Below are 53,104 nucleotides of genomic sequence, written 5' to 3'. Positions count from 1 at the left end.
TGCTGACCCCCTGCCGGTCGCCGGCGTCGACCTGCGCCTGCCGCACCCACCGGCGCAAGCTCTCAGCGCCGAAACCGAGCCGCTTCGACACCGTCTCGCACGCGGTCGTGAGGTTCGGGTACTCATCGAGGTGATCGAGCACGAGCCGGATAGCGCGCTGCTTCGTCTCCTCCGGAATCCTCTTCGGCATGATCATCATCTTCCTTCCAGACTCGAAAGGAAGCGGCATCAAACCGGGGACGGTTCACCTCGTAGCCCAGCACGGTCACGCCCACCAGTGCGCTCGGCACGTCGTGATCGCCGAACGCGTCCTGGCCACGTCCGTGATCGTCGCCTCCGCGGCGCGCACCGCTCAGGCCCAGGCCCCGCAGACATCGCGGCGAGACGCCCAGCGGCCGCGGGCCGCGGCATCCGTCATCGCAGGAAGTCGGCGGGGTCGAACTCCTCGATGGGGATGACGCGCACGCGCGGCAGCGGAGCGTCGAATGCACGGGCGTCGTACTCGAGGTCGAACAGCTCGAGTCCCGGGATGCCGGAGAACTCAGCGCTGCGGAACTCATGGAAAGCGAGCACGCCGACGCGCCGATCGCCGACGAGCCGCGCGACGTCGTCGACGAAGTCGCGGTCGTGGCTGACGAGGACCACGTCACCCTCGCGGTCGGCGAGCGCGCGCAGGGTGCGCTGGATGCCGATGTCCACGACCTTCGCGTCAGCCGCGCCGGACAGCGGAACCGGCTGGTAACCGAGAGCGAGCAGCGCCTGAACGAAGGGCATGGGCAGATTCGTGCTGGCGTTCAGGAAGAAGAGTCCGTTGGCTGGGTTGCCCCACCGTTCCGCGACGAATGTGAGCAGGCGGTCCCACCGCGGTCGCTCGTCGGGCTGCGGCCGACGCCCCAGAATCGAGCCGCCGAGGGTTGCGTCGATGTTCTCGCCGTCGACCAGGACCCAGGTCCTGCGTTCCGCCACTGGCCATCCCCCGTTCGTCCGACGGCCGGAGGCCGCTGACCCCGACCGTAGCAGGGTGCCACGGGCCGCGGCATGAGCACAGACGACGAAAGCCCCGTCGCGAGGACGGGGCTTTCGGAGTGGCTCCCCGGCTTGGACTCGAACCAAGAACCTGCCGGTTAACAGCCGGCTGCTCTGCCAATTGAGCTACCGAGGATCACTGTCGCCCGCATCGGGGCAACCAGACGATATTAGCAAACGCCGGAGCGTGCTCACGACACGGGCGTGCGCCCTGGCGTGTCGGGCGTCCACAGCACCTGTCCCCCGGCCGTCTGGGCGACGACATGCCCCGCGTGCAGGCGCAGCTGAGCTGCGCCGAGCTCCCGGATGAAGGCGTCGTCGTTCGTCGCGATCACCGCGGCCATCCCCCATTCGCGGCGGCGGCGCACGATCGCGTCGTAGACGACGTGCCGTACCTCGAGGTCGATGTTGGCGAGCGGCTCGTCCGCGACCAGCACGCGCGGATCCAGCACGAGCGCCCGGGCGAAGCCCACGCGCTGACGCATGCCGGCGCTGAGCTCGAACGGGAACTTCTCGGCCGCGCCGAGGGGCAGGTGCATCTCGTCCAGCAGCGCCGCGACGCGCACGGCGACCGCCCGGGCGTTGACGCGCCGGTCGCGCGACGTGATCGGCTCGGCGATCGTCTCGCCGACCGTGAGCCGTGCGGGCAGGATGGCCGCGGCCCCCTGCGGCACGTTCCCCACGCGGTAGGTCAGCACCCGCCGGTCCCGGCCCTTGCGGCGCACGTCGATGCCGGTGACCTTCGCGCGCCCGCCCGACACCACGAGTGAGTCGTCCGTCACACCGGCCAGCACCGACAGCAGGCTGGACTTGCCCGATCCGGTGGGGCCCGACACGCACAGCGTCTCGCCCGCCGGGAGGGTGAACGTCACCCCGTCCACCGCCCGGGTCTCGGGACCGCGGCCGCGGCGGCTCACGCTCAGGTCGTTGCAGACGACGGCGTTGGCGGGGTCATCCGGGACGCGGAACATCATCCCATCCTGCCCGCCGCAGGGCGGCCGGGCCAGCACCAGTCCCGCTGGTCAGTCGACCTCGATGAGCGCGCGGCGCTCGGCATCGATGTCGCGGAGCCGCACCCGCAGCGCTCGGCCCTCGTCCGACGTGGGCGACGTGCGCTGCACGGCGCCGAGCAGCTCGGTCTTCTCCTGATCCAGCGCGCGCAGCACCAGGCGGCGGCAGATGTCGGTGACCGATGCGACCGCGTGGTCGTCGTCGCGCGCCGGGAAGTCCCGCGCCAGCAGCTGGCCCGCGAGCAGACGGTAGGGCTCGCGCACGGCCTCGATCGCCGCCATGGCCCAGCCCGGGCGCGTGCGGTCCGCGGCTGCGGCCACGCTCGCGCGGACGGCCTCAAGGGCGGTGGTGCGGAACGGGATCGCGAGCGCGCGAGCGAGGATGCCCGGATCGATCCGGTGGCCGTACAGCAGGACGCCCGTGAGCGCATCCCGCTCGAGCGCCACGTCGGTGGTGCGCGGCAGCGTCTCGAGGGTGACCCGCTGCATCGGCTGCTCGGTCGCAGGAGCGGGCTCCGAGCCGGGCATGGGCCGGGGCCCGTCGCCGCGCGGTGCCGGGCTGTCGCCGCGACCGCCGGCACGATCGCCGGAGCCGCCGGCCCGGTCGCCGCCTGCGCGCCGCGCAGCGCTCTCGACCTCGCCGTGCACGTCGCGGGGCTCCATGCCGAGCTTGCGGGCGAGCACGCGCTCGTAGCCGGCGCGCACCATCCGGTCCCGGATGGCCGCCACGATCGGTGCGGCGGACCGCAGCGCGCCGATCCGTCCCTCCACGCTCCCGAGGTCGAAGCCCGCGATGCGCCGATCGATCACGAACTCGAACATCGGCACGCGGTGGTCAAGGAGGCCGCGCACGGCGCCGTCCCCGCGCTGCAGACGAAGGTCACACGGGTCGAGCCCGTCGGGCGCGACCGCCACGTAGGTCTGCGCATTGAAGCGGCCGTCCTCGGCGAACGCCCGGATCGCCGCCTTCTGGCCCGCCTCGTCGCCGTCGAACGTGAACACGACCTCGCCCGACGCCGACTCGTCGCCCATGATGCGTCGCAGGACCGTCACATGCTCCGAGCCGAAGGCCGTGCCGCACGTCGCGATCGCGGTGGTCACGCCCGCGAGGTGACAGGCCATGACGTCGGTGTAGCCCTCGACGACCACGACGCGTTTCGGGTCGCCGCGCGAGATGTCGCGCTTGGCGAGGTCGAGCCCGTACAGCACCTGCGCCTTCTTGTAGATCGGCGTCTCGGGGGTGTTCAGGTACTTCGGTCCCTGGTCGTCGTCGTAGAGCTTGCGCGCGCCGAACCCGACGGTCTGGCCGGTGACGTCGCGGATGGGCCACACGAGCCGGCCGCGGAAGCGGTCGTACACGCCGCCGCGCTGATTGGTCGACACGAGGCCTGCTGTGGTGAGCTCCTCGCGCGTGAAGCCCTGCGCCGACAACGCCTTGAGCATGCTGTCCCAGCCCTTGGGCGCGTACCCCACGGCGAAGTGCGCCGCGGCGCCCGCGTCGAAGCCCCGCTCCCCCAGGAACCGTCTCGCCGCCTCCGCCTCCGGCGACATCAGCTGCGCGCGGAAGAACTCCGCTGCCGCCGCGTTGGCGGCGAACAGGCGCGAGCGGCCGCTCGTCTCGGGCGCGGGCCCGCCGTCCTCGTAGTGCAGCGTGTATCCGATCCGGGCCGCCAGGCGTTCGACGGCCTCGGTGAACGTGACGTGGTCCATCTCGCGCAGGAACGTGTACACGTCGCCCGACTCGCCGCATCCGAAGCAGTGGTAGTAGCCGACCTGGGGCCGAACGTGGAAGCTCGGGCTCTTCTCGTCGTGGAACGGGCAGAGGCCCTTCAACGACCCGACTCCCGCCGAGCGCAGGGCGACCCGCTCCCCCACGATGTCGGCGATGTTCGTGCGCGCCTTGACCTCTTCGACGTCGGCCTGGCGGATGCGCGGCATCAGCGGGCCCCGGCGTCCACGGGCTCCGGAGCGCCCGGCCGGGTGCGGGTGCCGTGCGAGCGGTCGACGGGACGCGCGTGGCGCGGCGTCCAGATGCCCACCTCGGCGGGGTCGATCTCGCCGACCAGACGGTTGTGCCAGTCGACCGCGGTCTGGTCGGTCAGGCTCGCGACCTGGTCGACCACGACGCGCGCGCGCTCGGCGTCGGTCTCGGCGGCCAGGAAGTCGGCCGCGAAGGCGGGCTCCAGCACGTCGGCGCCCGCCGACCACAGCGCGTCGGTGGACCAGAGCGCGTCCGCGAGGCGCTTGAGCACGCGGCGCTGCTCCTTGTAGACGCCCTTGCGCGCGTCGATCGTGACGATCGCCGAGCCCATGATGCCCTTGAGCACCGCGATCTCGACGTCGATCACGCGGGGCACGATCACGTGCGCGCCGTAGCGGGCCAGCGACGGCCCGCCGTAGGCCTCGCGCGTGGCCGCGACCGCCGCGCGGGCGAAGCGGCCGATCAGGTCGCTCGTGAGGTTCTTCAGGCGCGCGAGATCCTGCCGCGACCGGTCGAACGTCTTCAGCCACATCGGCTGCTGCGTCAGCCGGTACAGGCCGTCGGCGAGCTCCTCGCGCGAGTAGTCGTAGCCGACCCACTGCTGGATCCGGCCGATCAGCGGGTGATGCTCGACCGGGTCCGACAGGATCTGCAGGTCGACGTAGCCGTTCACGACCGCGTCCTCGAAGTCGTGCACCGAGTACGCGATGTCGTCGGAGAGGTCCATGACCTCCGCCTCGATGCAGCGCAGCCGGCCCGGCGCGCCCTCGCGCATCCAGTGGAACACCGCCTCGTCCTCGGGGTAGACGCCGAACTTCAGCCGTCCCCCCGGGTCCGGGATGGGGTTGTCGACCGTCCACGGGTATTTGCACGTGGCGTCGAGGCTGGCGCGGGTCAGGTTGAGCCCCACGGAGTGGTCGCGATCGTCGAGCACCTTGGCCTCGAGCCGCGTCAGGATGCGCAGCGACTGCGCGTTGCCCTCGAAGCCGCCGATGTGCTCGGCCCACTCGTTCAGCGCGCGCTCGCCGTTGTGGCCGAACGGCGGGTGACCCAGGTCGTGGCTGAGGCACGCCGTGTCGACCACGTCGGCCGACAGGCCGAGCGCGATCGCCAGCTCCCGGCCGACCTGCGCCACCTCGAGCGAGTGCGTGAGCCGGTTGCGTGCGAAGTCCGCCGTGCTCGCCGGGCTGAGCACCTGCGTCTTGGCGGCCAGGCGGCGCAGACCCGCGGAGTGGAGCACGCGGGCGCGGTCGCGTGCGAAGTCGTCGCGCTCGGAGCGGTGCTTCTCGGCGAAGAAGCGCTCGGCGTCGGCCTCGCCGTACCCGCCCGGGCGCGTCCCGTCAGCCGCCACTGGTGTCCAGCTCCGCGTCCTGGAGCTCGCAGCTCGCATCCTCGCCGATCTCGCGCGAGTCGAGCCATCCCTGCGGCAGGACCGGGCGCTTGGGCGTGCCGGCGCGCCCGCGCTGCCCCTCGGCCGCGGCGCCGGGGTATGGGGCGCTGTGGTCGAGCTGGGCCAGGAGGTCGTCGATCTCGGCGAGGCTCGAGGCGGTCGCGAGGCTGGCGCGCAGGTCGCCGCCGACCGGATAGCCCTTGAAGTACCAGGCGACGTGCTTGCGGATGTCGCGGCAGCCGCGGTCCTCGTCCTCGAAGAACTCGGTCAGGAGCTCGGCGTGGCGGCGGAAGGCCGTGGCGACGAAGCCGAGCGTGGCGTCCACGACGGGCGCTTCGGCGCCGAACGCCGAGGCGAGCTCGCCGAACAGCCACGGGCGGCCGAGGCAGCCGCGCCCGACCACGACGCCGTCGCAGCCGGTCTCGTCCATCATCCGGACCGCGTCCGCCGCGCTCCAGATGTCGCCGTTGCCGAGCACCGGGATGCTCGTGACGGCCTCCTTGAGCTTCGCGATCGCCGACCAGTCGGCGGTGCCCGAGTAGAACTCCGCCGCCGTGCGCGCGTGCAGCGCGACCGCGGCCGCGCCCGCGTCCTCGGCGATCTTCCCCGCGTCGAGGTACGTGATGTGGTCGGCGTCGATGCCCTTGCGCATCTTGACCGTGACCGGGACGTCGCCGGCGGCCTTGACGGCGCCCTCGACGATGTCGCGGAACAGGCCGAGCTTCCACGGCAGCGCCGATCCGCCGCCCTTGCGCGTCACCTTGGGGACGGGGCAGCCGAAGTTCAGGTCGATGTGGTCGGCCCGGTCCTCCTCCGCGATGATCCGTGCGGCCTCGGCCGTGACGACGGGGTCGACGCCGTAGAGCTGGATCGATCGCGGCGTCTCCGACTCGTGGTGCCGGATGAGGCGCATGGTCGCCTCGTTGCGCTCGACCAGCGCGCGCGTGGTGATCATCTCGCTGACGTAGAGGCCCGCGCCGTACTCGCGGCACAGGCGGCGGAACGCGGTGTTGGTGATCCCCGCCATCGGGGCGAGCACGACGGGCACGTCGAGGTCGATCGGACCGATGCTCAGCGTGCGCCGCTCGCCAGTGGCGACGGAAGCGGCAGGAGCGAGTACGGAGGTCACGGCTCCATTCTCACAGACTCGCCTTGGGTGATCGCCGAGCGGCCTAACCTGGGGATATGAGCGACCCCGTCCCCTCGCTGCGCGACATCCCCTTCACCGACGCGAACGGCGCCGAGCGCACGCTCGCCGAGTTCGACGGCCCCGTCCTCGTGGTCAACGTGGCGTCGAAGTGCGGCCTGACGCCGCAGTACGAGCAGCTCGAGCAGCTTCAGCGCACGTACGGCGACCGCGGCTTCACCGTGCTCGGGTTCCCGTGCAACCAGTTCATGGGCCAGGAGCCCGGCTCGATCGAGGAGATCCTCGACTACTGCGCCATGACATGGGGCGTCTCGTTCCCCGTGAACGACAAGATCAAGGTGAACGGGCCGAACGCGCACCCGCTCTACAAGGCGCTCAAGAAGACCCCGGACCACGGCGGCAAGGCCGGCCGCGTCGCGTGGAACTTCGAGAAGTTCCTGGTGCTCCCGGACGGCACCGTCCAGCGCTTCCGCCCGCCGCAGAAGCCGGACGACCCCGAGATCGTCGCCGCGATCGAGAAGGCGCTGAGCTAGCTCGCGGGCTGCTCGCCGCGGTGCTCGGCCCAGACCTGGCGGGCGACCTGGGCGAAGGCCTCGGGCGGCTGGGCGCCGCTGACGCCGTACTTGCCGTCGATCACGAAGAACGGCACGCCGTTGATGCCGAACGCGCGGGCCTGGGCCTGGTCCTGACGGACCGCGGGCAGGTAGTGGTCGCTCTCGAGCGCGTCGCGCGCGGCGTCCGCGTCGAGGCCCACCTCGCCCGCGAGCTCGACCAGCTCGTCGACGCGGCCCACGTGCCGGCCCTCGACGAAGTACGCCGACATCAGCCGCTCGGTCATCTCGACCTGGCGGCCGTGCTCCTTCGCGAAGTGGATGAGCTCGTGCGCCTTGACCGTGTTGGTGTGCTGCTGCAGGTCGAAGCGGTAGTGCAGGCCCGCCTGCTGCTCGGCGATCTGCGCCACGCGGTCGTTCATCTGCTTGGCCTGCTCGCGCGTGATGCCCTTGTGCTGCGCCAGGAAGTCCTCGCTCGAGCCGTGGAAGTCGACCGGGGTGTCGGGGGACAGCTCGAACGAGTGATACGTGATCTCCACCTGCGGCGCGTCCTCGTCGCCCGCCACCGAGGCCAGCCCGTTCTCGAGGTTGCGCTTGCCGATGTAGCACCAGGGGCAGGCGATGTCGCTCCAGATGTCGATCCGGATGGGCGCGGGCGTCGAGGCGTCGGTCACGGCGTCCTCAACGCGTCTCGCCGGCGGCGTATTCCGCGCGGGTCATGAACCGGCGGCCGCGTCGGGCGCGTCGGGCGCGTCCACCGCACCGCCGAACCGCCGCTCGCGGCCGAGGTACAGGTCGATCGCGTGCCAGAGGTCCGCGCGGCTGAAGTCGGGCCACAGCGTGTCGAGGAACACCATCTCGGCGTACGCCGCCTGCCACAGCAGGAAGTTGGAGGTGCGCTGCTCGCCGCTCGAGCGGACGAACAGGTCGACGTCGGGCATGTCCGGCACGTAGAAGTGCCGCCGCAGCGTCTTCTCGGTGATGCCCGAGGGCTTCAGCCGTCCCGCGGCGACGTCCTCCGCGACCGCGCGCACGGCGTCGAGGATCTCGTTGCGGCCGCCGTAGTTGATGCACATCGTGAGCGTCAGCACGTCGTTCCCGGCCGTCAGCCGCTCCGCGTACCGGAGCTCCTTGATCACCGAGCCCCACAGGCGCGGCGTGCGGCCCGCCCACCGGATGCGCACGCCCCATTCGTTCAGCTGGTCGCGTCGGCGGTGCAGGACGTCGCGGTTGTAGCCCATCAGGAAGCGCACCTCGTCGGGCGAGCGCCGCCAGTTCTCGGTCGAGAAGGCATACACCGACAGGTGCTTCACGCCGGCCTGGATGGCCCCCGCGACCACGTCGAGGAGCACCTCCTCCCCCGCCTTGTGCCCCTCGATCCGGGACAGCCCACGGCGGTTCGCCCAGCGGCCGTTGCCGTCCATCACGATCGCGACGTGCCCGGGCGCGTCCCTGCCGTAGTCCGGCGCCTGCAGGCCCGTCCAGTCGATCGGTCGGTACGGCACCGCGTCGCGATGCGTGTAGGGCTTCGGGGTCATCGCCGTCCTCTGTCGGGCAGACCGCGGGTCTGCGAGAGAGCGCGGATGCCGCGCTCCATGGTCCACTGCACGTACGCCGACACGAGGCCGGACGCCTGATCCGCGTCGCGCGGCGAGGCCGCCTCCACGACCTGCCAGTCCCCCGCCAGGAGCGCCCGCAGCAGCGCGAGCACCGACGCGCTGACGCGCGGCGTGCCGGCCGGGGCGCAGCGCGCGCAGACCGTGCCGCCCAGCTGCGCGAGGAACGTCTCGTGGGGTCCGCGCGCGCCGCAGCGCCCGCAGTTCTCGAGCGCCGGCGCCCATCCCGCGAGCGACAGCGCGCGCAGGAGGTACGAGTCGAGCGTGCCGCGCGGCGCGTGCTCGCCGCGGGACAGGGAGCGCAGCGCGCCGACGAGCAGGTAGTACTGGTTCGGCGCCGCCTCGTCGTGCGTGAGTCGGTCGGCCGCCTCGACCATCGCGCTGGCCGCCGTGTAGCGGTCGTAGTCGGCAGCGATGTCGGCACCGTAGGTGCCGAGCGACTCGGCCTGCTGCACGATGTCGAGCGAGCGCCCCTCATACAGCTGCACGTCCGCCACCATGAACGGCTCGAGCCGCGCGCCGAACTTCGACGACGTGCGGCGCACGCCCTTCGCGACCGCGCGGACCTTGCCGTGGCCGCGGCTCAGCATCGTGACGATCCGGTCGGCCTCGCCCAGCTTGTGGGTGCGCAGCACGACCGCTTCGTCTCGATAGGTGGGCACCATCCAAGTATCCGCCGCGCGACCTCGGAATCGGCTCAGGCGCGGCTCCGCTCCCCGACCGGCGGCGCCGGGATGCCACGATGGGAGGCGTGACCGAGCCGACCTTCGTCCTGCCCCTGTGGGCGGACCTCGTGGCCGTCGGCGTCGGCGGGGTCCAGGGCGCGGTCTTCGCATCGGGCTTCCAGGGCCAGCGACGCCTCGACCTGCTCGGCGTCGCCCTGATCGGGATCATCGTGGGGCTGGGCGGCGGCCTGATCCGCGACATCCTGCTGGGGGTCACCCCCGCCGCGATGCAGTCGAACTGGTACCTGCCGACCGCCGTCCTCGCCTCGCTGGCCGGGATGCTGCTGGCCGGCCTGTTCCAGCGGCTCAACAGGCTCATCGTGGCGCTCGACGCCGTGCTGATCGGCCTGTACGGCGCGTTCGGCACGAGCAAGGCCCTCGCCGCCGGCCTGCCGATCGTGCCGTCGATCTTCATCGGAGCGCTCGCCGCGGTCGGCGGCGGCGTCGCGCGCGACATCGCGATGGGCCTGCCCATCGCGATCATGCACGTGGGCTCGCTGTACGCCGTCGCCGCCGCCGCGGGATGCACCGTGCTGGGCGTGAGCTACGGGCTCGGGCTCCCCATCGTGCCCGCCGCCGTGGCGGGCATCGTCGTCACCACGGTCATCCGCCTGCTCGCCGTGATCTTCGACGTCTCCCTGCCGGAGCAGCGCAGGATCCACCGCCGCCGCGTGCTGCTGGAGACCTCGGCCATCCCGGTCATCTCATCCGAGATGCTCGCGCAGGCCGAGGCCGCCGCCGAGCGCGCGGAGGAGGCCGCCGAGCAGGCGCAAGCCGCGGCGGAGCAGGCCGGGGAGGCCGCCGGCGACGACGACCTCCCCGATCGCTGAGCATCCGGCCGGGAGGGCTCAGACCGCGGCGAGCTCAGGCTTGCGGGCCCGGATCGAGCGGTTGACGCCCGACACGATCGCCTTCAGCGACGCTGTCGAGATGTCGCCGTCGATGCCGACGCCCCACAGGCGCTCGCCGTCGACCTGCAGCTCCACGTAGGCGGCCGCCTCCGCGTCGCCGGACGCGCTCAGGGTGTGCTCCACGTAGTCGTACAGCGTCACGTCGATGCCCTGCTCGCGCAGCACTCCGAGGAACGCCGCGATCGGGCCGTTGCCGTGCCCGGACAGCTCGACGCGCTCGTCGCCGTCGCGCAGCACGACCTCGAGCGCCACGTTCCCGTCCAGGTGGCTGCGCGTGCTCGTGCCGAGGATCTCGAAGCGGCCCCAGCGGGCCTCCTCGTGCTTCGACGGCAGGTACTCGTCCTGGAAGATCTCCCAGATCTGGTCGCTCGTGACCTCGCCGCCCTCGGCGTCGGTCTTGGCCTGCACGACGCCCGAGAACTCGATCTGCAGCTTGCGCGGCAGGTCCAGTGCGTGGTCGGTCTTCAGCAGGTAGGCGACGCCGCCCTTGCCCGACTGCGAGTTGACGCGGATGACCGCCTCGTACGAGCGCCCCAGGTCCTTGGGGTCGATCGGCAAGTACGGCACGGCCCACTCGATGTCGTCGACCGTGACGCCCTCGGCGGCGGCCGTCGCGGCCATCGCCTCGAAGCCCTTCTTGATCGCGTCCTGGTGCGAGCCGCTGAACGCGGTGAACACCAGGTCACCGGCCCACGGGCTGCGCTCGGGCACCGGCAGCTGGTTGCAGTACTCGACCGTGCGCTTGACGTGGTCGATGTCGCTGAAGTCGATCTCGGGGTCGATGCCCTGCGTGAACAGGTTGACGCCCAGCGCCACCAGGTCGACGTTGCCCGTGCGCTCGCCGTTGCCGAACAGGCAGCCCTCGATGCGGTCGGCCCCGGCCATGTAGCCCAGCTCCGCCGCGGCCACCGCCGTGCCGCGGTCGTTGTGCGGGTGCAGCGAGATGATCACGTTCTCGCGGTGGTTCAGGTGGCGGCCCATCCACTCGATCGAGTCGGCGTAGACGTTGGGCGTGGCCATCTCGACGGTCGCGGGCAGGTTGATGATCACCTTCCGCTCCGGCGTCGGCTCGAACACCTCCAGGACCTGGTTGCAGACGTCGACCGCGAACTCCAGCTCGGTGCCGGTGTAGCTCTCGGGCGAGTACTCGTAGTAGACCGCGGTCTCGGGCACGGTCTGCTCGTACTTGCGGCACAGCCGCGCGCCCTCGAGCGCGATGTCGACGATGCCCTGCTTGTCGGTGCGGAACACGACGTCGCGCTGCAGCACGCTCGTCGAGTTGTACAGGTGCACGATCGCCTGCTTGGCGCCCTTGATCGCCTCGTACGTGCGGGCGATCAGGTGCTCGCGCGCCTGCGTCAGGACCTGGATCGTGACGTCGTCGGGGATCAGGCCCTCTTCGATCAGCTCGCGCACGAAGTCGAAGTCGGTCTGGCTGGCCGACGGGAAGCCGACCTCGATCTCCTTGTAGCCCATCTTCACGAGCAGCTCGAACATGATCCGCTTGCGCTCGGGGCTCATCGGGTCGATCAGCGCCTGGTTGCCGTCGCGCAGGTCGACCGCGCACCAGCGCGGGGCCTTCTCGATGCGCTTCGCCGGCCAGGTGCGGTCGGGCAGATCGACGCGGATCTGCTCGTGGTACGGGCGGTACTTGTGCACCGGCATGCCGCTGGGCTTCTGGGTGTTCTCCATGGGGTGTCGCTCTTCCGGTTCGTCGTTGTGTGTCGGGCCACGACGATCTCCGCGACGAGGAGGCCCTAGATCGAGGTCTCGTCGCGGCGGCTAAGGAGAAGGAGCCCACCGAGGCGCATGGAACGAGGGTAGCACGCAGAATGCGTCATCAGGAGTCCCCCGAGTCGACCCCACAGGCCCGGCGACCGTGCAGGATGCTCAGTGTGAGACGATCCCGCGCCGGGCGACACTCCTGGGTATGAGCACCGTCCTGCGCCGCGCGACCGCCTCCGCGGCGGCGATCGCCGCCCTCGCCCTCCTCGCCTCGTGCGCCACGCCGCGCGACGACGCGCCGGCGCCCGGCGCCGAGCCGCCCCGCTTCGGCGACGTCGAGCCCGGGCCTCCCGACCGCGACGTGCTGGCGACCGGCACCGTGATGGACAAGCCGCTCGACGCGGGAGGCCGATCCGTCGAGCTGTGCCTGGGCGCGGTCGCCGAGTCGTACCCGCCCCAGTGCGGCGGCATCCCGATCGTCGGGTGGGACTGGGACGCGGTCGAGGGCGAGGAGACCGCTTCCGACCACACCTGGGGCGCGTACGCCGTGACCGGCCGCTACGACGGGGAGACGTTCACGCCCACGGCCGATCCCGTGCTGCTGGCGCTGTTCGATCCGATGGCGCCCGAGGACCCCACGGGCGGACGCCCCGGGACCACGCCCGAGGACGAGCTGGTCGAGATCCAGCAGACCGTCATGGACCGCCTCGCGGACCACGAGACGATGCTCGGCTCCTACACGCAGGACGGCTACGTCTGGGTCGAGGTGATGTGGGACGACGGCACGTACCAGGAGGCCGCGGACGCCGAGTTCGGCGACGGCGTCGTGATCGTCCAGTCGGTGCTGAAGCCCGCGCCCTAGAACCCCAGGCGGCCCAGCTGCTTGGGGTCGCGCTGCCACTCCTTGGCGACGCGCACGTGGAGCTTCAGGAAGACCCGGGTCCCCACGAGCGGCTCGATCTGCGCGCGGGCGCGCGCGCCGACGTCGCGGAGGCGCGAACCCTTGTGCCCGATGATGATCGCCTTCTGGCTGTCGCGCTCGACCACGACGCTCGCGTGCACGTCGGTCAGGTCGCCGTCCTCGCGCCGCGAGATCTCGTCGACGGTCACCGCGATCGAGTGCGGCAGCTCGTCGCGCACGCCCTCGAGCGCCGCCTCGCGGATGATCTCCGCCACGCGGTCCTCGGTCGACTCGTCGGTCACGACGCCCTCGGGATACAGCGGCGGGCCCTCGGGCATGAGCTGCAGCAGCTCGTCGGTCAGGACGTCGAGCTGGTCGCCCGTGAGCGAGGACAGCGGGATGACGGCGGCCCAGTCCTCGCGCAGCGCGTCCACCTCGATGAGGCGCTCCATGATGTCATCGCGCGAGGCGGCATCCGTCTTCGTCACGATCGCGACCTTCTTGGCGCGCGGGTACCCGTCGAGCGACTCGGCGATGCGGCGGTCGCCCGGTCCCACCTTCTCGGTCGCAGGCGCGCAGAACGCGATCACGTCGACGTCGCCCAGCACCTGCTCCACCAGGTCGTTCAGGCGCTGGCCGAGCAGCGTGCGCGGCTTGTGGATGCCCGGCGTGTCCACGACGACCAGCTGACCGGTCGGGCGGTTCAGGATGCCGCGGATCGCGCGCCGCGTGGTCTGCGGCTTCTCGCTCGTGATCGCGACCTTCTCGCCGACCAGGGCGTTCATCAGCGTCGACTTGCCGACGTTCGGCCGTCCCACGAACGTCACGAATCCGGACCGGGTCGCGTCAGCCATCGTTGTCTCTCTCCCTGTACTCCTCCATGGCCCGCAGCGCCTCGCCGCGTTCCACGAAGACCGTGTTGATGCCGCGGCCGCGCCCCCGCGACGTGCCGCCCGTGAGCACGATGCCCGCGACCTCGGCGACGTCGCCGGGCTGCGGCACGCGTCCGAGCGCCTTGCCGAGCAGGCCGCCGATCGAGTCCACGTCCTCGTCCTCGAGCTCGACGTCGAACAGGTCGCCGACCTCGTCGAGCGACAGCCGCGAGCTGACGCGGTAGCGACCGGGCGCCACCTCGACGACCTCCTTCGACGGGGCGTCGTACTCGTCTGCGATCTCGCCCACGAGCTCCTCGATGAGGTCCTCGAGCGTGACGAGCCCCGCGATGCCGCCGTACTCGTCCACGACGAGGCACACGTGCACGGCGTCCCGCTTCATCTGCTGCAGCAGGGTCTCGGCGCGCATCTGCTCGGGCACGAACACGGCCGGGCGGGCGATCGCCCGGATGCCGGACTCGCGCCACGCGCCCGAGTCGGGCAGGCCCGCGGCGTCGCGGAAGCCGAACTGCACGACGTCCTTCAGGTACAGCACGCCGATGATGTCGTCGACCTCGCCGTCGACGACCGGCATGCGCGAGATGCCGCGATCGAGGAAGATCCGCATGGCGTCGCGGATCGTGGCGTCCGCCTCGACCGTGACCATCTCGGTGCGCGGCACCATGACGGCGCGCACGACCTGGTCCGTGAAGTCGAACACCGAGTGGATGAGCGCGCGGTCGTCGGCCTCGATGACGTCCTGCGACGCGGCCTCGTCGACGATGCTGAGGAGCTGCTCCTCGGACTCGAAGCTGCGGCGCCCGCCGCCGGGCGTGACGCGGCTGCCGAACGCCGCGAGGGCGGTCGAGATCGGGCCCAGCACGATCATGGCCCCGCGGACGAGGGGCGCCAGGAGCGGGAGCAGCGTGGACGCGTACCGGCGCCCGAACGACGCGGGGCTCGAGGACACCGCGACGTAGGAGACCCCCGTCATGATGAGCGCCGCGACCAGCATCGCCCACCAGATGCTGTCGAGGAGCAGTGCGAAGGCGGCGGTGACGAGCACCGCCGCGGCCGTCTCGGCGAACACCCGCACGAACACGACGACGCCGGCGTGGCGATCCGGATCCGCCGCGATGCGCCCGAGGGCCCGGGCGTTCCGTCCCTCCGCCGCGAGGTCGACGAGGTCGCCGCGGGACGTCACCCCGAGCGCCGCGTCGACGGCCGACATCACGCCCGCCAGCAGGATGAGCAGGAACGCGGCGCCGATCAGCAGCGCGGCGAGCAGGCCGACGAGATCGGGACTGAGTGCGTCGGTCATTCGGGCGCGTCGGTCACTTCGCGCCGCGGCGGCGCTCGGAGGCGGCGAACGCCGCGATGAGCTCGCGCTGCAGGCCGAACATCTCGCGCTCCTCGTCCGGCTCGGCATGGTCGTAGCCGAGCAGGTGGAGCAGGCCGTGCGTGGTGAGCAGGATCAGCTCGTCCATCGTCGAGTGGCCGGCGGTCTCGGCCTGCGCCTCCGCGACCTGCGGGCACAGCACGATGTCGCCGAGCAGCCCGGGCGGCGTGGGCTGGTCCTCGGTGCCCGGGCGCAGCTCGTCCATCGGGAAGCTCAGCACGTCGGTCGGGCCCGGCTCGTCCATCCACTGCAGGTGCAGCTGCTCCATGGCACCCTCGTCCACCAGGACGATCGCCACGTCCGCGTCGGGCGACACGTGCAGCGCGGCCAGGTTCTCCTGCGTGAGGCGCAGCAGCACCGACTCGTCGATCTCGACGGCGGACTCGTTGTTGATGTCGATCACGATCGTCCTCGCTTGGGCGTGCGGTCTCGGGGGCCGGTCGCCCGCGAGGCCTTCGGGAAGTTCGCGGCGCGTCGCTCGGCCCGGTTGGCGAACTCCGCGGCCTCGTCGCGCTCGTGACGCGCCGCGAGGCGGCGCTCGTCGTACTCGCTGTACGCGTCCACGATGCGGCCCACCAGCGAGTGCCGCACCACGTCGTCGCTCGTCAGGCGCGCGAAGTGGATGTCGTCGATCCCCTCCAGCACGCGCGTCACGAGGCGCAGGCCCGACGCGCCCTGCGGCAGGTCGACCTGTGTGATGTCGCCCGTGACGACCATCTTGGTGCCGAAGCCGAGACGCGTCAGGAACATCTTCATCTGCTCGGGCGTGGTGTTCTGCGCCTCGTCGAGCACGACGAACGAGTTGTTGAGCGTGCGGCCGCGCATGTACGCCAGCGGCGCGACCTCGATCGTGCCCGTCGCCATGAGCTTGGGCACGAGCTCGGGGTCCATCATCTCGTTGAGCGCGTCGTACAGCGGGCGCAGGTACGGGTCGATCTTGTCGGTGAGCGTGCCGGGCAGGAAGCCGAGCCGCTCGCCCGCCTCGACCGCCGGGCGGGTCAGGATCATCCGGTCGACCTCGCGCCGCTGCAGCGCCTGCACGGCCTTCGCCATCGCCAGGTAGGTCTTGCCCGTTCCGGCGGGGCCGATCCCGAACACGATCGTGTTCTGATCGATCGCGTCGATGTAGTCCTTCTGACCCACGGTCTTGGGCCGGATGGTCTTGCCGCGGCTCGACAGGATCGCCTCGCCCATGACCTCGCTCGGCCGCGGGCCGGACTCGTCGCGCATCATGCGCGCCGAGCTCGCCACGTCGGCCTCGCCGAGCGCATGCCCGGCCTTGGTCATCTGGAGCAGCTCGTCGACCAGCGCGCGCGCCGCGCGCACGTCGCCCTCCGCCCCGCGCAGCGTGATCTCATTGCCGCGCACGTGGACGTCGACATCCGGGTGCGCGCTCTCGACCATCCGGAGCAGGCGGTCCTGCGGGCCGAGCAGCTGCACCATCGCGACTCCGTCGGCGGTCACGGTCTCCGTGTGAAGCTCACTCACCGACGAGGCTTCTCTCTCCCAGGCCGCCCGCGAGCACGTGCGCATGGACGTGGAACACGGTCTGGCCCGCGCCCGATCCGGAGTTGAACAGCAGACGGAAGTCGCCGTCGGCGTGCTCGGATGCGAGGCCCTTCGCCACGGACACCATCTCGGCCAGCAGCTCGGGGTCCCCCGCGGCGAGCTCCGCGACGTCGCGGTACTCCTGCGTCTTCGGGATCACCAGCAGGTGCAGCGGCGCCTGCGGCGCGATGTCCTTGATGGCGAAGACCCGCTCGGTCTCGGCCACGATCTCGCCGGGGATGTCGCCCTGCAGGATGCGGGTGAAGATCGAGGGATCGCTCATGGACCTCAGTCTATGCGCGCGCCCCTCACCCGACCCGGGGGCTTGACCCGCGTCGCGGGTCACCAGCGGCCCAGGCGCGCGTTCACGAGCGCGAGCGCCGCGGGCCCGGCGGTGGACGTGCGCAGCACCGTGTCGCCGAGCCGGACGCGCACGGCGCCGGCGGTCTCCAGGCGGTCCAGCTCCTCCGGGGAGATGCCGCCCTCGGGACCGACCACGAGCACGATGGATGCGGCGTCTCCGAGATCCACCGCCGTCAGAGGGGTCTCGGCGGTGGGCTCGAGGACCAGGACGCGCTCGCCGGCCGCGCGCGCCGCGAGGGCCGCGGTCGTCGCGACCGGCACGACCTCCGGCAGCCACGCGCGGTGGGCCTGCTTGGCCGCCTCGCGCACGATGGCGGCCCAGCGGACGCGCCCCTTCTCGGCCTTGGGCCCCTCCCAGCGCGACACGCTGCGGGCGGCCTGCCACGGCACGATCTCGTCGGCGCCCAGCTCGGTCGCGGCCTGGACCGCGAGCTCGTCGCGGTCCCCCTTCGCCAGGGCCTGCGCCAGCACGAGGCGCGGCCGCGGCGCGTCCTCGTCGCGGCGGGCGGTGATCCGGACGACGACCTCGCGCGGCTCGACGCTCTCGGCCTCGCCCTCGAGCCACGCGCCCCGGCCGTCCGTCACGGTGACCGCCTCGCCGACGCGCACGCGGCGCACGGCGGCGGCGTGATGCGCCTCGGCGCCCGTCAGCGTGACCGCGTCGCCGACGCGGGCGGCCCCGGCTGTCTCGTCTATGAAGTGCAGGGCCACGCGTCAGCCCCGGAACCGGTCGCGCAGCTTGGAGAACAGGCCCTGCTGGAACTCCGCCAGGCGCGGCTTCGGCGCCTTGGTGCGCTTCGCGAGCTCCTCCACCAGCGCCCGCTCCTTGGCGTCCAGTCGCGTCGGCGTGACGACGTGGATGCCGACCCGCAGGTCGCCGCGCTGCGAGGACCGGAGCCCCGTGATGCCGCGGTTCTTGACCGTCAGCACCTCGCCGGCCTGGATGCCGGGCCGCAGCTCGAGGTCGACCGGGCCGTCCAGCGCCTCGATCGTCGTGGTGGTGCCCAGGATGGCGTCGGTCATCGACACCTCGAGCGTCGCCAGCAGGTCGTCGCCGTCGCGGCTGAAGACCGGGTGCGGCGACACCTGGACCTCGATGTAGAGGTCGCCGTTGGGGCCGCCCGCCGGGCCGACCTCGCCCGAGCCGGGCAGCTGCAGGCGCAGGCCGGTCTCGACGCCGGCCGGGATGTCGACCGACACCGTGCGGCGCGAGCGCACCCGGCCCTGGCCGTGGCAGGTCGTGCACGGGTCGGGGATGGTCGTGCCGTAGCCCTGGCACGCGCCGCACGGCTGCTGCGTCACGACGTTGCCGAGGAGGCTGCGCACCTGGCGCTGGATGAAGCCCGAGCCGCCGCAGATCTCGCAGCGCGCCAGGCCCGTGCCCGGCTGGCAGCACGAGCCCTGGCACGTCTCGCACAGCACGGCCGTGTCGACCTCGAGGTCCCGGTGCGCGCCGAAGACGACGTCGCCGAGATCGAGCGTGACGCGCACGAGCGCGTCCTGGCCGCGCTCGCGGCGCGACCGGGGGCGTCCCGCGCGGCCGCCGCCGGCGCCCGCGCCGAAGAACGTCTCGAAGATGTCGCTGAAGCCGCCGAACCCGCCCGCGCCTCCGAACGGGCTCTCGTCGCCGCCCATGTCGTAGCGGCGGCGCTTCTCGTCGTCGCTCAGCACCTCGTACGCGTGCGTCACGAGCTTGAAGCGCTCCGCGGCGTCCTCGCTGGGGTTGACGTCGGGATGCAGCTGGCGCGCCAGCTTGCGATACGCCTTCCTGATCTCGTCGGACGTCGCCTCGCGCGACACCCCGAGCACCTCGTAGTGGTCAGCCACACTCGCCTTTCATGGTCGCGCGCCGTCTGCCGCGCGCTCCCGCGTGATGAAATCGGCGCCGCCTAGCGGCGGCCCTCGTCCTCGTCCAGCAGCCGCGACAGGTACCGCGCCACCGCGCGGGCCGCCGACAGGTTGCTGGGGTAGTCCATGCGCGTCGGGCCCATCAGCCCCACGCGCGCGCGGCCCACGCCCGCGTCGTAGTCGCTCGCGATGATCGACGCCTCGGGCAGCCCGAACTCGTCGTTCTCGCGGCCGATGCTCGCCGACAGGCCGTGCTCGTCCGCGACCATCTCCGACATCAGCCGCAGCAGCGTGACCTGCTCCTCGATCGCCTCGAGCAGCGGGTGGATGCTGCCGCGGAAGTCCTGCTCGCGCTTGGCGAGGGTCGCCGCCCCGGCCATCACGAGTCGGTTCTGGCGGAACTCGTCGAGCTCCTCGCCCACGACGGCCGCGAGCGACAGCAGCGCGTCGTCGCGGCGGCCGCGGTCCGCCGGCGCCGCGGCCCGCAGCGCCTCGATCCGCTCGGACGCGTCGCGCACCGAGCGCCCCGTGACGAGCGACGCGAGCTGCGCGCGCAGCACCGCGACGTCGTCCTCGTGCACACCGCCCGGCGTCGCCGTGAGGCGCTGCGAGACCCGGCCCGTGTCGGTCACGATGATCACGAGCATCCGGATGTCGCCGAGCCGCACCAGCTCCACGTGCGTGACGTTCGCGGACGCGAAGGACGGGTACTGCACGAGCGCGACCTGACCCGTCAGCTGCGTGAGCACGCGCACGGTGCGCGACAGCAGGTCGTCCAGGTCCGAGGGGTCGGCCAGGAACGTCGAGATGGCCGAGCGCTGCGCCTGGGACAGCGGCCGCAGCTCGGCCAGGTGGTCGACGAAGACGCGGTAGCCCTTGTCGGTCGGCACGCGGCCCGACGAGGTGTGGGGAGCGGTGATCAGCTCCTCGTCCTCGAGCAGCGCCATGTCGTTGCGGATGGTGGCCGCGGAGACGCCGAACGCGTGGCGCTCGACGATCGACTTGCTGCCCACCGGCTCGTGCGTGTCGACGTAGTCCTGCACGATGGCGCGGAGCACCTTCAGCCCACGTTCCGTGACCATGCCGCACCTCCCCGACGTCGCCTGGCACTCGCTCGTTCTGAGTGCCAATTCTAGCGAGGATCCACCCGGATGACGCCGAAGGCGCTGCGAGCGCCGCGCGTCTCCGGCGCACACGGCGGGTATCAGCGGGGCGCGGCGCGGGCTCCTCAGAGCATGAACACCACGCTGAACGGCATCACCGGCAATCCCACCGTCAAGCTCGTGCTCACGATCGCGGGCTACATCCTGGGCGTCGCGGCGGGCGTCACCGCCGTCGTCGTCGGGATCATGCGCTCCGAGGCCGGCTTCATCGTCATCGGCGTCGCCTTCCTCGCCGCCGTCGCGGTCGCCTTCATCGCGGGCGCCACCGCGACGCCGCACGCGTCGCTCCAGCCCTCGTACGGCGGAAAGTTCGTGCCGCCCGACTGGGCCTGGTACGTCGCGGCGGGCATCCTCGTCGTCGGCCTCGTGGCCGGCGGCATCCTGCTGGCACTCTGAGAGATCGCGCGGCGCCCCGTGGACAGCCTGCGCAGGTGGGCGCTGTGGGTCGCCGTCGCGGCGATCCTGCTGGCGGTGCTCGCCTGCGTCGGCGCGGGGGTCGTCGTGTCGCCGCCACCCCTGGGCGAGCGCATCGCGGCGCTCGCCCAGCCGGGCGCGTCGCTGCCCGAGGGGGTGGACGCGGGCGACGTCGCGGCCATCGCCGAGGACGGCGCGTTCGGAGCGGAGGCCGAGGACCCGCCGGGCCTCGGCATCCCGTTCCTGGCGCTGCCGCTCGCGCTGACGCTGCTGATGGTGGGGCTCATGGCCCTGCCGCTGCTGATCGGGCACCGCGCGGGCGCGCTCGTGAACGGCATCGCGAGCCTCGTGGGCGGCCTCGGCGCCGCGGTCGCCGGCGTGCTGCTGGCCCTGCTCGCCTTCGCCGCCCTCACCACGATGGTGGCGCTGTTCCTGGCGGCCCCCTTCGGCACGCTCGCCTACCTCGCGGTGTTCGGGTTCTTCGATGTCGGCGCGTCGGCGGCGATCCTGGGGGCGGCCCTGGTACTGCAGCTCGCCGCCGTCGCATTCCTCATCGTGGCGCAGCCGCGCATGCTCGGCAGCAAGCGGATGGTGTTCTTCCTGCTGCTGGTCCTTCTCCTCACGCTCCTGACGATGGTGCTGCACTCGGTCGTCCCGGGGATCGTGGTGAGCATCGCCGACGCGCTCGCCGCGCTCATCACCGCGGTGGTCGGCGCCGTGTGGGGGTTCCTCGTGCTCATCGGCGGCGTCGTCGCCGTCCTGAAGCAGCTGAGCCTGGGCCGCCAGGGCGGCGGGGCCCTGCGCGAGCGCGACGCGGGGACCGCCACGGTTCCCACCGCCGGCGCGTGATGCAGAGCGCGGTCACCCGGCATCCTCGGGCGGGAGCACCCGCACCACGCATTCGCCCGCCACGGCGGTGCACACGAGCATGAGCGTGCTCTCGTCGTCGTACACGGGGACGGCGACCGGCCTCGCGCACGACAGGTCGGCGGCGTCGACCTCCTGCTCCGGGTAGTCGGCGCCCCTCGTCCTCACGATCACGTCGCCGGGCGTCTCGGTGCAGAGCAGGATCCGCGCCGGGTCGGGCACCGCCGCACTGCAGGCGCTCGCCGCCGGCACGACGAGCGCCTCCAGATCCGCGCGGGCGCACGGCGCGTCCGCGACGTCCTCGAACGACAGGGGCCGGCTCAGGTCGAGCCAGCCGAGCGATCCCTCCACGCCGCCGCGCGCGTCGTCGGGCGATGCCGGGGGTTTCAGCGCGCCGTAGAACAGCACGAGCCCGGCCGCCACGACCAGGGCGACCAGCACCACGACGAGCGCCTTCACGTTCATCCCGGCGGCTCCCCCGCCGCGGGCGGCTCGGCGCCGGGGAGCAAGGGCTCCGGCGACGAGGGCGGCGCGCCGACGGGCAGCGTCGGCGGTGCCTCGGGGGCCGCGGGCTCGTCACCCGGCTCCGGATGGGCGTCGGCAGAGCCCGGACCGGGGTCCGCGAACACGAGCTCGACCGTGACGTGCGCCGGCTTCTCCTGCGCCACGATCCGCCGCGCGAGCGCCAGGTGCGGGGCCGCCTCTCGCGGCAGGACGACCCGCGCGTGGAACAGCCGGGGCGCACCGGACTCGTCGGCCGCGGCCTCGTCTACGCGGACGCCCGAGACGCCGAGCGCCCACTCGAGCGCCTCCCGCAGCCCCTCCGCGGTCCCGCGCCGTCGCGACAGGCGCGGCGCCGCGGCGATCACCTGCCGGAGGCGCCCGACGCCCGTGTCGAACTCGCCCGAGGCGTCGTCGATCCAGCGCGCGAGGTCGACCCAGTGCGCCAGGAACGGCACGAACCGGTCGGGTGCGCGCTGCGGGTCGAAGTGCGACGGCAGGTCGGCGAGCACGTCCTCGACGGGCGCGTGCAGCTCGGCCATCACGTCGACGAGGGCCGCGATCGGCGTGCCCGGCACGATCGTGCGCCGGTGGACCTCGGGAAGGAGCCGCCCGATCCTCTCAGCCCGCATCGCCGTACCCCACGTCGATCTCGTGCGCGCCGGGGGCGAAAAGCCAGTTCGGCGGCAGGGCGACCTCGTCGGACAGCTCTGCCGGCGCGGCCGGTCGCCAGGTGCGGCCGTCGGAGCTTCGGAACAGGCCTGCGGGGCCGCCCGTCAGCACGAGCGGCGGCACCGCGTCCCCTGCGGCCACGCTGCGCAGCGCCTGGAACGCGCCGGTCTCGCGGAGCGGCAGGCCGCAGTCGCGCGTCGGGGTTCTCCAGACGCCGTTCGCCTGCCGCGGGTTCGCGACCGTCACGCCGGCGCGCTCGGTGGCGGCCAGGACGGTGTCGCCGATGAACGCGACGTCCCGGCAGCTGCCGCCCGTCCAGTTCGCCCCCACGGGGCCCCAGCCCTGCGCGTCGAGCTCGGTGCCGTGCAGCTCGACGCGGAACACGCCTGCGCCCTCCTCGTCGCCGGTCGCGTACGCGCCGGCCACGAGCACGCGCCGGTTGGAGAGCTCCAGCGTGCGCAGCACGCGGATGTCCTGCCCCGTCAGACCGGTCTGCGTGAACGTCCCCGGACGCCCCTCGTCGAACGACAGGTACACGCCCTTGAGCTCCTGCGCGGCCGCCGCGACCCGCAGCTCGCCGGAGGGATCGACGACGGTCGTCACCGCGTAGAAGCCCAGGCCCGCGTCCTCCCCGACGACGAGCAGGCGGTCGCCCACCGCGCCCTCGCGCAGCGGCTGCCGGAACAGGCCGGCGTCCGTGGCGAGGAACGTATGCGGCGCGCCGTCGATCAGCGCGAGCGCGACGTCCTCCACATGGAACTCGAACTGGGCGATCCGGCTCCAGGTCTCGCCGTAGTCGGCCGAGGCGTGGACCACGCTGGACTCGGTGTCCCCGACCCGCGTGCAGGCCACGACCCACCCGGGTGCCTCGCGCAGCACGCCGATCCGCTCGACGACCTCTCCCTCGATGCGCGCCACCGCGACCCAGCCGCGCGCGTCGTCCACCGTGCGGAACACGCGCGCGCCGCCGCCCGCGTACCAGGTGCGCGGATGATTCGGATCGCGCACGGTCGCCGACACGGCGTCGGGCACCTCGTCGACGACCAGCCGGACGTCGGACACGTAGCGCACGCCCCGCTCGCCCTGCAGCGCGTCGTAGACCCGCGCGACCCGCAGGTGCTCGCCGAAGGGCCATCCGCCCGCACCGTCGAGCGGCACGGGCGAGAGCATCCGGTCGAGCCGGTCGCGGAGCCGGCGCTCGACCGCGACGCGGTCCTCGGCGCGGTGCACCACCACGGAGGCCCGCACCCGGATGGGCATGAGACCCGCCCATCGCACGCGCACGCGCGTGCCGATCGGCTGACGGGCGTGCAGCGCCTCCTCCAGCCGCTCCAGCACCTGCGCGCTCATCCGCGCCTCCAGCACGTCGGGGGCGAAGGAGCCGCCCTCGAGGCCCGGCACCACGTACACCTGGACCTCGCCGGGCGGGGCGCCCGTCCACGCCTCGGCGCGCGTCACGGCGCGAGCGCGCGACACGCCGCCGTGCGCGGCCACGGCGAACTGCTCGTAGTCGCGCCCCGTCACGACGCGGTCCAGCGTGTGCAGCGACTGGGGTCCGCGGATCATCGCGTTCTCGAGCGTCTCGCGGTCCCGTCCGCCGGTGGCGCCTCTGGGGTTGGTGACCGACACCCCCGGCATCGCGTCCTTGAGGACGGTCAGAGTGCCGGCGGCGACGTTGCCGTTCGCGCCCCCGCCGCGGCGGTACCAGGCGACGATGCGGCGGCCAGCGGCGGGCACCGCCGCCAGGGCCACGGGCTGCGCGGCGAGGCCGCCGCCGGGATCGGCGTGCGCCGCGGGCGCGAACGCGATCACGCCCTCGGCGCGGTCGACCACGTACAGGTGGCGCTCGTCGTCCGGTCCCGGGGGCGCGCCGAAGTGCTCGGTCTCGGTCCAGATCCGATAGGTGACGCCGCCGGATTCGCGGGCCGGCTCCCGGTTGCCGAGCTCGTCCGGCTCGGCCTCGACCCCCACGACCAGGTCGAGCACGTCGCCGGTCGCGAGCGAGATCGGCGGGCGCGCCACCCGTGCGGACTGCCCAGGGCGGCCGTTCCCCACGCCGAGCGGCTCGGCCTCGACGATCTCGCCGGCGTGCGCGCGCACCATGGCCGTCCGCGACCCGGCCGCGATGCGCGCGTCCTCGGCGGTCGCGAAGACCGGCGAGTCCGCGCCGGAGCGCGCGGTCATCACGCGGCTGCCGCGCGGGATCACCACGTCCGTCGCCGCGGCGGCCGCGAGTGAGAACTCCAGGTCCACGCTCGCCGCGGCCGGCGGCATGACCTTGACGCCGATGAGGTCGAGGAACTGCACGAAGGCCTTCTCCGGGAGGCGGTTGACGCGATAGATCAGCGTGTCGGTGAGGTAGGCGAACACCTCGAGCAGGGTGACGCCGGGATCGCCGGGCGACAGATCCGTCCACTCGGGGCTGCGCGCCTCGATCAGCGCCTTGGCGTCGGCGAGGAGCCGGGCGAAGTCCCGGTCGTCCAGGTTCGGAATGGGAAGAGCCATGTCACTCAGCCCCCTGCAGCGGGATCGAGGCGACCAGCCGGTCGGCCGGGCCGCCGAGCCTCGGGCGGTAGTCGAGCACGACCTCCAGGCGGTCGGGTGCGTCCGGCGCCGGGCCGGCGTCGAGACCGAGCACGACGACGCGGGGCTCGAAGCGCTCGACCGCGCGCCGCACGTAGTGGATCGCCAGGCCCGCCGTGGTGTCGTCGTTCGGCCAGAACACAAGCCGCGCCAGCTCGCACCCGTAGTCCGGGCGCATGACGCGCTCGCCGGGCACGGTGGAGAGCAGCAGGATGAGCGACTGCCGGACGGCGTCCGCGCCCCGCACGAGCTCCACCCTGCCGGTGTCGGCGATCGTCAGCCCGCCCGGACCGCGACCGGAGTCGGGATGGGCGAAGCGCCATCCGGTCGTGACGGGCGGCGTCCGCCTGACGGGGGCCCGGGTGCTCATGGCATCTCCGACACCAGGAGCTGCCCGGGATGCTCGACCCGGTACCGCACCCCACCCTGCGGGGTGCCGTCGGTCGTGCCCGCGAGATCCGCCCGGATGACCGGCCGCCCCGCGATGGTGACGAACCCGGACCGGCCGGTCTGCACGTCGAACGTCGTGGTGCACGGCTTGATGCCGACGTTCACGTTCGGGCATCCGCCGATCGGCCGCCGCAACGGCTCGTCGCCCGTCACCACGGGCCGGGCCCCGACGAACACGAAGTCCTCGCCGGCGATCATCGCCACACGGCCGAGCTTGTGGTCGCACCTCACATCGGCATCCGCCGTCACCCAGAACCACATGTCATCCCCCGCTCACGCCCGCTCCAGCTCGATCCGTCCGGCGCGCAGTCGCAGCAGCCGGCCGGGCGCCTCCAGGACGAGGTCGCCGGCGGCATGGACGACCACGCCCGTGTCGGTGAGGGCGACGCGGCTGCCTGCGGCGTTCGCGAGCGCGAGCGCGTCCCCGTCCGCGCTCAGGCGCAGCGACTGGCCGGACGGCAGCCGCATCCCGTACACGCCGACGGCTCCGCCGACGACGCCGACGCCCGGCTCGCCGCCGTCGCTCGTGCGCAGCCCTCCGAGGACGACGCCCCTGCCCGGGTCGCCCGCCTCGTGCGCGACGAGCACGCTGTCGCCCACGTCCGGCTGCAGCGCCAGGCCCTTCCCCTCGCCCGCGCCCAGTGCGAGCACCGGCAGCCATTCGGATTCGAGGCCGTCGAACGCCGGCAGCGTCACCCGCACGCGGCCCCGCGCCTCGGGATCGTCGACGCGCAGCACCTGAGCCGCGGTCAGCGTCATGGCGCCGCGCGGCGGCCGCCCTCCGGCGGGTCCGAGGGCCCGCAGGTGCGCGGGCGGCTCCGACGTGACCGTGCACGTGTACCCGCCCGACGCGTCGATCACGTGGTCCGCGGCCAGCAGCACGAAGTCCCCGGTAGCGCCGGGCGTGAGTCCCGCGAGGCGCAGCACGCTGCCCGGGCCGAGCTCTGGATGACCCTCGACGACCGCACGCACGACGCGCGCCGATGCGCCGTCCTCGGCGGCGAGTCCCCGGGCGAGCGCCTCGAGCTCGTCGGCCCCGGATGCCACGGCGCCGCCCCGCACGGCGTCGCGAGCGTCGGGGTCGTCGACGCCCGAGTCGGCCGAGCCGTCCGACACCTCCCCCGTGACCGGATCCCACCCCACCACGCGCCAGCCGGAGCGATGCGCGAGCGCGCTGTCGGTGACCACCGCCTCGATCAGCCCGTCGCCGTACGCGGCGCGCGCCTCGTGCCCGATCCCGGATCCGTCGAACAGGCGCAGGGTGCCGCCCGCGGCGTCCACCTGCCACCACAGCCCCGCCTCGCGCGTCAGTCTGGTGAGCAGGTCCAGCGCGGACCGGCCGTCGCGCAGCAGCCGCGGCAGTCGAGGGCCCTCCTCGCCCGCGGCGACGGACAGGCCCGCCGGCTCGGCGAGCTCGCGCACGAGCTCGGCGAGGGACACGTCGACGTGCGCGCGCAGCTGCGAGTCGCGGCGCAGCCGGTGGGCGGCGTCCTGGCAGCGGGCGGTCATCGCCACGCTGCCGTCCGCGCGGAACGCGCGCTCCAGCACGACCACGTCGCCGGTGAACAGCGGGACGGCGTGCCCCTCGACCGCCACGTCGAGGCCGGCACCAGGCGTCAGAGCCGATTCGAGCGCGGCGGGGTCCACCGGGTCCTCGAACACCAGCGCGCACGCGGCCGGCGCGCTCGCCTCGCGCCGGACGCGCACCGAGGTCAGCCGGGCGACCCGGTCGACGTCGAGCTCCGCGCCGTCCACGCGCACGCGCACGCCCGGGATGACCGCCGGGGCGGGCGCGACGAGGTCGATCGTGTCGGTCATGGCCGCTCCCCCGTCGAGACCTGCTCCGGCGCGGGCGGGACGATGAGCTCCCTGCCCGGCTCGGGCCACACCACGTCGTCGAGGCCGTTCACGTCGGCGATCCAGCGCCACAGCGCGGCCCGGCCTCCGAACCAGCGCGCCGCCAGCTCGGCGAGCGTCTCGCCGCCGCTCGGGGCGCCGTCGTCGCCCGGCCCGGCTCCGATGACCGTGTGGACCGCGGCGGGCGCGGCGGCCGCGACAGCAGCGGCCGCCGCATCGGGGATGTCCGCGGCGGGAGGCGTCTCGGGAGCCGGCGGATTCGGATCCGGCACGCGCACGAGCCGCAGGCTCATCCACGAGCGTCCCGGCGTGCCGTTGCGGTCGAACCTCTCGAACCGCTCGGCCACGGCCTCGACGACGGCGAGGACGTTCCAGCTCTTGCCGAGCACCATGCGCACGTGCGGCACGCCGCGCCCGGAGGGATCGCTGTTCTCCGCGAGCTGCCAGAGCGCGCGGGTGTAGTCCCGCACGTCCGCGCGCACGGCGGCCGGTGGCGGCGCACCGCCGTCCGCCCCGGAGGCGGCGGGAGCCGGCGGCGCGAGCGGAGGGGGCACCAGGTCGACGTCGAACAGCAGCTGCAGGTCGAGCTCGGTCCGCCCGCCGCCGGTGTGCAGCAGCGGGGAGTCGCTGAGGGCGGCACCGGACACGACCCCCGAGCCGCCGCGCCGCGGGGCGAGGCCGGCGACGCGCCGCTGCACGACGTGCTCCGGGTTGAGCATGCACGTCACGCGTGCGCCGGTCTGCTCGTCGATGAACGCCACGCGCTCCATCACGTCCTCCGCTGCTCGGCCACGAGCGGGTCGGCGGACGCATCGCCTGCCCAGCCCCATTGCGCCGCCCACCCGGCGGCGTGGTCGGCGAGGGCGCCGTCCCGCGGCGACCGGTCGGCGGGGCGCGGCGGCAGCTCCGGCCACGGCGCGGCGCCCACGCCCGCGTATGCCCCGCGCCCGCGCGCCCCGGCCTCGGCCTCGGGGCCGGAGTCAGGCCGGTCCGCCCGCCGCGGGAGCGCGCGGGGCGCGGACGACGCGCCGGGTGCGGCATCGAGCACCGGGAACGGGTGCCGCTCCGACGCCGGCGACGGAGACGTCGCCGGCTCCCCCGGGCGCTGCTCGCGCGACCGCGTCTCCGGCGGCGTCGGCCGGGGGCTCGCGGGCGTCATCCTGTCGTCGCTCGCGCGCTGCGGGGTCTCCGGCCCATCCTGCGGCACGGCGGGAAGAGGCGCGGGGCCGCTGAGGACGCGGTTCGTCGCACCCGGCTCGGGGAACGGCACGGTCCTCGGCTCCCGGCGTACGCGCTGCTCCACGCGGACCCCCGCCGGCCGCGCGGCCGCCGGCGAGGAGGGGGCGTGCTCGGGTGCCGAGGGCGGGGGTGCCGCGGTCGGCGTCGCCGCGCGGAACGCCACGTGAGGCGCGCCGGAGGGTTCCGCGGGGGACTCCCCGGCCGCCGACGCCGTCGCGGGCGCGGGAGCCGCCGGGGCGCCGGGTGCCCTCGGCCGCGCGGGCGGATCGACGTGCGTCACAGCGACCCTTCCGTGAGCCTCCGTGCGCTCCGTCTCGCCGCGCACGCGGGCGCCGGGGCCGGGGCCGGGGCCGGCAGCGGGTTCCGCCGCCGCCGGATCCCCGGCCTCGAACGCGAACCATTCGGGATCGCGCGCCGCGACGTACGCGGCGATGTCGGGATCCGTCCCCGCGAGGTGCGGGTCGTCCGGCGGCGCGCCCCGAGGGGCGGCCGGCCCCGGACCGGCGCCCACTCGGGCGGGCGGGTCGCGGCGGACCAGCGCGCGCCACACGCCGGCGAGCGCCTGCCGCACCCGCCGCAGCACGCCCGCGGCGCCCCGACGCGCGGGGCCGTGCCGGTCAGCCATCGCGCGAGCCCACCCTCTCGATCGACTCGTACTTCAGCCCGAACTCCTGGATGTAGACCTCGCGGGCGGTCGCCCGGAGGTCGGCGCCCAGGAACCGCACGGGCAGGGCCTGGTCGAGGTCCAGCTGCATGACCGGCGTCGTGCCCCGAGAATCGAGGAGGATGATCGACACCGGCAGGCGCCGGATCTCCCCCGCGACCGTCGCCATGAACCAGTCCCACAGCTCGGTCGACCGGGTGAGGCCCTGGCGCAGCGTGATCTCGCCGTACGTCGTGATGGTCGGGATGTGGTGCACGACCTGCGCCTGCCCCGCCTCCCGGTACTCGACCGTGTCGATGGTCACCTGAGGCCCGGAGCACTCGGTGAAGTGCCCGACCGCCATCCCGCTGATCATGAGCTTGAAGTTGTAGGCGCCGAACGGGTCGGTCCACTGGGTCTTCGCGGACGCCGAGGGCGCCGCCGTCGCATCGCTCACTGTGCTTCCTCTCCTCCGGCGGCCGCGTACTGGCTCACCTTGAACACGATGAATTCGGCCGGCTTGACCGGCGCCATCCCGATGAGGGCGGTGACGATGCCGGCGTCGATGTTCTCCTGCGGGTTGGTCTCGGCGTCGCACTTGACGAAGAACGCCTCGCGCTCGGTCGCGCCCAGCAGCGCGCCGTCGCGCCACAGGCGGCGCAGGAAGGCCCGGATGTCACGCCGGATCGCGTTCCACAGGACCTGGTCGTTGGGCTCGAACACCACCCATCCGGTGCCCTGCTGGATCGACTCCTCGGCGAAGGCGAACAGCCGGCGCACCGGCAGGTACCGCCACTCGCTCGAGCCGCCGGCGAGGGTGCGCGCGCCCCAGATCCGGATGCTCCCCAGGATGCTGCGGATCGCGTTGACGCCCGCGCTGTTGAGCAGCCCCTGCTCGCTCGGGGTGAGCGCCCGCGTCAGGTCGAGCGCGCCGCGCACGGTCTCGTTCGCGGGCGCCTTGTGCACCCCACGGCTGCCGTCGGTGCGCGCCCACACGCCGGCCACGTGGCCGGACGGCGGGGCGTCGACGAGCGCGCCCGTGAGCGGATCCAGGACGCGGATCCACGGGAAGTAGACGGCACCCCACTCGGACTGGCGCGGCGCGGCCCCGTCGCCCGACGCCCGAGGCTTCGGCGGCGACGCGGCCTCGCCCGAGTCGGCGTCACCCGCCTCCGCGTCCGACGCCGAGCCGCCCGACGCGGAGGCACCGGGCGAGCGCGGCTTCGCCGGACGGGTCAGCGCGTTCAGGTCGGCGACGTCCGCCGGGGCGTCCAGCACCGCCACGCGGTCGCGCATGAGCTCGCAGTGACTGAGGACCGCGTCGTACGACCCGGCGTCCGTCATCCCCGGAGCCGCCACGATCGCGATCTCGTCGATGTGCTCCAGCGCCGAGATCCCGGGGCTGTCGGCGGTGCCGCCCACGGTGCCGTCGGGCCCGACGTTGAGCACGTAGCAGCGGTCCCCGCCGTTCAGGAAGAACCCGTGGACCGCGAGCGTGAGCGCGCTGCTGGGCCCGTCCCCGCCGAACACGCTGGTGTACTGGGTCCAGTTGTTCACGGCGGTGGGGACGCCCACCGGCGCATCCGGGTCCGTGACGAACCCGACGAAGGCGGCCACCTGGGTGCCCACCCCCTCGATGGGGCGTGCACCGCCCATGATCTCCTCGACGTAGACGCCCGGAGTCAGGTACTGGGGCATGACGGTCCTTTCTCGGCACTATCCGACGGGCGCCGTGCCCGAGCGGAGTGGGGCCTCCCGGCCCCGGGGATCGGCCGGCATCGGCACGAGGTCGGCATGCAGCGGCTCGCGCACGGGCGGCGCGGCGGCGCGTTCGATCAGGCGTCGCACGGGCACCTGCAGGATGAAGGCCGGCTGCGGCGGGCGCCCGAGGGCCCGCCACAGACCCGGGTCGACCGGACCGGGCTCGAGCCGCCACGAGACGTCGGTCTGGGCCGCGAGGGCGAGGGCGACGGCGGCTCGCGCGGAGTCGTAGGCGTTCCGGCCGACGACGGTGACGAGCACGTCGAGAGTCACCTCGGCGCTCGAGATGTGCCGGAGCACCGGCCCGGTCGCGGGTGCGAGCGCGATCGAGAGCGGACGCAGCAGCACGGCTCCGCCCGCCGCGGCGTCGCCCTCGTCGAACACCACCGGCAGGCCGGTCGCCTCCGCCGCCCAGCGCTCGACCGGTTCGAGCGCGGCGACCAGGTCCGCGCCGAGCTGCTCGCTCGCGCTCATGCCCGCCCCCCCCTTCGGCACCGCACGGCGGGTCGCCGCGCACCCTGAAGGAGGCGCACCCGCCGACGGAGATACCGTCCTGCGGGAGAAACGCCTACTCGCCGCGGGCCCACACGGTGGCCGCGATCACGTGCACGCCGCTGCCCGCCTCGGTCGGGCGGACCTCCAGGAGCGCGCGGCGCTGCTGATCCGTCAGGTCGACGCAGACGTAGGTGGTCTCGTCCGCCGGGATGGGCAGCGGCTGGCCCTGGGTGTAGTCCGTGGCCGCCTCGCAGGCCTCGAAGGTCGGGTCGGGCACGACGGCCAGCCGGGCGGAGAAGTACCCCACCGCGTTCAGGAAGCCCGAGCTGTGGAACTCACCGGAGAACGACAGATCGGCACCGGTCACGTCCACGGCCGCGTCCACGCTCCGTCCGGCGTCCAGATCGTACGAGAGACCTCCGTACGCCTCGAACTCATACGCGGCGAACACCTCGTGCTCGATCACGGGAGGGCCCGTGGTCGCCGCGGGCGTCGGCTCCGGCGCGGGCTCCTCGCGCGTGAGCCACCAGATCAGCGCCGCGCCCGCCGCGAGCAGCGCCGCCGCCACGACGACGATCCACCACGGGAACCGGCGGCGGGCTCGCTCGGGCACGGTGAAAGCCACGGTGGGGCCGGACACCACCTGATCCGGCGACTCCTCCAGGGCCGCGCCGATCGCGAAGGTCCCGGCCCCGGCAGGCGCGTCATCCGGGACGGCCACGGTCACGTCGACCGTCGTGGTCCCGGCGGTCGGCAGCGCCCGCTCGGCCTCCCCGACGATCGAGAACCAGCGCTCCTCCGTGCCGGCCCCGGCGCGCACGATCAGACGCGCCTTCACGGGGCGCCCCGTGACGTTCGACACGGTGAAGGATCCCGTTCCGCGCCGGGCGGCGTCGATCGCCACCTGCGTCGGACCCGCGACCGAGAACGGCGGCGCGGATGACGGCGCGGGCCCGTCGGGGCCGAAGTCTCCCGGTCCCGGAGTCGGAGCATCGGACATTCCGCTCCTCACTCCCACACCGTGACCGCGATCTCGCGCGGCTCGCCGGCGCCCGTCGGTCCCACCTCGAGCACGGCGGCGTGGCCGCCGGTCGTGAACGTGCACACGTAGCTGGTCGGCCAGCCGTCCTGGATCTCGACGGAGTCCCGGAGCATCACGTCGCGGCACAGGTCGAATCGCGGCTCCCCGATGAACTCGACGCCGCGCATCGGCCCGTAGACGAACGTGGGGTGAGAGAAGGCGAGGAACGAGAAGTCGTTGTCGGTGAGCAGGATGTCCGGCTCGCCGTCCTCGTCGAGGTCGGCGTACACCGGCGTGGTGTCCTGCACCACGGTCGTCTGGAGGATCACGGCCGGCCCGGTCGGCACGGGCGTCGGGGTCGGGGTCTCGCTCGGGCTCGGGGTCGGCGAGGGGCCGGGACCGACGGCCTCCGGGCGCGTCAGCATCCAGATCAGGATGCCGCCGCCCGCGAGCACGACGAGCGCCACCGCCGCGACGATCACGATCCACCAGGGGAAGCGCCGCCTGCCTGCCGGTGCGACGGCGAGCGCGACCGTGGGCCCCGGCACCACCTGATCGGGCGACTCCTCGAGCGCGACGCCGAGCGTGAACGCGCGGGCGCCCTCGGGGGCGTCCGCCGGCACGGCCACGTCGACGTCGACCGTGGTGGTGCCGGCCAGCGGCAGGGAGCGCTCCGCGTCGCCCGCGATCGTGAACCAGCCCGCGGCCGCGTCGGGCCCGGGCGTCACGATCAGGCGGGCCCGGACGGGACGTCCCGACACGTTCGAGACCGTGAACGAGGCCCTGCCGCGGCGTCCGCCGTCGAGGGCCAGCTGCGTGGGACCCGCCACGACGAACGGGGGCGTCGCGCCGGCCGCGGGGGCGGTGGGGCCGAAGCCGTCGTCGGGCGTCATGGTGTCCCCCTTCGCGGCGGCATGGCCGCCGCCGCCTCTGCAGAAGGGAGCCGCGGCCGCACCGCGTGATACACCCGGGCGCTTCAGGCGGTCAGCGCGCGCACGACGGCGTCCGCCAGGAGGCGCCCCTGGAGCGTCAGGACGACACGCCCCCGCACGGCCGCCGCTCCGTCGACCAGGCCGTCGGCTACCAGGCCGGCGACGGCCCGCCGCGCGTCGTCTCCGAGCGCCGCGATCGGGAGCCCCTCGCGGATGCGGCTCTCGAGCAGCACGCGCTCGAGCGCGCGGGCGTCGGCGTCCGGCGTCTCGCGTCCCGCCGCGGGCGACTCGCCGAGCGCGAGGCGCTGCGCGTAGGCGGCGGGGTGCTTCACGTTCCACCACCGCAGGCCGCCGACATGGCTGTGGGCGCCGGGACCGAAGCCCCACCAGTCGGTGCCACGCCAGTAGGCGAGGTTGTGACGGGAGCGGTGCTCCTCGCCGCGCGACCAGTTGCTGATCTCGTACCACTCGAAGCCGGCGGCGGCGAGCCGCGCATCCGCCAGCTCGTACATGTCGGCCTGCAGGTCGTCGTCGGGCGCCGGGACCTCGCCGCGCCGGATCTGGCGCGCCAGCTTGGTGCCGTCCTCGATGATCAGGGCGTACGCCGAGAGGTGATCGGACTCGAGGGCGAGCGCCGCGTCGAGCGAGGCCTCCCAGTCGGCGAGCGACTCGCCGGGCGCGCCGTAGATCAGGTCGACGCTCACGTCGAGGCCGGCCTCGCGTGCCGCGTCCACCGCCGTGCGGACGTTGGACGGCGTGTGGGTGCGATCGAGCGCGGCGAGGACGTGCGGCACGGCGGACTGCATGCCGACGGACATCCGGGTCACGCCTGCGTCGGCGAGCTCCCGGGCGACATCCGGCGTGACCGTGTCGGGATTCGCCTCCACCGTCACCTCCGCGTCCTCCGCGATCCCGAACGCGTCGCGCACGCCGTCGAGCATTCGGGCGAGGTCGCCGGCGGGAAGCAGCGTGGGCGTGCCGCCGCCGAAGAACACCGTGCGCGCGGGCCGCAGCCCGCCCGCCTCGAGGAGCACGTCGCGGCTCAGCGCGACCTCGCGCAGCAGCGTGTCGGCGTACTCGTCCTGGCGGGCGCCGCGCAGCTCGCCCGACGTGTAGGTGTTGAAGTCGCAGTACCCGCACCGCACGCGGCAGAACGGCACGTGCAGGTAGACACCGAAGTCGGTCTGCGGATCGACCCGGATTCCCTCGGGAAGGCGCCCGTCGGCGGGAGCCGGGTCGCCGACCGGCAGCGGACCGGCCATCAGGATCGGCCCATCAGGAGCCGGGCGTGGCGAACAGCGGCGAGATGGCGCGGAGGTACCCCGCGAACAGCACGCGGCGGCGACGGCGCACGAACCCGCGGAACATCCGGTAGAGCAGACCCACGGGGCGGTCGAACGCCTTGACCGTGAACCACACCTCGTCGTTGTCGCGCCACTCGATCATGAACGACTCCTCGCCGCTGACCATCGAGCCGCCGACCGTGCCGAGCGCGAACCCGATGCGGCGCGGCTCCTCGATCACGAAGATGACCCGCAGCTCGGCGTCGGCGCGCATGCCCTCGACCCGTCCGTGCACGCGCAGCGTGGTGCCCGGTCCGGCCCACGGCGTGCCTTCGGCGTCGTAGCGCTGGTCGGCCTCGAGCTTCGAGGGCGTCACGGGGTTGCCCTCGCCGTCGAAGCTGACGCCGGAGTACGCGGGGCCGGGCGCCGGGCGGACGTCCGTGACCTTCAGGCCCGCCCCCTTGAGCGCGCCCCATGACAGCAGCGCCTCGCCGGCGGTGCGGAAGCGGTCCTCGCCGCTGCCGATGCGCCACGAATCGGCCGCCGGGATGCTGTGCTCCGGCGGGTACTGCAGCAGGTCCTGCGCCTGCGTGGCGCCGACCGCCGCATAGTCGACCGTCTCGTCGTCCTGGAACGTTCCGCGACGCATGCGGGTCAGCCTACTTCCTTCGCCTGGGTCCCCCTGGGGAACCGGTGCCCTTCGGCTTACTTGGCCTTGGTCTCGACGTCGCCCGAGAGCGCCGCGATGAAGGCCTCCTGGGGGACCTCCACGCGTCCGACCATCTTCATGCGCTTCTTGCCCTCCTTCTGCTTCTCGAGGAGCTTGCGCTTGCGGCTGATGTCGCCGCCGTAGCACTTGGCGAGCACGTCCTTGCGCATGGCGCGGATGTTCTCGCGGGCGATCACGCGCGCGCCGATGGCGGCCTGGATGGGGACCTCGAACTGCTGACGCGGGATGAGCTTGCGCAGCCGCTCCGTCATGGTCGTGCCGTAGGAGTAGGCCTTCTCGCGGTGCACGATCGCGCTGAACGCGTCGACGCGGTCGCCCTGCAGGAGGATGTCGACCTTCACGAGGTCGGCCTCCTGGCGGCCGGCGGGCTCGTAGTCGAAGCTCGCGTAGCCCTGCGTGCGCGACTTCAGCTGGTCGAAGAAGTCGAAGACGATCTCGCCGAGCGGCATCGTGTACTTCAGCTCGACGCGCTCCTCGGACAGGTAGTCCATGCCGAGCATGGTGCCGCGGCGCGACTGGCAGAGATCCATGACCGTGCCGACGTAGTCCTTGGGCGTCAGGATCGACGCGCGCACGATGGGCTCCGACACCGAGCCGATCTTGCCGTCGGGGTACTCGCTCGGGTTGGTCACGACGATCGTCTCGCCGGTCTCGGTCGTGACCTCGTAGATCACACTGGGCGCGGTCGTGATGAGGTCGAGCCCGAACTCGCGCGACAGGCGCTCCGTGACGATCTCGAGGTGCAGCAGGCCGAGGAAGCCGCAGCGGAAGCCGAAGCCCAGCGCGACCGACGTCTCCGGCTCGTACGCGAGCGAGGCGTCCGACAGCTTCAGCTTGTCGAGCGCGTCGCGCAGGTCCGGGTAGTCGCTCGCGTCGATCGGGTACAGGCCCGAGTAGACCATCGGCTTGGGGTCCACGTAGCCGGCCAGCGCCTGGGTCGCGGGGTTCCGCGCCGTGGTCACGGTGTCGCCGACCTTGGACTGGCGCACGTCCTTCACGCCCGTGATCAGGTAGCCCACCTCGCCGACGCCGAGGCCCTTGGACGGGACCGGCTCCGGCGCGGACACGCCGATCTCCAGGAGCTCGTGCGTCGCCCTGGTCGACATCATCTGGATGCGCTCACGCGGAGTGAGCGTGCCGTCGATCATTCGGACGTAGGTGACGACGCCCCGGTAGGCGTCGTAGACCGAGTCGAAGATCATCGCGCGGGCCGGCGCGTCGGCGTCGCCCTTCGGCGCGGGGATCTCGGCGACCAGGCGGTCCAGCAGCTCCTCCACGCCCTGTCCCGTCTTGCCCGACACGCGCAGCACGTCCTCGGGACGGCCGCCGATCAGGTCGGCCAGCTCCTTCGCGAAGCGCTCCGGGTCGGCCGCCGGGAGGTCGATCTTGTTGAGCACGGGGATGATCGTGAGGTCGTTCTCGAGCGCCAGATACAGGTTCGCGAGCGTCTGGGCCTCGATGCCCTGCGCGGCGTCGACCAGCAGGATCGCGCCCTCGCACGCGGCGAGCGAGCGCGACACCTCGTACGTGAAGTCCACGTGCCCGGGGGTGTCGATCATGTTCAGCGCGAACGTCTGACCGTCCTGCTCCCACGGCATGCGCACGGCCTGCGACTTGATCGTGATGCCGCGCTCGCGCTCGATGTCCATCCGGTCGAGGTACTGCGCGCGCATGTCGCGGTCGGCGACCACGCCGGTGATCTGCAGCATGCGGTCGGCCAGCGTGGACTTGCCGTGGTCGATGTGGGCGATGATGCAGAAATTGCGGATGCGCTCGGGGGGCGTCGCGGCAGGCTCGAGCGGCGTAGAGGCACGGGGTGACATGTCCGTTCGATTCTACGGTGCGCGGCCCGCTCCGCCCGCCGCGCGCGGGAGCGCTCACATCGTGCGGCTTGCTTCCGTGCGCTCGCGCGTGCACTATGCAGGTTGCGCGGTCGTCACCCGCACGTTGCGCGCTTTTCACGACGAGAGCACAGATCGGTAACGCTTTTCGCCCATCCGCGTCTCGTCATGGTGATACTGCGGGCCGAGGGTAGAGTCGCCGACAACGTCGTCAGAAAGAGTTCCACGCCTTGATCCGATTCCTGCTGCGCCGCACTGCGGGCTGGCTGTTGATGATCGTGGCGGTGACCAATCTCACGTATTTCCTGGCCTGGGGTTACCTGGACCCCCGCGCGAACTACGTCGGCCGCCGTCCGCCCCTGTCCGAGCAGGAGATCGTGAATCTCCTCGAGCCGCGCAACCTGAGCGACACCGTGCCGCTCGTGACGCGCTGGTGGAACTGGATCAGCGGCATCGTGCTGCGCTGGGACTGGGGCGTGAGCCCGGTCGGGCAGTCGGTCAACGAGCAGGTCGCGTACCGCATGTGGGTCTCGGCGGAGCTGATGCTCGGCGCGACCATCCTCCTCACGCTGCTCGGCGTCGGCCTCGGCGTGTACACGGCGTCGCGGCAGTACAAGACGGCCGACCGCGTGTGGCAGGGCATCTCGATCGTGACCATGAACATCCCCGTCGTGGTCGCCGCGCTCGGCATCGTTCTGCTGGCGATCGCGCTGAACAACGCGGTCGGCGAGCGCATCTTCTTCGTCACCGGCGCTTCATCACCGGGCGTCGAGGGCCTCTTCCCCGTGCTCGTCGACAAGCTGCAGCACCTCGTGTTGCCGACCCTGTCGCTCGTCCTGATCGGCTACGCCACGTACCACTTCCTGCAGCGCTCGCTGCTGCTGGACAACATCAAGACCGACTACGTGCGGATGGCGCGCGCCAAGGGCCTCACGAAGCAGCAGGCGATCCGCCGCCACGCGCTGCGGACGTCGCTCATCCCCGTCGCCACGCAGGTGGCCTTCTCCATCCCCGGCATCTTCACGGGCGCGATCCTCACCGAGCGGATCTTCGCCTGGGAGGGCATGGGCAAGTACTTCCTCGACACGATCACGCTGAACGACATCCACGGCGTCGTCGCGATCGCGGCGTTCAGCGCCGTGCTCACGGCGATCGGCGCCGTGCTCGCCGACATCGCCGTCGTGATCCTGGACCCCCGAGTGCGGGTGAGCTGAACATGAGCATCGCAGACCAGCTGATCGATCCGCTCGAGCACGGCGACAACCCGCCGCCCTCCGAGCCCGAGCTGCGCGCCGGCCGCAAGCGCATGTCGAAGTGGGAGCTCTACTCCCGCCGCTTCGCGCGCAACCGCCCCGCGCTCGCGGGCCTGGCCATCTTCGCGCTGCTCGTCGTCTTCGCCGTGTTGGGACCGCTGTTCCAGAAGTACGACCACATCGAGCTGGACTTCCTGGCGCTCAGCGACCCGCCGAACGCGGACCACTGGTTCGGCACCAACAACGCCGGCAACGACCTTTATGCGATGGTCGTCGTCGGCCTGCAGCGGTCGCTCATGATCGCGGTCGTGGTCTCGACCGGGTCGACGATCATCTCGGCGGTCGTGGGCGCCGCCGCCGCGTACTTCGGCGGATGGATCGAGAAGGTCAGCCTGTTCGTCATCCACTTCCTGATGCTGACGCCGACGTTCCTGCTGCTGTCGATGATCTCGAACGACTCGGGCGGCGACTGGCGCGTGATCGCCCTCGTGCTGATCTTCGTCAGCTGGTTCTTCGCGGCCCGCACGATCTGGACCCTGTCGCTGTCGCTGCGCGAGCGCGAGTACATCCACGCCGCGCGCTACATGGGCGTGCCCGGCATCACGATCGTGCTGCGCCACATGCTGCCCAACATCGGCTCGCTGCTCGTGATCAACTTCACGCTCGGCGTCGTGAACGCCGTCGTGGCCGAGACCGGCCTGTCGTTCATCGGCTTCGGCGTCAAGCTGCCCGACGTGTCGCTCGGCTCGCTCATCGGCATCGGCGCCAGCACGGTGTCGAGCGCGCCGTGGCTGTTCTACTTCCCCGCCGCCGTCCTCACGCTGCTGACCGTCTCGATGGCGCTCGTCGCCGACGGCCTGCGCGACGCCCTCGACCCGACCTCGGCGGCGGGAGGCCGCGCATGAGCCCCGCCACCAGCCCCGTCCTCTCCGTCCGCGACCTCACCGTCAGCTTCGCCTCCGAGGCCGGCCGGGTCGACGCCGTGCGCGGCGTCTCGTTCGACCTCATGCCCGGGCGCACGCTCGGCATCGTGGGCGAGTCGGGCTCGGGCAAGTCGGTCACCTCTCTCGCGGTCATGGGCCTGCTCGACGACAACGCCCGCATCGGCGGATCCATCGTGTTCGACGGCCAGGAGCTGCTGGGCCGCACGGACGCCCAGCTGTCGAAGCTGCGCGGCAACGGCATCGCGATGATCTTCCAGGACCCGCTGACGTCGCTCACCCCGGTGTTCACGATCGGCGACCAGATCATCGAGGCGCTCACGGTCCACAACGGCCGGATGTCGCGTCAGGCCGCGACCGAGCGCGCGATCGAGCTGCTGCGCCTCGTGGGCATCCCGAACCCCGAGAAGCGGCTCAAGTCGTTCCCGCACGAGTTCTCGGGCGGCATGCGCCAGCGCGTCGTGATCGCGATCGCGATGGCCAACGATCCGAAGCTGATCATCGCGGACGAGCCGACCACCGCGCTCGACGTGACGATCCAGGCGCAGATCCTCGAGCTGATCAAGACCGCGCAGCGCGAGACCGGCGCGGCCGTGATCATGATCACGCACGACATGGGCGTCGTCGCGAACATCGCGGACGACGTGCTCGTGATGTACGCGGGCAAGCCGATCGAGCAGGCGCCGGTCGACGAGCTGTTCGGCGACACGCGCATGCCGTACTCGATCGGCCTGCTGGGCGCGATCCCGCGCGTAGACAAGGCCGAGAAGCAGCCGCTGGTGCCGATCAAGGGCAACCCTCCCCTGCTGATCGATCTGCCGGACGCGTGCCCGTTCGCCGACCGCTGCCCCATCGTCGTCGACGCGTGCCGCCGCAAGGAGCCCGAGCTGCTGCCGGTCCGGGGCAAGGCCGACCACCGCGCGGCCTGCATCCGCGCCGAGGAGATCCGCAGCGGCCGGATCGACGGCGCGCCCGTCTACCCCGTGCCGGTCATCCCGACCTCCGACCTGGTGCGCACCCCGCGCGAGGAGCGGCCCGTCACGCTGCAGGTCGAGAACCTCACGAAGACGTTCCCGCTCACCAAGGGCGCGTTCCTGAAGCGCAAGATCGGCGAGGTGCACGCCGTCAAGGGCGTCACGTTCGACGTGCGCGAGGGCGAGACCATGGCGATCGTGGGCGAGTCCGGCTCGGGCAAGACCACGACCCTGCTGCAGATCATGGACTTCGTCCCGCAGGACGACGGCGACATCCGGATCGTGGGCACGAGCGTCGGCGACGTGAAGGGCGGCCGCGACGAGCGGCGCCTGCGCCGCGACATCCAGATCGTGTTCCAGGACCCGATGGGCGCGCTCGACCCCCGCATGACGGTGTTCGACATCATCGCCGAGCCGCTGCGCACGATCCGCGAGCCGCGGGAGCGCGTCGAGGCGCGCGTCGACGAGCTCATGGACCTCGTGGGCCTCAACCCGGCGCACAGCGACCGCTTCCCGACCGCGTTCTCGGGCGGCCAGCGCCAGCGCATCGGCATCGCGCGCGCCCTGGCGACCAACCCGAAGGTGGTCGTGCTCGACGAGCCCGTCTCGGCGCTCGACGTGTCGATCCAGGCGGGCGTCATCAATCTCCTCGACGAGCTCAAGGTCAAGCTGGGGCTCTCGTACCTGTTCGTCGCGCACGACCTCTCGGTCGTGCGTCACATCGCCGACCGCGTGGCGGTGATGTACCTCGGAAGCTTCGTCGAGCACGGCGACGTGGACGAGGTGTTCGACAATCCGCAGCATCCGTACACGCAGGCGCTGCTGTCGGCGATCCCCGTGCCCGATCCAGTGAAGGAACGGACCCGTGAGCGCATCGTGCTCTCGGGGGATCTCCCCAGCCCGACCGAGAAGCCCAAGGGCTGCCCGTTCGTGAGCCGGTGCCCGCTGTACAAGACGCTCGGTGACGCGGAGCGCTCCCGCTGCGAGTCGGAGACCCCGGCTCTCACGGGGCGCGCCACAGCAGACGGGCAGCCCGTCCACGTGAACGCCTGTCATTACCGCTGATGTCCGACGGCCGGCGGCCCTCGGCCGCCGACTCACGCAATCCAACTGAACAGTCCCCACCATCCCACGGGCGCCCACCAGGCGCCGAAAGGAGCACCAAGATGAAGCTGCAGCACAAGCTGCTGGGCGTGGTCGCCGCAGGCGGCGCGCTCGCTCTCACCCTCGCCGGCTGCGCCGGCGGCGGCAACGGCGGAGGCACGACCGAGGAGACGCCGGCCGAGACGATCGAGGGCGCGGACTACAACCCGCAGCCCCGCGAGAACCTCGAGCAGGGCGGCGAGGTCGTCTTCCCCATCACCGAGATCACGCCGCAGATGAACGTGAACCACTCGGACGGCTCGGTCGACACCGCGACCATCTGGGAGTGGTACAACCCGCAGACGATCCTGATGTCGCCGGAGGGCGAGGCGTCGGCCAACCCGAACTACCTCACGGGCTGGGAGGCCGAGGAGGTCGACGGCAAGACGGTCGTCACCTTCACGATCAACCCCGAGGCGACCTTCAACGACGGCACGCCGTTCACGTGGGAGTCGTACAAGGTCACGTGGGAGGCGAACCGCTCGAGCGAAGAGGGCTACAACCCGAACTCGACCGACGGCTACTCGCTGATCGAGTCGGTCGAGCAGGGCGAGGACGAGTTCCAGGCCGTGGTCACCTTCTCGCAGGTGTACCCCTGGTGGCAGGGCCTGTTCTGGCACCCGCTGCACCCGGCCGTGAACAGCCCGGAGATCTTCAACGAGGGCTACCTCGAGGAGCCGAACGCCGACTGGGGCGCCGGCCCGTACAAGATCGACGAGTTCGACAAGAACGGCGGCACCATCTCGTTCGTGCCGAACGAGAACTGGTGGGGCGACGAGCCGCTGCTCGACAAGGTCACGTTCCGCGTGCTCGAGCCGGTCGCGGCGGTCAACGCCTTCCAGAACGGCGAGATCGACTACGTCGACAACCTGTCGGCCGACAACCTCGAGCAGCTCAAGGACGTCGAGGGCGCCGTCACGTACCGCGCCCAGCGCACCGCGACGAACCTGCTCCAGATCAACGCCGAGCGCCCGCAGTTCGCCGACCTCGAGGTCCGCGAGGCCATGTTCAAGGCGATCGACCGCGAGCAGATCAAGCAGGTCATGTGGGACGGCCTCGGCTACACCGAGGAGCCCGTCGGCTCGCTCAACCTGTTCCCGTTCCAGGAGGGCTACGTCGACGCCCTGTCCGAGGCGGGCTGGGAGTTCAACGTCGAGGACGCGAACGCGATCCTCGACGAGGCCGGCTGGACGCTGAACGGCGACGTCCGCGAGAAGGACGGCGTCGCGCTCGAGGGTCGCCTCCCGATCTTCGGCGACGACCCGCTCACGCAGGCGCGCGCCCAGGTCGTCCAGACGCAGCTCGCCGAGATCGGCGTCAAGATCGAGATCGACGCCCGCCCCGCGAGCGACTTCTCGACCGTCCTGACGACGAAGGACTGGGACCTCGTGATGCTGGGCTTCTCGTCGAGCGACCCGTACGGCGTGGCCTACATGTGCCAGCTGTACTGCTCGGACAGCGGCCTGAACCTGTCGGCCACCGGCACGCCGGAGATCGACGAGCGCATCAAGAACGAGGTGTCGGCTCTGCCCACGGCCGAGGAGCAGACCGAGGCCGGTCTGAAGCTCGAGGCCGAGATCATCGCCGAGACCTGGGGCATCCTGCCGCTGTACATGGGTCCGTGGATCTCGATGGCGACCGAGGGTCTCGCGAACCTCACGCCCGAGACCTACACGGGTCTGGACCTCTTCGGCCTGCAGCCGGTCGAGAACGTCGGCTGGGAGAAGTCGGAGTGATCCGTCGCTGATCTGACGATCGGCGCGTCGGGGTCGGTGGCTCAGCCACCGGCCCCGACGTCGTTCGCGGGCCGCCCCGGTAGCGTGGGCGGCATGGCTGTGCAGGTCGTGCTCGTCCACGGGATCCGGACGTCCGCGACCATGTGGCGCGCGCAGGTGGCTCACCTCGAAGGCCGAGGCGTCTCCGCCCACGCGATCGATCTGCCGGGCCACGGCACGCGGATGTCCGAGACGTTCACGCTCGAGGGCGCATTCTCGGCGATCGACGCCGCGGTGCGCTCGGCCGCCGCCGCCGGGCCCGTGCTGCTCGTGGGCCACTCGATGGGCGGTCTCCTCGCCACCGAGTACGTCGGGGCCGAGGATCCGCCGCCGGTGGCGGGACTGGTCGCGGTATCGAGCACGTCCATCCCCCGCGGCCTCGGGCTGCGCGCGTACCGCACGCTCATGGGCGGCTTCAACGCGCTGCCGGGTCGCGGCGTGGTCTTCACGAAGGCGATGCTGCACGCCACCCTGCCGGACGAGACCCGCCGCGACTTCGGCGCCGGCGGGTACGCCTTCGGGGCGCAGGACGCGGCCCTCCGCAGCCTCTCGGTCCTGGACCTGATGGCCGCGCTGCGACGCATCCGGGTGCCCGTGTGGTTCGTGAACGGGCAGTGGGATCAGCTGCGGCTGCACGAGAGGCGGTTCGCGGCCGCGGTGCCCGGGGCGGAGCTGATCGTCGTGCCGCGCACGACCCACCTCGTCACGGCCATGCGACCGGACGTGTTCAACGCCGTGCTCGACCTGGCGATCGCCGTGATCGAGAGCCGCGAACGCCGGGAGGATGCGCGCTGACCTGGTAGAGTAGGTCCTTGGCTTGCGTGTGGGTCCCACCCCGCACCCGTCGTGCGACGCCCCTCTACCGTCAAGCGACATCGTCCGAACAACCTCTGAACGAAAGTCCTCTGACACGTGGCAAACATCAAGTCGCAGATCAAGCGCAACAAGACCAACGAGAAGGCCCGCGAGCGCAACAAGGCCGTCAAGAGCGAGCTGAAGTCGGTCGTCCGCCGCACCCGCGAGGCCATCGCCGCCGGCGACAAGGCCGCCGCCGAGGCCGCCCTGCTCAAGGCCGCCAAGAAGCTCGACAAGGCCGCCAGCAAGGGCGTCATCCACAAGAACCAGGCCGCCAACCGCAAGTCGGCGATCGCCAAGAAGGTCGCCGCTCTCTGAGCCGCCCCTTCTGAAGAGAGCCCGTCCCCGTCGGGGGCGGGCTCTTCTCTTACTCTCCGAAGGGGCGGCGGGTCGCGATGACCGCGACCATGCGCTCGAGCGCGAACACCGGGTCGCGCGAGGCGCCCTTGACCTCGGCGTCCGCACGCGCGGCGGCCTGGATCGCGAGGCCGAGCGTCGACTGCGTCCAGCCGGCCTGCAGGTCGCGACGCGCGCGATCCACCTGCCAGTCCTTCATCCCCAGCCGCGCGGCCAGCGCACGGGCGGGCTCGCGGGATCCCGCGACCTTCGCCATGGTGCGCAGCTTCATCGCGAACGCGGCCACGATCGGCACGGGGTCGGCGCCCGACGCCAGCGCGTGGCGCAGGCCGATGAGCGCCTCGCCGTAGCGGCCCGCGATCGCCGTGTCGGCCACCGCGAACGCGTTGGTCTCGACGCGGCCGCCGTAATAGCGGGTGACGACGTCCTCGCCGATGTCGCCGTCGACGTCCGAGATCAGCTGCTGGCAGGCCGCCGCGAGCTCGGTGAGGTCGTCGCTGAAGGCAGACAGCAGTGCCTGCAGCGCCCGGGGCGCGATGCGTCGACCCGCGGCCTTGAACTCGCCGGCGGCGAAATCATGACGCTCGGCGTCGCGCTTGATCGCGGGGCACGGCACCTCGACTCCCCCACCGACACCCGCGCGGATCGCGTCGAGCAGCTTCTTGCCGCGCACGCTGGCGCCCGTGTGGCGCAGCACGACGGTCGCGCCCTCCTGCGGCTGGTCGATATAGGCCAGCGCCTCGGTCAGGAACGCATCCGAGCACTTCTCCACGCCCGACACGCGCACGAGGCGCGGCTCGCCGAACAGCGAGGGCGCAGACACGGCCAGCAACGTGCCCGCCGTGTAGTCGTCGGCCCGGATGTCGCTGATCTCGACGGCCGGATCCTCGGCCTTCAGGTAGTCGCGCACGCCTGCGATCGCGCGCTCGGCGCAGACCTCCTCGGGGCCGGACACCAGCACGATCGGAGCCGGGCGCGGCGCACGCCACGACAGCTGCGGGATCAAGGACTTCGCACCGCGCGCCGGGGACTTCGAAGCGGGTGCGGGTGCCATGACCTCAGCCTACCGGCGGGCGCAGACACCGCCCGCGCTCACGGCGGCCGCTCGCGCCAGACGGTCACGCCGTCCGGCGAGGGCGAGACGAGCACGAGGCCGGATCGATCCGTGCGCGCGACGGAGGCTCCGAGCGCCGCGAGCGTGGTGAGGATCTCCTCGCGCGGGTGACCGTAGTCGTTGTCCGCGCCGACCGTGACGAGGGCGACCGACGGGCCGATCTCGCCGTAGAGCTCGGGCAGCTGGTCGGCGCTGCCGTGGTGGGCGACCTTCACCACGGGGTACGGTCCCGCGAGCAGTCCGGTCCCGAGGAGCGCCGCCTGCGCGGAGGCGGACAGGTCGCCGAGGAGGATCGACCGCGGCACGTCGGGGCCCGCGATCTCGATCACCACGCTCGCGTCGTTGCCCGCGGGGAACGCCGCGGACGCGGCCCGCGGCCACAGCACGCGCCATCGCGCGGAGCCGAGCATCCCCGTCGCGCCCGCCGCGACCTGGATCCGCTGCGCCGCGCCCAGCTCGTCGAGCGCGCGCGCATCCGCCGCTTCGCCGAGCGGGCCGTGCAGCACCGTGCCGACCCGGTCGCGCAGCGCCGCGGCACCGCCCGCGTGGTCGACGTCGAAGTGCGTGAGCACGAGCAGGTCGACGCGGGCGACCCCGAGCCTGGCGAGGCAGGAGCTCAGCGGCTCGGGCTCGGGACCCGTGTCGATCACGGCGACGGATCCCGCGGAGCGCACCACGAGCGCGTCGCCCTGACCGACGTCGCAGGCGGCGATCGCCCAGTCGCGCGGGGCGGCGAGCGGCCCGGCGACGCCCGTCAGGGCGGTCGCGCCGACCGCAGCCCCCGTGCCGAGCGCCAATCCCGCCGCCCCGACGCGACGGGCCCACACGTCCCACGCGCCGATGCGCCCTGCGCGCGCGATCAGGACGCCCGCGGTCGCTCCGGCCAGAGCGAGGAGGACGGCGCCGCCCAGCCCGGGCGGCCACAGCACGCGCGCTCCGGGCAGGGCCGACACCGTCTGCGCCGTCGCGGCGATCCACGCGGACGGCACCCACGCCACGGCGGCGAGGCCGTCCGCGAGCACCGGCAGCGGCGCGGCCAGGCACGCCGCGAGCCCGGCGATCGTCACGAGCGGCGCCGCCGGCGCGGCCAGGAGGTTCGCGACGACGCCGTACGCGGGAACCTCCGGCGCCAGCAGGACGAGCACGGGCCCGCACGCGAGCTGGGCCGCGAGCGGCACGCTGAGCGCGAGCGCGAGCGGCGAGGGCATCCAGCGGGAGAGCCCCGCCGCAAGCGGCCGGGCGAGGAGGAGGAGCGAGCCCGTCGCGACCACCGACAGCACGAATCCGTACGACGCCGACAGCCACGGATCGGCGATCACCAGCACGGTCGTCGCCAGGGCGAGCACCGAGACCCCCGCGCCCACCCGTCCCAGCACGAGCGCGAGCAGCGCGATCGACGCCATGGTGGCCGCGCGGACGACGCTGGGCTCCGGCGTCACGAGCACCACGAACCCCGCCAGCGCCGCCAGCGCGACGGCCACGCGCACGCCGCGCGCGGCGCCGAGCAGCGCGGCGGCGCCGAAGGCGATCCCGACGACGAGCGCGCAGTTGGCCCCCGACACGGCGGTGAGGTGGCTCAGCGACGCCGCCTTCATCGCCGCATCCAGGTCTTCGGACACCGCGCGCGTGTCCCCCACCGCGAGGCCGGGCAGCAGCATCGCGCCCGGCGCAGGAAGGGCGGAGGCCCGCTCCACCAGTCCGTCCCGCAGCTCCGCGGCGAGATCGAGCCCGGCCGGCGGGGTCGAGGTCACCTGCACCTCGCGTGCGAACACGACCAGCGCCGCGCGCTCCCCCGCGTCACCCGGCTGCGCGCTGCCCCGCGCCACCACCGTCGAACCGAGATCCAGCCCGGCACCGCTCACGGCGTCCTGCGGGACGCTGACGGTCACCGGCACCGCGCCGAGCAGAGAGTCCGCGCCCCGCCGCACCGCCGCGGCCTCGGCGTCGAACCACAGCGCATCGCCGTGGCGCTCCACCTTCGAGGCGACCACGACCTCGACCTCGATGGCGCGGCCGCCGCCGGTCGCGAAAGCGACGGCCGCCTCGCGCACCGGATGGGCAAGCGCCACGTGCCCCGATACGGCACCCGCGGCGGCACACGCCAGAACGGCCACCGCGCACGCGGTGCGCGCCCCGACCCACCGCCACGCGAGCACGCCGCCCAGGGCGAGAAGCCACGCGGCGATCGACACCGCACCGGCCGAGGCCGGGACCGCGACCGCCCACAGGGCCACCGCCCACGCGGCGATCGCGACCGGCACCATCCGCATGTCGCGCGCGCCCACTCGGTCGACGGCATGGACGACGCGGCGCGACCGCGGCTCGATCCGCTCGACGGGATGCCCCTCGATGACCGACACGGGCCCACGCTAGGGAGGCAGAGCGTCGCGCCGGAGCGACGCCTGCCCTCTCGTGGAGCACCCGCGGCACCGCACCGCCTGGGGACGAGCGACCGGCCCGCGGCGGTCAGCTCATGGCGCGCTGCGCGACCTCCGGAAGGTCGCTGATAGACTGATTCCACGCCTGACCAGGCAAAAACAGCATAATCGAGCGGATTTCGCTAGGGCACTGCGGCTCATTCCCAAGCAGACAGCGCGGGTTCGATTCCCGTCAGCCCCTCCATTCGTCGCCGCAACGAACTCACCAGGACTCGTGATCACGGTCAGCGCTACCTGCTCCGGGGAGCGCCGTATGCGTCGCGACGAGTGGCGCACGAGGGTCAAGAGAGTCTGGAGATCTGACCCAGAACGGCGCATTGTCTGATCAGGCAGCGTGCCCCAATCGCCTGCTGGCCTCTCCTGCTGCCTCCGCGACCAGCGGGCCGAGACGCTGCACGTCGTCGGGATGGACTCGCTGCGTGGGAAACCCCAGGCCGATTACACCTGCCAGCCTGCCTACGTGATCGAAGACCGGTGCGCTGATGGATCCGACGTCTTCGTGACGCTCACCGAACGCCGCGTAGTAACCCTGACTACGGGCCACGGATGACTGCGCCTGCAGCTGCTGCAAGCTGTCGGGCGTTACGGCGGTGAACTTTGTCAGCGTCGCATCATCTAGCGCCTCCCATGCTTCAGGGTCATAGGCCAGGAAGATCTTGCCGGGGGCTCCAGCATGGATGGGCATGACCTGGCCCACCATGAAGGGACGCATGACCACGTGGCGTGTCTCCGCCACGGCCACCACGGTGCGGAATGACCCATCCCGGATGTACAGGCAGGCGGTCTCACCGGTCTCATCGCGCAACCCCTGCAGCACGGGACGAATAAGGCGCACGACGTCCAGTCCGACGGTGCCCGGCGTCGCCCATCGGACGAGACCGATCCCGATGCGGTACCGGTCTCCGTCGCGGTCCAGGAAGCCCTCGCGCACCATGTTCTGGACCAGCCGCTGGCAGGTGCTCGAGGGTAGGCCCGTCTTCTGGATGAGCCGCTGGAGGGTGGGCTCCGGCTCCTCGACCGAGAAGCAGTTGAGAATCTCCGCCACCTTGTGCAGCACCAGAATCGGCGCTGCCGCAGAGGGCTGTTTGTCTGCCAATGTTCCCTCTCGCTGACACCTACGTGCGGGCGCCCCCAAGCCTAGCCACTTACCGATGGCGCTCGACGACCACCCTTCGCGCACCTCGAGACGTTGACACGCCCGGAATCAATCCCACATACTGATCCCCGATCCCACGAAGTGGGTTCTGCATCGCACCGCCGATCCAATGGAGTATCTGTGACCCTCTCTGACATCACGTGTGAAACCGCCCCCGAGCCCGGGTCCGCCCGAACGACCCGAGTAGGTCTCATCGTTCCCAGTTCCAACACCACGATGGAAACCGAACTCCCCGAACTCTTCCGCCGCCAGTCGGAAGCGACAGGGCAGCGCTACACCTTCCACTCCGCCCGGGCGGCACTGAAGCAGGTCAATCGCGAAGAACTGTTGGCCATGGTGGGCAAGGCCGGCGACTGCGCCCGCGCCGTCTCGGATGCCGACGTCGACGTCATCGCCTACGCCTGCCTAGTGGCCGTGATGGCGCAGGGGCCCAACGCCCACACGGGCTCGGAGGAGGTCATCGCCTCTGCCGCGCGCGAGAACGGCCACCCGGCGGAGGTCACCAGCAGCGCCGGTGCCCTGGTGCGGACCCTGCAGGCGATGGGCGCACGCAGAGTCGCGATGGTGGCGCCGTACATGCTGCCCCTGACCCAGATGGTGCGGGAGTACATCGAGGGGGCGGGCATCGAAGTGCTCGACGCGATCAGCCTCGAGGTCGACGACAACCTCGCCGTGGGCGCGCTCGACCCGCAGAAGCTGCCGGAGATCGCGCGCAAGCTTAAGCGAGAGGGCGCCGACGCCATCGTCCTCTCGGCGTGCGTACAGATGCCGTCGCTCCCGGCCGTTCAGGCCGTCGAGGACGAGCTCGGCCTCCCCGTCATCACCGCGGCCACGGCCACGACCTACGAGATCCTCAAGGCGCTCGGGCACACCCCGGCGATCGAGGGTGCAGGCGGGTTGCTGTCCGGGGCTTACGCTCCGGCGAGCGTCGCCCGCGGATAGGCGCAACGATGTCTGTCTCCCTCATCGCATTCCTGATCCTCATCGCCGCTTTCGCGCTGGGATCGTTCACGCGCATCAACGCCGGACTGGCCGCGACCATCGCGGCGTTCGGCGTGGGCACCTTCGTCGCGGGCATGCCCATTAAGGACGTCATCGCGCAGTTCCCCTCGGGGCTGTTCTTCATCCTTGTCGGGGCCACGCTGCTGTTCGGCATCGTGCGCGTCACCGGCACCATCGACCTGCTGGCCTACTGGGCCGAGCGTCTGGCCGGAGAACGCCGAGTCCTCGTACCGGTGCTCATGTTCCTGCTCACTGCGGCACTGGCGTCCGCCGGAGCTTTCACGCCCGCGGCCATCGCCATCGTCGCGCCGGTGGCTCTCGCCCTCGGAACGCGGTTCGGGATCAGCACCCTCGCCATGGGACTGGTCATCGTCCAGGGCGCCAACGCGGGCGCATTCTCTCCGGTCAACCCGTTCGGCGTGCTCGCGAACGTGATGCTCGACGATGCCGGGGCCGGAACTGAAGACACCCTGAAGCTCTACATCTACTGCTTCGTCTTCAACGCGATCCTGGCGGTGATCGCCTATGCCGTGATCCAGGCGATCATGAACCGACGCAAGGGGACCAACGGCCCCGGTGCATCGACCGACCCCACCGGCACGCGAGCGGCGGACGCCGTGGCGGGCCGCGCAGCAGGGGCCGGGGGCAGCGGCGCGGTGACCGGCGTCCTCACCGCCCGGAGGACCAAGGTCGCGCCGGCCGCGCTCACGGACGGTCCCGTCAAGGTCGAGGTCACCCCGATGCGCTTGCTGACGCTGGCGGGCCTGGTCGCCCTGCTCGTGCTCACCACCGTCTTCGGGCTGGATGTCGGCGTCGCTTCGCTGGTCATCGCGGTCGCGCTGATCTGTGTGAAGCCCGGCGTCCAGAAGCCGGCCGTGGAGGGGATGCCGTGGTCGGCGATCCTGCTGGTGACCGGCATCGTCACCTACGTGGGGATGCTCGAGGCGATGGGTGCGCTCGAGGAGCTGCAGGCCGGTATCGCGAGCCTCGGCAACAGCTCCGTCGCCGCGCTCATCACGAGCTACGTGGTCGGCATCGTCTCGGCGTTCGCCTCGACCACCGGCACTCTGGGCGTCATTAGCCCGATCGTCACACCGATCGCGACCGATCCCCTACTGAGCCCGATCGGTGTCGTGACCGCCATCGCGATCAGCTCCTCGGTCGTGGATGTGAGCCCGATGTCCACGAGCGGCGCCCTGTTGATGGCGAGCGCGCAGCCTAAGGATGAGCGGCTCTTCTTCCGGGCGCTACTGCTGTGGGCGATAGCGATGATCGGCATCGTCCCGCTTCTGGTGTGGTTCGTGTTCGTGCACCTCGGGATCGGCTAGTCCAAAGCCCGCGAGAGGCGGCCGGGGCGTTCCCCGGCCGCCTCTCGTCATTCATTCATACGCCCCGTCCGCCTCGCGTCTGAAATGACCCGGCCAGTCAGCTGCGCGGATGCGCTTTATCTCGCGGATAGCCCCAATGGTTCCCCATTCGTCGCGCCCCAGCCGCGCGAGAGGTTCCAGCAGGCCAATTTGCGGATGCGATGTGTCGAGCGCGTCCGAGAACACCGCAGCATGCACGATCTCGCCGAAAACCAGGTAGCAATCACCCATGGGCAGGATCTGGTGAAGCCTGCACTCCAGAGCCACTGGAGATTCCCTCACCCGCGGCGGTGTCACGACGGCGCTCGGCTCCCGAGTCAGTCCCACCGCGTCGAACTCGCTGATATCAGGAGCAAAGTCCGTACCCGTCGCGTTGACCTCTTCGAGTAGCCACGCAGGAGCGAGATTCACGACGAATTCTCTGCGCGCCCGGATATTGCGCAATGAGTCCTTCTCACCGACCGAGGTGAACTGGACGATCGGGGGCCGCACCGAGGCGACCGTGTAGAAGGAGTGCGGCGCGAGGTTGTCCACGCCCTCCTCAGAGGTGCTGGAGACCCACGCGATCGGTCGGGGGACCACGACTGCCGTCAACAGGCGATAGAAGTCGCGCGACGAAGTCGCGCGGGGATCGAAATTCGTACGAATGATAAGCCCCCTTGCTCGACTGTGCCGGTGCCAGGCGTCGGCCGTTACGACCCTAGCGGGGTGGCGGGCGTGAAGCAGGAATCGGTGACAGATTCGGTTTAGGCCGCGAGGGATTGCGGCTCGGTTAGCTTGGCTTCGAACTCGATCGGCGTCAACCCGCCGAGGGTGTCCTGTGCTCGTTGGCGGTGATACTTCCGCTCGATCCAGACGACGATCGCGAGGCGCAGTTCCTGCCGAGTGGCCCACCGCTGCTGGTTGAGAACGTTCGTCTGTACCAGTGACCAGAAGCTCTCCATGGCCGCGTTGTCGCCGGCGGCGCCGACTCGTCCCATCGATCCGACCATGTCGTGACGGCGTAACTCGCGGACCATCGCGCGGCTGCGAAACTGGCTGCCCCTATCGGCGTGCAGGATGCAGCCGGCGACCTCACCGCGGCGGGCGACGGCGTTTCGGACGGCGTCGACGGCGAGCTTCGAGGTCATCCGGTCGCTGATCGAGTAGCCGACGATGCGGTTCGAGAACACGTCCTTGATCGCGCAGCAGTAAAGCTTGCCTTCGCTCGTCCAATGCTCCGTGATGTCGGTGAGCCAGAGCCGGTTCGGTGCGTCCGCACGGA

Annotated in this window: 51 protein-coding genes, 1 tRNA gene and 1 pseudogene; 13 read left to right on the top strand and 40 right to left on the bottom strand. The window is 72.1% G+C overall.

Features of this window, described 5'->3' with window-relative positions; all coding sequences use genetic code 11:
- The 7 genes and pseudogenes from B5M43_RS12155 to dusB form a co-directional block, all read right to left on the bottom strand.
- A pseudogene (locus B5M43_RS12155) lies at window positions 1–190 on the bottom strand (IS3 family transposase); the annotation flags it as partial.
- A 224-nt stretch (window positions 191–414) separates the two neighbouring features.
- Window positions 415–966: an NYN domain-containing protein gene (locus B5M43_RS12150; protein ID WP_055988731.1), complete on the bottom strand. Its 552-nt coding sequence runs from the start codon at window positions 964–966 to the stop codon at window positions 415–417.
- A gap of 120 nt (window positions 967–1,086) precedes the next feature.
- Window positions 1,087–1,162: transfer RNA gene (locus tag B5M43_RS12145), tRNA-Asn, on the bottom strand.
- Window positions 1,163–1,217: 55 nt separating this feature from the next.
- Window positions 1,218–2,000 (bottom strand): ATP-binding cassette domain-containing protein, encoded by a 783-nt coding sequence (locus tag B5M43_RS12140; protein ID WP_308068457.1) that lies wholly within the window; start codon window positions 1,998–2,000, stop codon window positions 1,218–1,220.
- Between the two features lie 48 nt (window positions 2,001–2,048).
- Complete coding sequence (dnaG, locus tag B5M43_RS12135; RefSeq protein ID WP_134746462.1) at window positions 2,049–3,974, bottom strand: DNA primase; 1,926 nt, start codon at window positions 3,972–3,974, stop codon at window positions 2,049–2,051.
- The gene (locus B5M43_RS12130; RefSeq protein ID WP_134746460.1) at window positions 3,974–5,407 is read right to left on the bottom strand and encodes a deoxyguanosinetriphosphate triphosphohydrolase; all 1,434 of its coding nucleotides are present in this window, start codon (window positions 5,405–5,407) and stop codon (window positions 3,974–3,976) included. Before B5M43_RS12130 ends, dnaG begins: the two co-directional genes overlap by 1 nt.
- Window positions 5,358–6,536 (bottom strand): tRNA dihydrouridine synthase DusB, encoded by a 1,179-nt coding sequence (gene dusB, locus B5M43_RS12125; RefSeq protein ID WP_134746458.1) that lies wholly within the window; start codon window positions 6,534–6,536, stop codon window positions 5,358–5,360. Before dusB ends, B5M43_RS12130 begins: the two co-directional genes overlap by 50 nt.
- A 56-nt stretch (window positions 6,537–6,592) precedes the next feature.
- Here dusB and B5M43_RS12120 point away from each other — a divergent pair, with 56 nt between their 5' ends.
- On the top strand, window positions 6,593–7,087 hold the full coding sequence (locus B5M43_RS12120) for a glutathione peroxidase (protein ID WP_134746456.1): 495 nt from the start codon (window positions 6,593–6,595) through the stop codon (window positions 7,085–7,087).
- On the opposite strand, the gene B5M43_RS12115 is transcribed toward B5M43_RS12120, so the two are convergent.
- From B5M43_RS12115 to recO, 3 genes are read right to left on the bottom strand one after another with little or no spacing between them, the layout of a single operon-like run.
- Window positions 7,084–7,779 carry a DsbA family protein gene (locus B5M43_RS12115; RefSeq protein ID WP_134746454.1) on the bottom strand — a complete coding sequence of 232 codons (696 nt, stop codon included), beginning with the start codon at window positions 7,777–7,779 and terminating at the stop codon, window positions 7,084–7,086. The two genes, B5M43_RS12120 and B5M43_RS12115, sit on opposite strands and share 4 nt — an antisense overlap.
- A 42-nt stretch (window positions 7,780–7,821) precedes the next feature.
- Window positions 7,822–8,643, bottom strand: a complete 822-nt coding sequence (locus B5M43_RS12110) for an isoprenyl transferase (protein ID WP_134746452.1) — start codon at window positions 8,641–8,643, stop codon at window positions 7,822–7,824.
- Entirely contained in the window at window positions 8,640–9,383 is a 744-nt protein-coding gene (gene recO, locus B5M43_RS12105; protein ID WP_134746466.1) for a DNA repair protein RecO, read from the bottom strand. The genes B5M43_RS12110 and recO overlap by 4 nt, the downstream gene beginning before the upstream one ends.
- An 89-nt stretch (window positions 9,384–9,472) precedes the next feature.
- Here recO and B5M43_RS12100 point away from each other — a divergent pair, with 89 nt between their 5' ends.
- On the top strand, window positions 9,473–10,276 hold the full coding sequence (locus B5M43_RS12100; RefSeq protein WP_134746450.1) for a trimeric intracellular cation channel family protein: 804 nt from the start codon (window positions 9,473–9,475) through the stop codon (window positions 10,274–10,276).
- A gap of 18 nt (window positions 10,277–10,294) precedes the next feature.
- Here B5M43_RS12100 and leuA read toward each other — a convergent pair whose 3' ends face one another.
- Window positions 10,295–12,049 (bottom strand): 2-isopropylmalate synthase, encoded by a 1,755-nt coding sequence (gene leuA, locus B5M43_RS12095; protein ID WP_134746448.1) that lies wholly within the window; start codon window positions 12,047–12,049, stop codon window positions 10,295–10,297.
- Window positions 12,050–12,287: 238 nt separating this feature from the next.
- Between leuA and B5M43_RS12090 the strand changes: the two genes are divergently transcribed.
- Window positions 12,288–12,944, top strand: coding sequence for a hypothetical protein (locus B5M43_RS12090; protein ID WP_134746446.1), 657 nt, complete (start codon window positions 12,288–12,290; stop codon window positions 12,942–12,944).
- On the opposite strand, the gene era is transcribed toward B5M43_RS12090, so the two are convergent.
- The 8 genes from era to hrcA all read right to left on the bottom strand — a co-directional run bounded on the left by era (window position 12,941) and on the right by hrcA (window position 20,095).
- Window positions 12,941–13,837, bottom strand: coding sequence for a GTPase Era (gene era / locus B5M43_RS12085; protein ID WP_055988803.1), 897 nt, complete (start codon window positions 13,835–13,837; stop codon window positions 12,941–12,943). The two genes, B5M43_RS12090 and era, sit on opposite strands and share 4 nt — an antisense overlap.
- The gene (locus B5M43_RS12080) at window positions 13,830–15,143 is read right to left on the bottom strand and encodes a hemolysin family protein (RefSeq protein WP_134746464.1); all 1,314 of its coding nucleotides are present in this window, start codon (window positions 15,141–15,143) and stop codon (window positions 13,830–13,832) included. Before B5M43_RS12080 ends, era begins: the two co-directional genes overlap by 8 nt.
- A gap of 46 nt (window positions 15,144–15,189) precedes the next feature.
- Complete coding sequence (gene ybeY / locus B5M43_RS12075) at window positions 15,190–15,660, bottom strand: rRNA maturation RNase YbeY (protein WP_055988804.1); 471 nt, start codon at window positions 15,658–15,660, stop codon at window positions 15,190–15,192.
- Window positions 15,654–16,697, bottom strand: a complete 1,044-nt coding sequence (locus tag B5M43_RS12070) for a PhoH family protein (RefSeq protein ID WP_230668033.1) — start codon at window positions 16,695–16,697, stop codon at window positions 15,654–15,656. Before B5M43_RS12070 ends, ybeY begins: the two co-directional genes overlap by 7 nt.
- Window positions 16,698–16,734: 37 nt before the next feature.
- Entirely contained in the window at window positions 16,735–17,085 is a 351-nt protein-coding gene (locus B5M43_RS12065) for an HIT domain-containing protein (protein ID WP_055988806.1), read from the bottom strand.
- 59 nt (window positions 17,086–17,144) lie between these two features.
- Window positions 17,145–17,876: a 16S rRNA (uracil(1498)-N(3))-methyltransferase gene (locus B5M43_RS12060; RefSeq protein ID WP_134746442.1), complete on the bottom strand. Its 732-nt coding sequence runs from the start codon at window positions 17,874–17,876 to the stop codon at window positions 17,145–17,147.
- Window positions 17,877–17,879: 3 nt separating this feature from the next.
- A complete protein-coding gene (gene dnaJ / locus B5M43_RS12055; RefSeq protein WP_055988808.1) occupies window positions 17,880–18,992 on the bottom strand; it encodes a molecular chaperone DnaJ in 1,113 nt (370 codons plus the stop codon).
- Between the two features lie 62 nt (window positions 18,993–19,054).
- A complete protein-coding gene (gene hrcA / locus B5M43_RS12050) occupies window positions 19,055–20,095 on the bottom strand; it encodes a heat-inducible transcriptional repressor HrcA (RefSeq protein ID WP_055988809.1) in 1,041 nt (346 codons plus the stop codon).
- 153 nt (window positions 20,096–20,248) lie between these two features.
- Here hrcA and B5M43_RS12045 point away from each other — a divergent pair, with 153 nt between their 5' ends.
- Both B5M43_RS12045 and B5M43_RS12040 read left to right on the top strand, forming a co-directional pair.
- Window positions 20,249–20,572: a hypothetical protein gene (locus B5M43_RS12045; RefSeq protein WP_134746440.1), complete on the top strand. Its 324-nt coding sequence runs from the start codon at window positions 20,249–20,251 to the stop codon at window positions 20,570–20,572.
- A gap of 18 nt (window positions 20,573–20,590) precedes the next feature.
- The gene (locus B5M43_RS12040) at window positions 20,591–21,439 is read left to right on the top strand and encodes a hypothetical protein (protein WP_134746438.1); all 849 of its coding nucleotides are present in this window, start codon (window positions 20,591–20,593) and stop codon (window positions 21,437–21,439) included.
- A gap of 12 nt (window positions 21,440–21,451) precedes the next feature.
- Here B5M43_RS12040 and B5M43_RS12035 read toward each other — a convergent pair whose 3' ends face one another.
- The 16 genes from B5M43_RS12035 to lepA all read right to left on the bottom strand — a co-directional run bounded on the left by B5M43_RS12035 (window position 21,452) and on the right by lepA (window position 37,447).
- On the bottom strand, window positions 21,452–21,922 hold the full coding sequence (locus B5M43_RS12035) for a hypothetical protein (protein WP_055988812.1): 471 nt from the start codon (window positions 21,920–21,922) through the stop codon (window positions 21,452–21,454).
- Window positions 21,919–22,590 (bottom strand): phage tail protein, encoded by a 672-nt coding sequence (locus B5M43_RS12030; RefSeq protein ID WP_055988813.1) that lies wholly within the window; start codon window positions 22,588–22,590, stop codon window positions 21,919–21,921. Before B5M43_RS12030 ends, B5M43_RS12035 begins: the two co-directional genes overlap by 4 nt.
- Entirely contained in the window at window positions 22,580–25,135 is a 2,556-nt protein-coding gene (locus tag B5M43_RS12025) for a baseplate J/gp47 family protein (protein WP_134746436.1), read from the bottom strand. The genes B5M43_RS12030 and B5M43_RS12025 overlap by 11 nt, the downstream gene beginning before the upstream one ends.
- Before the next feature lies 1 nt (window position 25,136).
- Window positions 25,137–25,583 (bottom strand): GPW/gp25 family protein, encoded by a 447-nt coding sequence (locus B5M43_RS12020; RefSeq protein ID WP_134746434.1) that lies wholly within the window; start codon window positions 25,581–25,583, stop codon window positions 25,137–25,139.
- Window positions 25,580–25,924 (bottom strand): hypothetical protein, encoded by a 345-nt coding sequence (locus B5M43_RS12015; RefSeq protein ID WP_055988816.1) that lies wholly within the window; start codon window positions 25,922–25,924, stop codon window positions 25,580–25,582. Before B5M43_RS12015 ends, B5M43_RS12020 begins: the two co-directional genes overlap by 4 nt.
- 12 nt (window positions 25,925–25,936) lie before the next feature.
- Window positions 25,937–27,481, bottom strand: coding sequence for a phage baseplate assembly protein V (locus tag B5M43_RS12010; protein ID WP_134746432.1), 1,545 nt, complete (start codon window positions 27,479–27,481; stop codon window positions 25,937–25,939).
- Complete coding sequence (locus B5M43_RS12005; protein ID WP_055988818.1) at window positions 27,478–28,290, bottom strand: hypothetical protein; 813 nt, start codon at window positions 28,288–28,290, stop codon at window positions 27,478–27,480. Before B5M43_RS12005 ends, B5M43_RS12010 begins: the two co-directional genes overlap by 4 nt.
- Complete coding sequence (locus B5M43_RS12000) at window positions 28,290–29,384, bottom strand: hypothetical protein (RefSeq protein WP_167626843.1); 1,095 nt, start codon at window positions 29,382–29,384, stop codon at window positions 28,290–28,292. Before B5M43_RS12000 ends, B5M43_RS12005 begins: the two co-directional genes overlap by 1 nt.
- Window positions 29,377–29,859, bottom strand: a complete 483-nt coding sequence (locus tag B5M43_RS11995) for a phage tail protein (RefSeq protein WP_055988820.1) — start codon at window positions 29,857–29,859, stop codon at window positions 29,377–29,379. The genes B5M43_RS12000 and B5M43_RS11995 overlap by 8 nt, the downstream gene beginning before the upstream one ends.
- A complete protein-coding gene (locus tag B5M43_RS11990) occupies window positions 29,856–31,100 on the bottom strand; it encodes a phage tail sheath C-terminal domain-containing protein (RefSeq protein ID WP_134747309.1) in 1,245 nt (414 codons plus the stop codon). The genes B5M43_RS11995 and B5M43_RS11990 overlap by 4 nt, the downstream gene beginning before the upstream one ends.
- 18 nt (window positions 31,101–31,118) lie before the next feature.
- The gene (locus tag B5M43_RS11985; RefSeq protein ID WP_230668029.1) at window positions 31,119–31,637 is read right to left on the bottom strand and encodes a hypothetical protein; all 519 of its coding nucleotides are present in this window, start codon (window positions 31,635–31,637) and stop codon (window positions 31,119–31,121) included.
- A gap of 94 nt (window positions 31,638–31,731) precedes the next feature.
- Complete coding sequence (locus B5M43_RS11980) at window positions 31,732–32,658, bottom strand: hypothetical protein (RefSeq protein WP_134747036.1); 927 nt, start codon at window positions 32,656–32,658, stop codon at window positions 31,732–31,734.
- Window positions 32,659–32,666: 8 nt separating this feature from the next.
- On the bottom strand, window positions 32,667–33,572 hold the full coding sequence (locus tag B5M43_RS11975) for a hypothetical protein (protein ID WP_134747034.1): 906 nt from the start codon (window positions 33,570–33,572) through the stop codon (window positions 32,667–32,669).
- 83 nt (window positions 33,573–33,655) lie between these two features.
- A complete protein-coding gene (hemW, locus tag B5M43_RS11970) occupies window positions 33,656–34,873 on the bottom strand; it encodes a radical SAM family heme chaperone HemW (protein WP_134747032.1) in 1,218 nt (405 codons plus the stop codon).
- 13 nt (window positions 34,874–34,886) lie between these two features.
- On the bottom strand, window positions 34,887–35,543 hold the full coding sequence (locus B5M43_RS11965; protein WP_055988826.1) for a DUF1990 family protein: 657 nt from the start codon (window positions 35,541–35,543) through the stop codon (window positions 34,887–34,889).
- Window positions 35,544–35,599: 56 nt separating this feature from the next.
- Window positions 35,600–37,447, bottom strand: coding sequence for a translation elongation factor 4 (lepA, locus tag B5M43_RS11960; RefSeq protein ID WP_055988827.1), 1,848 nt, complete (start codon window positions 37,445–37,447; stop codon window positions 35,600–35,602).
- A 248-nt stretch (window positions 37,448–37,695) separates the two neighbouring features.
- On the opposite strand from lepA, the gene B5M43_RS11955 reads away from it, so the two are divergent.
- The 6 genes from B5M43_RS11955 (at window position 37,696) to rpsT (ending at window position 44,724) form a co-directional block, all read left to right on the top strand.
- A complete protein-coding gene (locus tag B5M43_RS11955) occupies window positions 37,696–38,679 on the top strand; it encodes an ABC transporter permease (RefSeq protein ID WP_055988828.1) in 984 nt (327 codons plus the stop codon).
- A 2-nt stretch (window positions 38,680–38,681) separates the two neighbouring features.
- Window positions 38,682–39,623, top strand: a complete 942-nt coding sequence (locus B5M43_RS11950; protein WP_230668026.1) for an ABC transporter permease — start codon at window positions 38,682–38,684, stop codon at window positions 39,621–39,623.
- The gene (locus B5M43_RS11945) at window positions 39,620–41,698 is read left to right on the top strand and encodes an ABC transporter ATP-binding protein (RefSeq protein ID WP_134747030.1); all 2,079 of its coding nucleotides are present in this window, start codon (window positions 39,620–39,622) and stop codon (window positions 41,696–41,698) included. Before B5M43_RS11950 ends, B5M43_RS11945 begins: the two co-directional genes overlap by 4 nt.
- Window positions 41,699–41,799: 101 nt before the next feature.
- The gene (locus B5M43_RS11940) at window positions 41,800–43,512 is read left to right on the top strand and encodes an ABC transporter family substrate-binding protein (protein ID WP_134747028.1); all 1,713 of its coding nucleotides are present in this window, start codon (window positions 41,800–41,802) and stop codon (window positions 43,510–43,512) included.
- 93 nt (window positions 43,513–43,605) lie between these two features.
- Window positions 43,606–44,346, top strand: a complete 741-nt coding sequence (locus tag B5M43_RS11935; protein WP_230668023.1) for an alpha/beta fold hydrolase — start codon at window positions 43,606–43,608, stop codon at window positions 44,344–44,346.
- A gap of 117 nt (window positions 44,347–44,463) precedes the next feature.
- Window positions 44,464–44,724 (top strand): 30S ribosomal protein S20, encoded by a 261-nt coding sequence (rpsT, locus tag B5M43_RS11930; protein ID WP_055988833.1) that lies wholly within the window; start codon window positions 44,464–44,466, stop codon window positions 44,722–44,724.
- Window positions 44,725–44,773: 49 nt separating this feature from the next.
- On the opposite strand, the gene holA is transcribed toward rpsT, so the two are convergent.
- The 3 genes from holA to B5M43_RS11915 form a co-directional block, all read right to left on the bottom strand.
- Complete coding sequence (gene holA, locus B5M43_RS11925) at window positions 44,774–45,817, bottom strand: DNA polymerase III subunit delta (protein ID WP_134747277.1); 1,044 nt, start codon at window positions 45,815–45,817, stop codon at window positions 44,774–44,776.
- A gap of 38 nt (window positions 45,818–45,855) precedes the next feature.
- Window positions 45,856–48,237, bottom strand: coding sequence for a ComEC/Rec2 family competence protein (locus tag B5M43_RS11920; protein ID WP_230668019.1), 2,382 nt, complete (start codon window positions 48,235–48,237; stop codon window positions 45,856–45,858).
- 403 nt (window positions 48,238–48,640) lie between these two features.
- A complete protein-coding gene (locus B5M43_RS11915; protein ID WP_134747244.1) occupies window positions 48,641–49,411 on the bottom strand; it encodes an IclR family transcriptional regulator in 771 nt (256 codons plus the stop codon).
- Between the two features lie 141 nt (window positions 49,412–49,552).
- On the opposite strand from B5M43_RS11915, the gene B5M43_RS11910 reads away from it, so the two are divergent.
- Window positions 49,553–50,413 (top strand): aspartate/glutamate racemase family protein, encoded by an 861-nt coding sequence (locus B5M43_RS11910; protein WP_308068434.1) that lies wholly within the window; start codon window positions 49,553–49,555, stop codon window positions 50,411–50,413.
- Between the two features lie 8 nt (window positions 50,414–50,421).
- Complete coding sequence (locus tag B5M43_RS11905; protein WP_134747247.1) at window positions 50,422–51,801, top strand: SLC13 family permease; 1,380 nt, start codon at window positions 50,422–50,424, stop codon at window positions 51,799–51,801.
- A 51-nt stretch (window positions 51,802–51,852) separates the two neighbouring features.
- Here the strand turns inward: B5M43_RS11905 and B5M43_RS11900 are convergent, their stop codons facing one another.
- Together B5M43_RS11900 and B5M43_RS11895 are read right to left on the bottom strand one after the other, a co-directional pair.
- The gene (locus tag B5M43_RS11900; protein ID WP_374198167.1) at window positions 51,853–52,374 is read right to left on the bottom strand and encodes a flavin reductase family protein; all 522 of its coding nucleotides are present in this window, start codon (window positions 52,372–52,374) and stop codon (window positions 51,853–51,855) included.
- A gap of 212 nt (window positions 52,375–52,586) precedes the next feature.
- On the bottom strand, window positions 52,587–53,104 hold a 518-nt coding region (locus tag B5M43_RS11895), incomplete at its 5' end, for an IS3 family transposase (protein ID WP_230668013.1).

The sequence above is a fragment of the Microbacterium sp. MEC084 genome (genome assembly GCF_004514465.2).
Classification (GTDB): Bacteria; Actinomycetota; Actinomycetes; order Actinomycetales; family Microbacteriaceae; genus Microbacterium.
Note: the sequence above shows the minus strand (reverse complement) of the source record. Positions and strands in the feature narration are given on the sequence as shown.

Coding starts and splice junctions, on each gene's coding strand:
- B5M43_RS11935 (WP_230668023.1), top strand. CDS start 43,606: ATGGCTGTGCAGGTCGTGCTCGTCCACGGGATCCGGACGTCCGCGACC.
- B5M43_RS11950 (WP_230668026.1), top strand. CDS start 38,682: ATGAGCATCGCAGACCAGCTGATCGATCCGCTCGAGCACGGCGACAAC.
- B5M43_RS12140 (WP_308068457.1), bottom strand. CDS start 2,000: ATGATGTTCCGCGTCCCGGATGACCCCGCCAACGCCGTCGTCTGCAAC.
- B5M43_RS12070 (WP_230668033.1), bottom strand. CDS start 16,697: ATGGTGCAGCTGCTCGGCCCGCAGGACCGCCTGCTCCGGATGGTCGAG.
- B5M43_RS12065 (WP_055988806.1), bottom strand. CDS start 17,085: ATGAGCGATCCCTCGATCTTCACCCGCATCCTGCAGGGCGACATCCCC.
- B5M43_RS12090 (WP_134746446.1), top strand. CDS start 12,288: ATGAGCACCGTCCTGCGCCGCGCGACCGCCTCCGCGGCGGCGATCGCC.
- B5M43_RS12005 (WP_055988818.1), bottom strand. CDS start 28,290: ATGGAGCGCGTGGCGTTCATCGACGAGCAGACCGGCGCACGCGTGACG.
- hemW (WP_134747032.1), bottom strand. CDS start 34,873: ATGGCCGGTCCGCTGCCGGTCGGCGACCCGGCTCCCGCCGACGGGCGC.
- B5M43_RS11965 (WP_055988826.1), bottom strand. CDS start 35,543: ATGCGTCGCGGAACGTTCCAGGACGACGAGACGGTCGACTATGCGGCG.
- B5M43_RS11985 (WP_230668029.1), bottom strand. CDS start 31,637: ATGAGCGCGAGCGAGCAGCTCGGCGCGGACCTGGTCGCCGCGCTCGAA.
- B5M43_RS12015 (WP_055988816.1), bottom strand. CDS start 25,924: ATGTGGTTCTGGGTGACGGCGGATGCCGATGTGAGGTGCGACCACAAG.
- B5M43_RS12000 (WP_167626843.1), bottom strand. CDS start 29,384: ATGGCTGACCGGCACGGCCCCGCGCGTCGGGGCGCCGCGGGCGTGCTG.
- B5M43_RS11980 (WP_134747036.1), bottom strand. CDS start 32,658: ATGTCCGATGCTCCGACTCCGGGACCGGGAGACTTCGGCCCCGACGGG.
- B5M43_RS11975 (WP_134747034.1), bottom strand. CDS start 33,572: ATGACGCCCGACGACGGCTTCGGCCCCACCGCCCCCGCGGCCGGCGCG.
- dnaG (WP_134746462.1), bottom strand. CDS start 3,974: ATGCCGCGCATCCGCCAGGCCGACGTCGAAGAGGTCAAGGCGCGCACG.
- B5M43_RS11990 (WP_134747309.1), bottom strand. CDS start 31,100: ATGCCCCAGTACCTGACTCCGGGCGTCTACGTCGAGGAGATCATGGGC.
- B5M43_RS12030 (WP_055988813.1), bottom strand. CDS start 22,590: ATGCGGGCTGAGAGGATCGGGCGGCTCCTTCCCGAGGTCCACCGGCGC.
- B5M43_RS12010 (WP_134746432.1), bottom strand. CDS start 27,481: ATGACCGACACGATCGACCTCGTCGCGCCCGCCCCGGCGGTCATCCCG.
- B5M43_RS11945 (WP_134747030.1), top strand. CDS start 39,620: ATGAGCCCCGCCACCAGCCCCGTCCTCTCCGTCCGCGACCTCACCGTC.
- holA (WP_134747277.1), bottom strand. CDS start 45,817: ATGGCACCCGCACCCGCTTCGAAGTCCCCGGCGCGCGGTGCGAAGTCC.
- B5M43_RS12020 (WP_134746434.1), bottom strand. CDS start 25,583: ATGAGCACCCGGGCCCCCGTCAGGCGGACGCCGCCCGTCACGACCGGA.
- B5M43_RS11905 (WP_134747247.1), top strand. CDS start 50,422: ATGTCTGTCTCCCTCATCGCATTCCTGATCCTCATCGCCGCTTTCGCG.
- B5M43_RS12025 (WP_134746436.1), bottom strand. CDS start 25,135: ATGGCTCTTCCCATTCCGAACCTGGACGACCGGGACTTCGCCCGGCTC.
- B5M43_RS12035 (WP_055988812.1), bottom strand. CDS start 21,922: ATGAACGTGAAGGCGCTCGTCGTGGTGCTGGTCGCCCTGGTCGTGGCG.
- leuA (WP_134746448.1), bottom strand. CDS start 12,049: ATGGAGAACACCCAGAAGCCCAGCGGCATGCCGGTGCACAAGTACCGC.
- B5M43_RS12045 (WP_134746440.1), top strand. CDS start 20,249: ATGAACACCACGCTGAACGGCATCACCGGCAATCCCACCGTCAAGCTC.
- B5M43_RS12120 (WP_134746456.1), top strand. CDS start 6,593: ATGAGCGACCCCGTCCCCTCGCTGCGCGACATCCCCTTCACCGACGCG.
- hrcA (WP_055988809.1), bottom strand. CDS start 20,095: ATGGTCACGGAACGTGGGCTGAAGGTGCTCCGCGCCATCGTGCAGGAC.
- lepA (WP_055988827.1), bottom strand. CDS start 37,447: ATGTCACCCCGTGCCTCTACGCCGCTCGAGCCTGCCGCGACGCCCCCC.
- B5M43_RS11940 (WP_134747028.1), top strand. CDS start 41,800: ATGAAGCTGCAGCACAAGCTGCTGGGCGTGGTCGCCGCAGGCGGCGCG.
- era (WP_055988803.1), bottom strand. CDS start 13,837: ATGGCTGACGCGACCCGGTCCGGATTCGTGACGTTCGTGGGACGGCCG.
- B5M43_RS12110 (WP_134746452.1), bottom strand. CDS start 8,643: ATGACCCCGAAGCCCTACACGCATCGCGACGCGGTGCCGTACCGACCG.
- B5M43_RS12130 (WP_134746460.1), bottom strand. CDS start 5,407: ATGCGAGCTGCGAGCTCCAGGACGCGGAGCTGGACACCAGTGGCGGCT.